Annotated in this window: 48 protein-coding genes and 1 tRNA gene (1 of these 49 running past the window's edge); 30 read left to right on the forward strand and 19 right to left on the reverse strand. The window is 63.9% G+C overall.

Annotated features, from left to right (window positions below; genetic code table 11):
• From VNC39_RS01975 to hsdR, 4 genes are all read left to right on the forward strand, one after another.
• The coding region (locus tag VNC39_RS01975) for a hypothetical protein (RefSeq protein ID WP_325395639.1) at positions 1 to 625 on the forward strand (625 nt) is incomplete at its 5' end.
• A 407-nt stretch (positions 626 to 1,032) separates the two neighbouring features.
• Positions 1,033 to 2,781: an N-6 DNA methylase gene (locus VNC39_RS01980; protein WP_325395641.1), complete on the forward strand. Its 1,749-nt coding sequence runs from the start codon at positions 1,033 to 1,035 to the stop codon at positions 2,779 to 2,781.
• Positions 2,778 to 4,043, forward strand: a complete 1,266-nt coding sequence (locus tag VNC39_RS01985; RefSeq protein WP_325395643.1) for a restriction endonuclease subunit S — start codon at positions 2,778 to 2,780, stop codon at positions 4,041 to 4,043. The genes VNC39_RS01980 and VNC39_RS01985 overlap by 4 nt, the downstream gene beginning before the upstream one ends.
• Positions 4,040 to 6,382 carry an EcoAI/FtnUII family type I restriction enzme subunit R gene (hsdR, locus tag VNC39_RS01990; protein ID WP_325395645.1) on the forward strand — a complete coding sequence of 781 codons (2,343 nt, stop codon included), beginning with the start codon at positions 4,040 to 4,042 and terminating at the stop codon, positions 6,380 to 6,382. The genes VNC39_RS01985 and hsdR overlap by 4 nt, the downstream gene beginning before the upstream one ends.
• A gap of 257 nt (positions 6,383 to 6,639) precedes the next feature.
• On the opposite strand, the gene VNC39_RS01995 is transcribed toward hsdR, so the two are convergent.
• Positions 6,640 to 7,098, reverse strand: a complete 459-nt coding sequence (locus VNC39_RS01995) for a HigA family addiction module antitoxin (RefSeq protein WP_325395647.1) — start codon at positions 7,096 to 7,098, stop codon at positions 6,640 to 6,642.
• A gap of 255 nt (positions 7,099 to 7,353) precedes the next feature.
• Between VNC39_RS01995 and VNC39_RS02000 the strand changes: the two genes are divergently transcribed.
• The 4 genes from VNC39_RS02000 to VNC39_RS02015 all read left to right on the forward strand — a co-directional run bounded on the left by VNC39_RS02000 (position 7,354) and on the right by VNC39_RS02015 (position 10,237).
• Positions 7,354 to 7,887 (forward strand): hypothetical protein, encoded by a 534-nt coding sequence (locus VNC39_RS02000; protein ID WP_325395649.1) that lies wholly within the window; start codon positions 7,354 to 7,356, stop codon positions 7,885 to 7,887.
• Between the two features lie 244 nt (positions 7,888 to 8,131).
• On the forward strand, positions 8,132 to 8,455 hold the full coding sequence (locus tag VNC39_RS02005) for a hypothetical protein (protein WP_325395651.1): 324 nt from the start codon (positions 8,132 to 8,134) through the stop codon (positions 8,453 to 8,455).
• A 138-nt stretch (positions 8,456 to 8,593) separates the two neighbouring features.
• The gene (locus tag VNC39_RS02010; protein ID WP_325395653.1) at positions 8,594 to 9,595 is read left to right on the forward strand and encodes a magnesium transporter CorA family protein; all 1,002 of its coding nucleotides are present in this window, start codon (positions 8,594 to 8,596) and stop codon (positions 9,593 to 9,595) included.
• 201 nt (positions 9,596 to 9,796) lie between these two features.
• Positions 9,797 to 10,237, forward strand: coding sequence for a SufE family protein (locus VNC39_RS02015; protein WP_408840035.1), 441 nt, complete (start codon positions 9,797 to 9,799; stop codon positions 10,235 to 10,237).
• Between the two features lie 160 nt (positions 10,238 to 10,397).
• Here the strand turns inward: VNC39_RS02015 and VNC39_RS02020 are convergent, their stop codons facing one another.
• From VNC39_RS02020 to ubiG, 5 genes are all read right to left on the reverse strand, one after another.
• On the reverse strand, positions 10,398 to 12,389 hold the full coding sequence (locus tag VNC39_RS02020; RefSeq protein ID WP_325395657.1) for an FUSC family protein: 1,992 nt from the start codon (positions 12,387 to 12,389) through the stop codon (positions 10,398 to 10,400).
• A gap of 98 nt (positions 12,390 to 12,487) precedes the next feature.
• Positions 12,488 to 14,716, reverse strand: a complete 2,229-nt coding sequence (gene parC, locus VNC39_RS02025; RefSeq protein WP_325395659.1) for a DNA topoisomerase IV subunit A — start codon at positions 14,714 to 14,716, stop codon at positions 12,488 to 12,490.
• 13 nt (positions 14,717 to 14,729) lie between these two features.
• Positions 14,730 to 15,452 (reverse strand): DNA repair protein RecO, encoded by a 723-nt coding sequence (recO, locus tag VNC39_RS02030; protein ID WP_325395661.1) that lies wholly within the window; start codon positions 15,450 to 15,452, stop codon positions 14,730 to 14,732.
• A gap of 145 nt (positions 15,453 to 15,597) precedes the next feature.
• Positions 15,598 to 16,731 (reverse strand): M20 aminoacylase family protein, encoded by a 1,134-nt coding sequence (locus VNC39_RS02035; RefSeq protein ID WP_325395663.1) that lies wholly within the window; start codon positions 16,729 to 16,731, stop codon positions 15,598 to 15,600.
• A 77-nt stretch (positions 16,732 to 16,808) separates the two neighbouring features.
• Positions 16,809 to 17,528 (reverse strand): bifunctional 2-polyprenyl-6-hydroxyphenol methylase/3-demethylubiquinol 3-O-methyltransferase UbiG, encoded by a 720-nt coding sequence (gene ubiG, locus VNC39_RS02040; protein ID WP_325395665.1) that lies wholly within the window; start codon positions 17,526 to 17,528, stop codon positions 16,809 to 16,811.
• Between the two features lie 160 nt (positions 17,529 to 17,688).
• Between ubiG and VNC39_RS02045 the strand changes: the two genes are divergently transcribed.
• From VNC39_RS02045 to VNC39_RS02085, 9 genes are all read left to right on the forward strand, one after another.
• Positions 17,689 to 18,903, forward strand: a complete 1,215-nt coding sequence (locus VNC39_RS02045) for an aspartate kinase (RefSeq protein ID WP_325395667.1) — start codon at positions 17,689 to 17,691, stop codon at positions 18,901 to 18,903.
• Positions 18,887 to 19,930 carry an NAD(P)H-dependent flavin oxidoreductase gene (locus VNC39_RS02050; RefSeq protein ID WP_408840023.1) on the forward strand — a complete coding sequence of 348 codons (1,044 nt, stop codon included), beginning with the start codon at positions 18,887 to 18,889 and terminating at the stop codon, positions 19,928 to 19,930. Before VNC39_RS02045 ends, VNC39_RS02050 begins: the two co-directional genes overlap by 17 nt.
• 4 nt (positions 19,931 to 19,934) lie before the next feature.
• Positions 19,935 to 22,187, forward strand: a complete 2,253-nt coding sequence (ptsP, locus tag VNC39_RS02055; protein ID WP_325395669.1) for a phosphoenolpyruvate--protein phosphotransferase — start codon at positions 19,935 to 19,937, stop codon at positions 22,185 to 22,187.
• A 60-nt stretch (positions 22,188 to 22,247) separates the two neighbouring features.
• The gene (locus VNC39_RS02060) at positions 22,248 to 23,294 is read left to right on the forward strand and encodes a RodZ domain-containing protein (protein WP_325395671.1); all 1,047 of its coding nucleotides are present in this window, start codon (positions 22,248 to 22,250) and stop codon (positions 23,292 to 23,294) included.
• A gap of 9 nt (positions 23,295 to 23,303) precedes the next feature.
• The gene (gene ispG / locus VNC39_RS02065; RefSeq protein ID WP_325395673.1) at positions 23,304 to 24,428 is read left to right on the forward strand and encodes a flavodoxin-dependent (E)-4-hydroxy-3-methylbut-2-enyl-diphosphate synthase; all 1,125 of its coding nucleotides are present in this window, start codon (positions 23,304 to 23,306) and stop codon (positions 24,426 to 24,428) included.
• 126 nt (positions 24,429 to 24,554) lie between these two features.
• Positions 24,555 to 25,778, forward strand: coding sequence for a histidine--tRNA ligase (gene hisS / locus VNC39_RS02070; protein WP_325395675.1), 1,224 nt, complete (start codon positions 24,555 to 24,557; stop codon positions 25,776 to 25,778).
• 82 nt (positions 25,779 to 25,860) lie between these two features.
• The gene (gene prfA, locus VNC39_RS02075) at positions 25,861 to 26,919 is read left to right on the forward strand and encodes a peptide chain release factor 1 (RefSeq protein WP_325395677.1); all 1,059 of its coding nucleotides are present in this window, start codon (positions 25,861 to 25,863) and stop codon (positions 26,917 to 26,919) included.
• Positions 26,916 to 27,740: a peptide chain release factor N(5)-glutamine methyltransferase gene (gene prmC / locus VNC39_RS02080; RefSeq protein ID WP_325395679.1), complete on the forward strand. Its 825-nt coding sequence runs from the start codon at positions 26,916 to 26,918 to the stop codon at positions 27,738 to 27,740. The genes prfA and prmC overlap by 4 nt, the downstream gene beginning before the upstream one ends.
• Positions 27,741 to 27,899: 159 nt before the next feature.
• Positions 27,900 to 28,730, forward strand: coding sequence for a DUF4167 domain-containing protein (locus VNC39_RS02085; RefSeq protein WP_325395681.1), 831 nt, complete (start codon positions 27,900 to 27,902; stop codon positions 28,728 to 28,730).
• Here VNC39_RS02085 and VNC39_RS02090 read toward each other — a convergent pair.
• The 5 genes from VNC39_RS02090 to VNC39_RS02110 form a co-directional block, all read right to left on the reverse strand.
• Positions 28,714 to 29,850, reverse strand: a complete 1,137-nt coding sequence (locus VNC39_RS02090) for an aminotransferase class I/II-fold pyridoxal phosphate-dependent enzyme (protein WP_325395683.1) — start codon at positions 29,848 to 29,850, stop codon at positions 28,714 to 28,716. The genes VNC39_RS02085 and VNC39_RS02090 overlap by 17 nt on opposite strands.
• Before the next feature lie 153 nt (positions 29,851 to 30,003).
• Positions 30,004 to 30,609: a translation initiation factor IF-3 gene (gene infC, locus VNC39_RS02095; protein ID WP_325395685.1), complete on the reverse strand. Its 606-nt coding sequence runs from the start codon at positions 30,607 to 30,609 to the stop codon at positions 30,004 to 30,006.
• Between the two features lie 83 nt (positions 30,610 to 30,692).
• Entirely contained in the window at positions 30,693 to 32,618 is a 1,926-nt protein-coding gene (gene thrS / locus VNC39_RS02100; protein ID WP_325395688.1) for a threonine--tRNA ligase, read from the reverse strand.
• A gap of 34 nt (positions 32,619 to 32,652) precedes the next feature.
• Positions 32,653 to 33,585, reverse strand: coding sequence for a glycosyltransferase family 9 protein (locus VNC39_RS02105; protein WP_325395690.1), 933 nt, complete (start codon positions 33,583 to 33,585; stop codon positions 32,653 to 32,655).
• Positions 33,582 to 34,718 carry a glycosyltransferase family 4 protein gene (locus VNC39_RS02110; protein ID WP_325395692.1) on the reverse strand — a complete coding sequence of 379 codons (1,137 nt, stop codon included), beginning with the start codon at positions 34,716 to 34,718 and terminating at the stop codon, positions 33,582 to 33,584. Before VNC39_RS02110 ends, VNC39_RS02105 begins: the two co-directional genes overlap by 4 nt.
• Between VNC39_RS02110 and VNC39_RS02115 the strand changes: the two genes are divergently transcribed.
• Together VNC39_RS02115 and VNC39_RS02120 are read left to right on the forward strand one after the other, a co-directional pair.
• Positions 34,702 to 35,496, forward strand: coding sequence for an alpha/beta hydrolase (locus VNC39_RS02115; protein ID WP_325395694.1), 795 nt, complete (start codon positions 34,702 to 34,704; stop codon positions 35,494 to 35,496). The genes VNC39_RS02110 and VNC39_RS02115 overlap by 17 nt on opposite strands.
• Before the next feature lie 155 nt (positions 35,497 to 35,651).
• Positions 35,652 to 36,131 (forward strand): DUF3455 domain-containing protein, encoded by a 480-nt coding sequence (locus VNC39_RS02120; RefSeq protein ID WP_325395696.1) that lies wholly within the window; start codon positions 35,652 to 35,654, stop codon positions 36,129 to 36,131.
• Positions 36,132 to 36,155: 24 nt separating this feature from the next.
• Here VNC39_RS02120 and VNC39_RS02125 read toward each other — a convergent pair whose 3' ends face one another.
• From VNC39_RS02125 to VNC39_RS02145, 5 genes are all read right to left on the reverse strand, one after another.
• Positions 36,156 to 37,016: an SDR family oxidoreductase gene (locus tag VNC39_RS02125; protein ID WP_325395698.1), complete on the reverse strand. Its 861-nt coding sequence runs from the start codon at positions 37,014 to 37,016 to the stop codon at positions 36,156 to 36,158.
• Positions 37,017 to 37,187: 171 nt separating this feature from the next.
• Positions 37,188 to 37,856, reverse strand: a complete 669-nt coding sequence (locus tag VNC39_RS02130; protein ID WP_325395700.1) for a glutathione S-transferase family protein — start codon at positions 37,854 to 37,856, stop codon at positions 37,188 to 37,190.
• A 207-nt stretch (positions 37,857 to 38,063) separates the two neighbouring features.
• Positions 38,064 to 42,596 (reverse strand): glutamate synthase large subunit, encoded by a 4,533-nt coding sequence (gene gltB / locus VNC39_RS02135; RefSeq protein ID WP_325395702.1) that lies wholly within the window; start codon positions 42,594 to 42,596, stop codon positions 38,064 to 38,066.
• Between the two features lie 5 nt (positions 42,597 to 42,601).
• Positions 42,602 to 44,035, reverse strand: a complete 1,434-nt coding sequence (locus VNC39_RS02140; protein WP_325395704.1) for an NAD(P)-dependent oxidoreductase — start codon at positions 44,033 to 44,035, stop codon at positions 42,602 to 42,604.
• 203 nt (positions 44,036 to 44,238) lie between these two features.
• Positions 44,239 to 45,153 (reverse strand): complex I NDUFA9 subunit family protein, encoded by a 915-nt coding sequence (locus tag VNC39_RS02145; protein ID WP_325395705.1) that lies wholly within the window; start codon positions 45,151 to 45,153, stop codon positions 44,239 to 44,241.
• Positions 45,154 to 45,341: 188 nt separating this feature from the next.
• Here VNC39_RS02145 and VNC39_RS02150 point away from each other — a divergent pair.
• The 8 genes from VNC39_RS02150 (at position 45,342) to hpf (ending at position 51,833) form a co-directional block, all read left to right on the forward strand.
• A tRNA-Leu gene (locus VNC39_RS02150) sits at positions 45,342 to 45,428 on the forward strand.
• Between the two features lie 58 nt (positions 45,429 to 45,486).
• A complete protein-coding gene (locus VNC39_RS02155) occupies positions 45,487 to 46,116 on the forward strand; it encodes a ribonuclease D (protein WP_325395707.1) in 630 nt (209 codons plus the stop codon).
• A 108-nt stretch (positions 46,117 to 46,224) separates the two neighbouring features.
• Positions 46,225 to 47,220: a KpsF/GutQ family sugar-phosphate isomerase gene (locus VNC39_RS02160; RefSeq protein ID WP_325395709.1), complete on the forward strand. Its 996-nt coding sequence runs from the start codon at positions 46,225 to 46,227 to the stop codon at positions 47,218 to 47,220.
• On the forward strand, positions 47,217 to 47,867 hold the full coding sequence (lptC, locus tag VNC39_RS02165) for an LPS export ABC transporter periplasmic protein LptC (protein WP_325395710.1): 651 nt from the start codon (positions 47,217 to 47,219) through the stop codon (positions 47,865 to 47,867). Before VNC39_RS02160 ends, lptC begins: the two co-directional genes overlap by 4 nt.
• Positions 47,864 to 48,850 carry an LptA/OstA family protein gene (locus VNC39_RS02170; protein WP_325395711.1) on the forward strand — a complete coding sequence of 329 codons (987 nt, stop codon included), beginning with the start codon at positions 47,864 to 47,866 and terminating at the stop codon, positions 48,848 to 48,850. Before lptC ends, VNC39_RS02170 begins: the two co-directional genes overlap by 4 nt.
• The gene (gene lptB, locus VNC39_RS02175) at positions 48,847 to 49,596 is read left to right on the forward strand and encodes an LPS export ABC transporter ATP-binding protein (RefSeq protein ID WP_325395713.1); all 750 of its coding nucleotides are present in this window, start codon (positions 48,847 to 48,849) and stop codon (positions 49,594 to 49,596) included. Before VNC39_RS02170 ends, lptB begins: the two co-directional genes overlap by 4 nt.
• A 104-nt stretch (positions 49,597 to 49,700) precedes the next feature.
• Positions 49,701 to 51,191, forward strand: a complete 1,491-nt coding sequence (rpoN, locus tag VNC39_RS02180) for an RNA polymerase factor sigma-54 (RefSeq protein WP_325395715.1) — start codon at positions 49,701 to 49,703, stop codon at positions 51,189 to 51,191.
• Between the two features lie 54 nt (positions 51,192 to 51,245).
• The gene (gene hpf / locus VNC39_RS02185; protein ID WP_325395717.1) at positions 51,246 to 51,833 is read left to right on the forward strand and encodes a ribosome hibernation-promoting factor, HPF/YfiA family; all 588 of its coding nucleotides are present in this window, start codon (positions 51,246 to 51,248) and stop codon (positions 51,831 to 51,833) included.
• A gap of 21 nt (positions 51,834 to 51,854) precedes the next feature.
• Here the strand turns inward: hpf and VNC39_RS02190 are convergent, their stop codons facing one another.
• Positions 51,855 to 52,283 carry a GNAT family N-acetyltransferase gene (locus tag VNC39_RS02190; protein WP_325395719.1) on the reverse strand — a complete coding sequence of 143 codons (429 nt, stop codon included), beginning with the start codon at positions 52,281 to 52,283 and terminating at the stop codon, positions 51,855 to 51,857.
• A gap of 180 nt (positions 52,284 to 52,463) precedes the next feature.
• The gene (gene map / locus VNC39_RS02195; protein ID WP_325395732.1) at positions 52,464 to 53,264 is read right to left on the reverse strand and encodes a type I methionyl aminopeptidase; all 801 of its coding nucleotides are present in this window, start codon (positions 53,262 to 53,264) and stop codon (positions 52,464 to 52,466) included.
• Between the two features lie 274 nt (positions 53,265 to 53,538).
• On the opposite strand from map, the gene VNC39_RS02200 reads away from it, so the two are divergent.
• Together VNC39_RS02200 and VNC39_RS02205 are read left to right on the forward strand one after the other, a co-directional pair.
• Positions 53,539 to 55,833, forward strand: a complete 2,295-nt coding sequence (locus tag VNC39_RS02200; RefSeq protein WP_325395721.1) for a xanthine dehydrogenase family protein molybdopterin-binding subunit — start codon at positions 53,539 to 53,541, stop codon at positions 55,831 to 55,833.
• A gap of 199 nt (positions 55,834 to 56,032) precedes the next feature.
• On the forward strand, positions 56,033 to 56,863 hold the full coding sequence (locus tag VNC39_RS02205; RefSeq protein WP_325395722.1) for a formate/nitrite transporter family protein: 831 nt from the start codon (positions 56,033 to 56,035) through the stop codon (positions 56,861 to 56,863).
• A gap of 204 nt (positions 56,864 to 57,067) precedes the next feature.
• Here the strand turns inward: VNC39_RS02205 and VNC39_RS02210 are convergent, their stop codons facing one another.
• Positions 57,068 to 57,355 carry a hypothetical protein gene (locus VNC39_RS02210; protein WP_325395724.1) on the reverse strand — a complete coding sequence of 96 codons (288 nt, stop codon included), beginning with the start codon at positions 57,353 to 57,355 and terminating at the stop codon, positions 57,068 to 57,070.
• 62 nt (positions 57,356 to 57,417) lie between these two features.
• Between VNC39_RS02210 and VNC39_RS02215 the strand changes: the two genes are divergently transcribed.
• Positions 57,418 to 57,671: the 5' end (the start) of an enoyl-CoA hydratase/isomerase family protein gene (locus tag VNC39_RS02215; protein ID WP_325395725.1), read on the forward strand. It continues 787 nt past the right edge of the window; 254 of the gene's 1,041 nt are visible here — the first part of the coding sequence; it begins with the start codon at positions 57,418 to 57,420; the stop codon falls past the right edge of the window.

The following is a 57,671-nucleotide window of genomic DNA, read 5'->3' on the forward strand; positions in this document are numbered from 1 at the left end:
CGATGAGAATCCGGTAGACGACGAAGAGGCAACCGTTCGAGTGATCACTTGGGGTAACCACATGGCGGTGAACGCTTACCGGGACTTCCCCAACGTGATCTTGGCTGGGACGCTATTCATGCGAGACTCAAGCTATATCGCCATGACCCACCTGTCCCAGGGGAGACCAACGAGGGATGGCTTCAGGCCACGCTCCGAGATCATGGCAACCCAAAAGGGTGAGCACGCTCACTTCCTTCTCCAGGCCCTCTGTCGCGGTCGGGTGCGCCAGCTCGATGGTGAATACTGCAAACCCATGGATGCCTACATCATCGCTTCGGAGCGCAGTGGTGTGATTCAGCAGCTCCCGGAGATCTTCCCCGGCTGCACGATGAAGACTTGGCGCGAAGAGCCGAAAGCCATACCGAAGCAGGTTCGCATTGCCGTCGCTTACTTGAGGGCCATGATGGCAGAGGGGGTCATGCGGATCACCTACGAGACTTTGGCTGCCGTCGTGAAGGTGAGCAGACAGAACCTCGCTAGGGACGTCCTAAGCCATCCTGAGTGGAAGGCCGCAGCGCAAGCTCTGGGATGGAATACATCGGGCAAAGGCAGGCAGGCTCGCATGCTGTACCGCCTCGTGTGACCCCTAAGTTGTCGCTTCAGTTTTGCTTATAGGGCAATAGCAACTTTGAAGAGACAACCGGACCTCAGACGACGCCACGATGACCTGTAAGGCCGACAGACATCATCGTTAGTCATCTCATGTAGCTGAAGGACAACCACCAGAACCGCGTTTGGTACGCTCGGCGTGGTTCCGGTGGTCACCTGCCAACGACGTCGAGCTCAGGGGGCCGACCGGGCTCACTAAATAGCCACTCAGCCGGATCTAGGGCAGTCAGATTGGACTGACCAAAACTCTTACCCCACCAAGGGGCGCACTCGGACCGCAGCTATGTCCCCCTGCCCCCTGTCCTCAGCCTCCAGGTTGTCATTCTCAGTCCCATCACACAAAATCCCTTCCGACGGCTTTGGCCGCGAATCGGAGGCTTAATGGGACGTGAATCGCTGCATGATCGCTTTCTGGAGGTTCTGGGAGACCTCGGAGGCCGCGCGGGTAATGGCAAGCTCCAGGCCGAACTCGGCTGGAAGGAAGCCACTTACTTGCGTGTTCAGACAGCCCTTTTAGAGGCCGGAAAGATCATTAAAGGCCGGGGCCAGGGTGGCTCTGTGGCCCTCGTAGAGTCCTCCAACCAGAAGAAACCGGAGCCAGTGCAGCAGGCGGTCCCACTGACGACCGCCGTCCCCCGGCCAGCCGCCCCTTCCCGCGCCACCAACGGCAATGGCAGCAGCTTCGAGCAGATATTCAAGAATATCGACGACGTGCTCTGGAAAGAGGCCGGTTGTACGACCGAGCTGGACTACACAGAGCAAACCTCCTGGATGCTCTTTTTGAAGTACCTGGACGACCTGGAGGACGGCCGCGCCATAGCCGCAGAGCTGCACGGCGATGTCTATTCTCGCATCATTGATGAGTCGCATAACTGGGCCTCCTGGGCCGCGCCCAAGAAGGCCGACGGCTCCTTTGACCATGACCGCGCCCTCATCGGCTCGGACCTCATCGACTACGTGAACCGCGACCTCTTCCCCTACCTCCAGGGCTTCAAGGCCCGTGCAGCTGGGCCGGGTACCATCGAGTACAAGATCGGCGAGATTTTCTCGGAAATCCGTAACAAATTCCAAAGCGGCTATTCACTCCGGGACGCGCTGGAACTGATCGACGGGTTGCATTTCCGCTCTCAGGCCGAGAAGCACGAGCTGTCCCACCTCTACGAAGCCAAGATCAAGAACATGGGCAATGCGGGGCGCAATGGGGGCGAGTATTACACCCCGCGCCCGCTCATCCGCGCCATGATCCGGGTGGTGAAGCCTCAAATCGGCGAGCGCATCTATGACGGCGCGGCCGGGTCAGCTGGGTTCCTGTGCGAGGCGTTCGACTATCTGGCCCCCAAAGCCAAGACCACGGCGGAGCGGGAAATTCTGCAAAAGCGTACCTTCTACGCCAAGGAGAAGAAGAGCCTCGCCTATGTCATCGCCATCATGAACATGATCCTCCATGGCATCGGGGCACCCAACGTCGTCCACACCAACACCCTGGCCGAGAACATCGCCGACATTCAGGACAAGGACCGCTTCGAGGTCATCCTCACCAACCCGCCCTTTGGCGGCAAGGAGCGACCGGAGGTGCAGCAGAACTTCCCCATCAAAACCGGGGAAACTGCCTTCCTATTCCTCCAGCACTTCATCAAATCGCTGAAGGCCGGTGGCCGGGCCGCCATCGTCATCAAGAACACATTCCTCTCCAACTCGGACACGGCTTCGCGCTCGCTGCGGCAAGAGCTGTTGGAGAACTGCAATTTGCACACGGTGCTGGACTGTCCCGGTGGCACCTTCCAGGGGGCTGGTGTGAAGACGGTGGTGCTGTTCTTCGAGAAGGGCGCCCCGACGCGGCGGGTTTGGTATTATCAGCTCGACCCTGGCCGCAGCATGGGCAAGACCAGCGCCTTGAATGACGCGGATCTGGCCGAGTTTGTCACGCTCCAGGCCAGCTTTGCGGACTCTGAGAAATCCTGGTCCGTGGATGCCGCTAGCATCGACCCGGCCAACTTTGACCTTTCGGTAAAGAACCCCAACAAGGTCGAGGAGGTGGCACTGCGCGACCCGCAGCACATCATCGCTGAGATTTTGCGCCTGGATACGGAGAGCGCGGGAATCCTCGAAGGTATCAGGGGGCTGCTGTGACTGTTACTTGGGAAACAAAAGAATTAGGTGAAGTCGCTTATCTCGCTGGTCGCATTGGATGGAAGGGATTAACCGCGAAAGAATACACTACCAGCGGCCCTCTGTTCACGTCTGTTCACTCACTGAACCACGGCGACTATGTAGATTTTAGTGAGGCATTCCATATCACTCAGGAAAGATATGAGGAAAGCCCCGAGATCATGCTTGAGTCCGACGACATCCTTATTTGCAAGGATGGCGCGGGGATTGGGAAGGTAGGAATTGTCGGAAAACTTCCCGGACCTGCTACGATTAACTCCTCTCTGCTTCTCATAAGGGCAGCCAAAGGCGTTCATCCAAAATTTCTCTATTACGATCTTTGTAGTCCCTCCTTTCAGAAAATTGTACAAGACAAGATCGACGGCGCCACAACACCGCATCTGTATCAAAGAGAAATTCGGCAATTTCCTATACCCATCCCGCCGCTCCCCGAGCAGAAGCGTATTGTCGCCATTCTCGATGACGCCTTTGCGGGCATCGCAGCCGCAACCGCCAACGTCGAGAAGAACCTCGCCAACGCCCGCGAGCTGTTTGAGACCCACCTGAACTCGACATTCGACGTTGCCCCGGATCATTGGACGCAAAAACCTATGCGTAGTCTTGTGCAGATCAAGCACGGTTTTGCTTTCAAGAGCGAATACTTCACGGACGCTGGCAGCTATGTGCTTCTCACTCCCGGTAATTTCTACGAGGGGGGCGGATACCGTGACCGAGGTGGGAAGCAGAAATTCTATGTCGGAGAGGTCCCTGACGGCTTCGTCTTGGGCAAAGGTGCGTTTTTGATTGCAATGACGGAACAGGCTCCCGGGTTGCTAGGCAGCTCAATCATCGTTCCAGAGAGTGATAAATTCCTCCACAACCAACGGCTGGGACTGGTTTGCGTGAGGCCAGGAGCCCCGTGGTGCAATGAGTTTTTCTTTCACGCTTTCAACACGCGGCGATTTCGGCTGGCGGTGCATGACGGAGCATCAGGGGTGAAGGTTAGGCACACATCGCCAGATAAGCTGGGGCTTGTGGAAGTCAGCTTTCCAGAGAGCATCAAAGAACAGCAGAGCATTGCCGAAAACTTGGACGCCCTTCTGGATGAGACAAGGCGACTTGCTGGCATTTATAACCAGAAACTTCTTCGGCTGGCAGAACTCAAACAGGCTATCCTCCAAAAAGCCTTCTCCGGCGAACTCACAGGGCTGCCCGAAGAGGCCCTGCAAGAGGCAGCCGCATGAACGAGGCCGAAACCCGCGCTGAGCTGATCGACCCCGTGCTGAAAGAAGCAGGCTGGGGCGTGGTGGAGGCCAGCCGGGTCCGCCGGGAGGAAATAACGCTCGGCCGCCTGCAAGGGGCGGGCAAACGTTCTCGCGGGGATATCGCCGATTACGTGCTGACCTACCGTAACCACAAGCTAGCGGTGATAGAGGCCAAACGGCGGGACCTGTCCGACACCGAAGGCGTGGGTCAGGCCAAGAAATATGCCGAAAAACTCCAGGCCCGCTTCGCTTACTCCACCAACGGCGTGGGCATCTATGAGATTGACATGCATACCGGGGCGGAAGGCTATGTCACCCGCTACCCCACCCCGGACGAACTCTGGAACCGCGTCTTTGCATTGCAGAACGCCTGGCGCGACCGCTTCGCCGCCATCCCCTTCGAAGACAAAAGCGGCACCTGGCAGGCCCGCTATTACCAACACAATGCGGTGGAGAACACACTGGAGGCCATCGCCAATGGCCGCAACAGAATTCTGCTCACCCTCGCCACCGGCACCGGCAAGACATTCATCGCCTTCCAACTCGCCTGGAAGCTGTTCCAAAGCCGCTGGAATATCAGCCGCGAGCCCTCCCGCCGACCGCGCATCCTGTTCCTGGCGGACCGCAACATCTTGGCGGACCAAGCCTACAACGCCTTCTCGGCCTTTCCCGAGGACGCTCTGGTCCGCATAGCCCCGGATGCCATACGTAAAAAGGGCCGCGTGCCGAAGAATGGCAGCATCTTCTTTACCATTTTTCAGACCTTCATGAGCGGCCGGAATGCCGAGGGGAATCCCGCCCCAAGCTTTGGCGAATACCCGGCGGACTTCTTCGACTTCATTATCATCGACGAGTGCCACCGAGGCGGGGCAAATGACCAAAGCGAATGGCGGGACATCCTGGAGCATTTTGCGCCGGCCGTGCAGCTAGGCCTGACTGCCACGCCCAAGCGCCGGGACAATGTGGACACCTACGCCTATTTCGGCGAGCCGGTTTACACGTACTCGCTGAAGGATGGCATCAATGATGGCTTCTTGACTCCCTTCAAGGTCCGGCAATTCGCCACCACGCTGGATGACTACGTGTACACGCCTGATGACGAGTTGATTGAAGGGCAAATCGTCGAGGGCAAGCGTTATACGGAGTCCGAATTCAACCGGATAATCGAGATCAAGGCGCGGGAGGAGTACCGTGTCCGCACCTTCATGGCGGAGATCGACCAGCGACAGAAAACACTCGTGTTCTGTGCCACACAGGATCATGCGGCGGCCGTACGGGACCTCATCAACCAGGTGAAGACAGCCAAGGACCCGAATTATTGCGTCCGCGTGACGGCCAATGACGGTGCGCTGGGCGAGCAGTTCCTACGCACCTTCCAAGACAACGAGAAGACCATCCCCACGATCCTCACGACGAGTCAGAAGCTCTCAACAGGCGTAGACGCCCGCAATGTCCGGAACATCGTGCTCATGCGGCCGGTGAACTCCATGATCGAGTTCAAGCAGATCATCGGGCGCGGGACGCGGCTGTATGAGGGCAAGGACTATTTCACGATCCTGGACTTCGTGAAAGCCTATGAGCTGTTCAACGACCCGGAATGGGATGGCGAGCCAGTTGAGCCGGTTGTAACGCCTCCACGCGGCCCCTCAGGCCCCAGCGAGCCCAACCCGGAGGCACCAGACCCGACCGAGCCGGATCCTACAGAGCCGCAACGGCCTCAACGGGTTAAGATCAAGCTGGCAGACGGCAAGGAGCGCACCATACAGCACATCAGTGCCACCAGCTTTTGGGGGCCAGATGGCAGGCCGATTTCCGCCAAGCAGTTCATGGAGAGCCTATTTGGACAACTTCCGGAGCTGTTCAGGGATGAGACTGAGCTGCGGGCCATCTGGGGTCGCCCGGATACACGCAAGGCACTGCTGAACACGTTGGCCGAGCGGGGCTTTGGTGGCGAGCAGCTTGCGGAGATGGGCAGGGTCATTGACGCCCAGAGGAGCGATGTATTCGACATCCTCGCCTACATCGCCTTCGCTCTGCCCCCGATTACCCGTGCCGAGCGTGTGGAGAAGCATCGGAGCGAAATCCTCCCCCGGTACGACGCCAAGCTCCAGGCGTTCATCGACTTCGTGCTGGGCCAATATGTGGCGCAGGGCGTGGAGGAACTGGACCAGGACAAGCTCGCCCGCCTGCTGGAGCTTCGATACCAAACCCTGGCTGATGCCACGGCAGAACTGGGGGCCGCACCTGTCATCCGGTCCGCCTTTGTCGGGTTCCAAGAGTTCCTGTTCAACCGGGATTCACCACCAGCACAGGCTTAGGTCCACCTAGTGCGACATCCGCCGGGCTCTGGTTCCCCCTGGCAACGTATGTCTATGTGATCAGCCGTGGCGGGCTCTGACCCAGTTGACACGTTCCCACAAACGTTCCCACATGCAGCTATAGTTTAACCCTCCGGGCTTTCAGAGGCTGGGCTTTCCCTAGAGTTGCTGCGGTCAGGACCGTATCCAGGTCCCCCAGCCAAGTTTTTCATCATCTGGACGATGTCGTCCGGCTTATCGGCCAATTGCACTAGCGATTAGTTTCGCGGCTTTCGGCATGGCGGTCGCCTCGGAACGACACGGGACGTTTTTGCTTTCTGGCCGTGGCTACAAGCCATTTCTCGTGTCCGAACGTCCCGCATGATCTCAGCCCTATGCAACCGTCGTTCGACGGCCAAATCGTAATTGGTTTGCAGGTTCATCCACGAACTCGCATCGGTTCCAAAATACTTGGCAAGCCGCAGCGCGGTATCAGCCGTAATCGCTCGTTTTCCGGCGAGGATGGCGTTCACACGGTTGGGCGGAACGTGGATATCCATGGCCAAGCGGTAAGCTGACAGGTTCAGGGGCTCCAGCCACTCCTCGCGCAGGATCACGCCGGGCGGGACCGGAGCAAGCGCGGAAATATCAGCGTCGATGACACCGGACAGGTCGATCCGGCCCGTATCTATATCCCCCCGCCATCTCACTGAAAAATTCAGAGATTTCAAAAGCATCAAGCAAATCAAGTGCTTGCTGCTTTCTCGTGGTGCGGAAGCACGCCATTGGCGTCGGTCGCGTCCTTGTTGATTTGGATCAATGCGAGACCGGTCTATGGCAAAGTATCATGAAAACCCGGATTCCGTCGCAGGGCGACGACAGACGGATGGCCGGTTTGTCGGACGGGCATGACCGCATCGAAGCGGCGATGGGCTCGCGACGAAGTCATCCATAGTCAAATTCAGCAGCAGGAAAAGGATAGGAGGTCGATTATGAGATACCGTACGGCAACCATTCTTCTCTCTGGGGTGTTCGTGGCGCTCTCCTCAAGCGCCCTCATGGCGGATGAAGTTCCCCAATCAGGCACCACGTCCTATGTAACGCATTTTGTGTTCCATCCCGTCTCCAGCGTCGATGTGAAGGGTGTCGGCAAGGTCGTTGCACTGGAAGCCGTTGGCCCGACCGAGAATCTGAAGGGCGAGCCGATGTTTGATAAGATGGTGGCGAAATGCGCCGCCGTCAGCGTCGATACAGCCGGCAAGAAATACATAGACGGTGCTTGCGCGCTGACCGACAAGGATGGCGACGTCATATTCTCCACCTTCGATACGCGCGACCTCGATAAGTCACAGCCAAAGATGGATTGCGGCACCCACACGATCACGGGGGGGACTGGCAAGTATGCGGGGATCACGGGGAGCGAACCATTCGCGTGCATCACGAAGCCGACACCGGCAGGAGAGCCGGCCGGCTCGTTTGCGATTGACATCCCGCACAACACGAGTTGGCAGATCATTAAGCAATAAAGGCGGTGCGCGCTGTCATCCGCGGCCCTTCCGGGTAGCCGGAGTTGTCTGCGTGTTCCCGCCGCCAAAAAATGGTATGCAGGTCGTCGTGAGCGAATGTTTTTTGCTCTTTCCGCCGACCCGCATGCGTGGCAGCGTGTTTGACGTGATTTATGGCGTCGCTGCCGTCAGAGGTCCGGCTCTTTGAGGGAGTGCGATGATGCGCAGGCCTTTTTGGTTCCCAATCGCGTTGACGGCGGCGGTCATGGCTTTGGGCCTTGGCAGCCAGGCCGGGGCCCAGATGCTGGGTAACGGCCAGTACGGACCTCTCCCCGGGCCCGCGCCCATTCCGGAAAGCAACGGCCTGGGGGCGGGACCTGGGACGACCCAGAATGGCGGTACCGGCGCCGCGGCCGGGATGACCGGGCCTGCGTCCGGTCCGGGTACTACGGGCGGCGCCAGTAACGGCGGCTATGGGCCGAATCTCGGCAATTTCGCCCCCAGCCTGGGCAATTTCTCCCCCGGCGCCAACGGCTATGCGCCGAGCCTGGGCAATTTCGGGCCGAGTTCCGGAAACGGCGCGCAGTAACCGGCGCACTGGACCACTCTGCCTCATCCAAAAATTCCCGAGCCCCATGAGCCGGGCCCGGAGGGGCACCGGACTTGCAAGCGGCGGAAGCCAGACGGTAGGCTTTAGGCACCGATAAACCAGACCGACGGAGATATCGTGCTTCAAGCCTATGCTTGTGAAGGCAGCCGACTGACCGCGATTGCCGCCCCGGTGTCCGACGAGCACCTGCGCAATGCAGTCTGGGTCGACATGGTATCGCCCACCCCGGAGGAAATTGCCTATGTGGTGCGCCTCACGGAGCTTTCGCTCCCGAATGAGGCCGATCTGGCGGGGATCGAAAATTCGAGCCGGCTTTCCTCCGAAGCCGCGCCCGGCGGAACTGTGCTGACCCTTTCCATGCCGCTGGTCTACAGGCCGGCCGAGGGAGGGCGTAGCGCGCCGCTCGGAATCGTGCTGACGCCCCAGCGCCTGGTGACCATCCGCTTCGCGCCCAGCCTGGCCTTCCGGGATTTCGCCAAACAGACTCATGAACCCGCCGAGCCGCGGAGCGCGGACATACTGATCGGGCTGTTCGAGACCATGGTCGGGCGTCAGGCCGACGCCCTCGAACTGATGAGCGCCGAGATCGACCGGATGTCCGGCCATATTTTCCATTTGAAGCTCGATACCGCCGGCATGCAGGAAGGCGCGCGGCGGCGCCAGCAGGAGACCGAACTGCGCACCATGGTCACCACTTTGGGGCGGCTTTATGATTCGATCTCCCGGGTGCGGGATTCCCAGCTCGGGATCGCCCGCATCATCCCCTATATCGGGACCTCGGCCGACTGGGTGCCCAAAACCATGGCCGCGCGGCTGCGGACGGTCGGGCACGATGTCGGCTCACTGAACGAATTCATCACGCACCTGACCGACAAAGTGCAGTTCATGCTGGACGCCGTGCTGGGGCTGATCAATGTCGCGCAGAACGATTTGATGAAGGTCCTGACCATCGTCTCGGTGATCGGGATCCCGCCGACCCTGGTGGCCGGAATCTACGGCATGAACTTCGTCCACATGCCGGAACTCCATTGGAGTTTCGGCTACTGGTACGGGCTCAGCGTGATCGCGGTGACCTCGGTCGCGCCCCTGCTCTGGTTCCGGCGCAAGGGCTGGCTGTAGCGTCGGAATTCAGAAAAAAGAAAGAAGCCGCTTTTTGAAAAAAGCGGCGTAAAAACTTTTTGTTATGCTGGGTCATGGGCTGCGCCGCCGACAAAGCCCATAGCCCAGCATAGCAAAGTTTTTTTGCTTCTTTTTGTTCACAAAAAGAAGCCTTCTCTTTCTGTCGCCCGTCTTGCCCCTGCTCCGGTTCAGCGTAAAAGGCTGGCTGTGACGCAATTTTATCAACCTGAAGATGACAGTGCCGCGGCGGCGATTGCCGCCATCGGCGACGAGCTTTCCCTGTTCGACGATTGGATGGACCGTTACCAGTTCATCATCGAGCTCGGCCGCAAGCTGCCCCCCTACCCCGCCGCATGGCAGGACGAGGCGCATAAGGTGCAGGGCTGCCAGAGCCAGGTCTGGCTGGCGGCGGACCAGGAGGGCGACAAATTCTATTTCACCGGCGCTTCCGACGCGGCCATCGTGTCCGGCCTCGTGGCGCTGGTGCTGCGCGTCTATTCCGGGCGTGAGCGGGCGGAGATTCTCGGCACCTCGGCCAAATTCCTGCACGATCTGGGCCTGATCGGCGCGCTGTCCTCCAACCGCGGCAATGGCGTCGCGGCGATGGTCGAGCGCATCCAGGCGCTTGCCAAGGCCGGCTAAGGAAGTAAGCAGCCGCTTTTTGAAAAAAGCGGCACAAAAACTTTTGTTTATGCTGGGCCTGGGGCGTTGTCGCTGACACAGCCCATGGCCCAGCATAACAAAGTTTTTTTGCTACTTTTTGTTCACAAAAAGTAGCCTTCCTTCCTTTCTTTCGCTTCCCTTACAGGGCGATCAACTCTGCTTGACGCGCAAGCCTGGTCAGGGTTTCGGCGCCGGGGCCGGGCGGCAATTCCGGCCGAGGGCGGCGGTTATTGGAGAGGCAATCCTCGAGCCAGCTTTGCCACGCGGTCCAGAGCGGCCGCTCGGCCTCGGAGATGGCGGGGCGGTCGAGCGAAAGCACGGAAAGCCGCCCGGCCATGCGCCGGAGCGCCGCGTCCACCACCGCGCCGCGTTCGATGGCGTGATCCTGCCGGCGATGCGGCTCCAGCAACGCGCGCGAAAGAGCGGCTTCGAGATTGTTGCTGGCCAGGCCCGCGGCGCGGCGCGGCGCGGGCCTGGCCGGCTTGTCCGCCAGCAGCGCTTCGAACACCGCGTGCACGTAGCCGATATGGGCGCGGATGGCTGCGGTGATGCTGGGGTCCAGCCGCCCGCGCTCAAATCCCGGCCAGAGGAGCAGATTGCCGAGAATCGCCAGAACGCCCCCCAGCAGCGTGTAGCCGATCCGCGAGATGGCGATGCCGAATTCGCTGTTGCCGGGGGCGAACTGTTCGATCAGCAGCACGATCATCGGAGTCAGCACGGCGATGTAAGCGGTGTAGCTGACCGAGCGGATCGCGAAGGCGAAGATGGTCAGTGGCAGCATGGTGAAGGCCAGTTCAACCGGCGTCTTGCTGATCAGTCCGATCCCCGCTGCCACCAGGGCGCCCAGCGCGGTGCCGACCACCCGCTCCGCCGAGCGCAACCATGTGGCGGAGAAATAAGGCTGCAGGCATAAAATCAGGGTGAAGACCGCCCAATGCGCGTAGGGATCGCCGTCGACCATCGACCAGGCTAGCACCGGCGCGGTGAAGGCCGCGGTGCGGAGGGCATGGCGCATGGCGACGGAAGAGAGGGAAAAATTCTGCCGTAGTGGGCCGAAGATGCGCTGGGAGAGCGGCGGCGGCGCCATCACCGAGCCGGGCAGCGGCTGCGCCGCGGCGCGCGCCACCGCGATCAGCACGGCGAAATGTTCCGCCACGGCCTGCATGACATGCCGCGCCTCGGAGTCCGCCGGCAGCACCTCCAGCGCTTCATGCAGGCCCTGCAGGCTGGCCTGCTTCTCCGCGGTGTCGAGGGCTCGGTCAGCCTCGATTTCGGGGCCGATTTCCGCCAGCCATTCGGCAATCATCTGCACCGGGCGCGCCGCCAGGCCACGGCAGCTGGGGATGCTCTCCAGCGTGTCCGACAGCGCGATCAGCGCCTCGAAAATCGATTCGAGCGTTTGCAACCGCAGGGACAGCTGCGTGCCGCGTGGCGTGACCAGCCCACGGCCACGGAATGTCTCGAAAGCGACGGTGCGCGCAGTCTCGATCGTCTCCCGCACGTCACGCCGGTGCCGGGCCGCGTGGTCCTCAAACGCTTCGGTGCTTTCGGCTTCATCCGCCAGGACGGCCAGCTCTTTGGCGAGCTGCGCCAACTGCCGGCAAACGTCGGCGGCGGCCCGCCGCGAGGGCGCATAAGGGTGCAGCCGCCAGATCACCAAGGTCAGAATCACGGCCCAGGCGGCCCCGGCGGCGAAATTCAGGCCGGCCATCGCCGCCAGGTGCAGGCCGGTGAGCGGCGTGCCGACCGCCAGCACGATGACGACCGACAGCAGGCTCCCGACCTGCTGCCCGACCTGGCCATAGACCCGCACATAGCTGCTCGCGAAAATCGCCAGCCCGGCGATGAGGGTGGAAATCCATATGCCCTCGCCGCGGAGCAGGCCGAACGTCGCATAGGCGACGAGGCTGCACAGCGCGAAGGGGATCACCGCCCTGACGCGCCGGTTCATCGTGCCGCCGGGATCGGCGAAGCAGGTGAGCAGCGCGCCCAGCGCTGCCAGATGGAAATGCGGCAGGTCGAAAAGCTGCGCCACGATCAGCATGGCGGCCACCGCAATGCCGGCGCGCGTGCCCTCGGCGAGCGAGACGGCGCGGGGATTGAGGGCGATCGGTAGGTCACGCAACTTCATGGTGAAATCCGCGCCGCCGGAAGGATCTGACTCATGCCCTGTGCGTCACCATCTCCTGGTGGCTTTGGTTAGCCGGAATTGTGGCAAGGTTCGGGCCGCTAAACGGCCTCGTCGCCGAATTTGCCCGATTTCGGAAATCCGTTGGGCGGCAGGCGGCCGGCCTGGGCGCGGCTGCCGAGCCATTCGGTCAGCTTTGTCTCGGTGCGGGTGTTCGCGCCGAGGCGCCAGGTGAGACCATTGGCAAGCGCGAACACCTTCACGTCGGCAATGCCGCCATCCTTGTATTTCTGCAGTTGCACCCCCGCACCTTTGGGCATTTCCGGCACCTCGGCCAGGGGAAAGACCAGCAGCTTGCGGTTCTGGCCGATGACGGCGACATGGTCGCCATTGGCCGGCACGCAGGCATGCCATTCCTCGCCTGGTTTCAGGGTCAGGATCTGCCGCCCGGCGCGGCGTTCGGAGACCAGCTCCGCGCCCGGCACGATGAAGCCCCGGCCAGAGCTGGAGGCGACCAGATATTTGCCGAGCATGTCGGCCAGGAACAGCCGCAGAATGCCATCCTCGTTGGGCAGCTCGATCATCAGCCGGATCGCCTGGCCGTCGCCGCGGCCACGTGGAATGTCGGAGGCCTTGATGGTGTAGACGCGGCCATTGGTGCCGAGCAAAGCGAGGCGGTCGGTCGATTCACAGCGCAGCAGGAAGGCCAGATGGTCGCCTTCCTTGAATTTCAGCTCCGCATCGTTGGCGAGATGCCCTTTCTGCGCGCGGATCCAGCCTTTCTGGCTGAGGATCACGGTGATCGCCTCGCGCTCCACCAGCGCTTCGGCGACAATCTCCACCACCGGGGCGGCGGCGCTGATCTGCGTGCGCCGGGCGCCGAGCGGGCCGGCGCCGAATTTTTCGCGCACCTCGGCGATCTCGCCGGAAATCTTCTCCCAGCGCTTGCCTTCATCCTTGAGCAGCGCGTTCAGCGATTTCTGTTCCGCGGTCAGCTTCTTATGCTCGTTGCGGATTTCCATCTCTTCGAGGCGGCGCAGCGAACGCAGCCGCATATTGAGGATCGCCTCGGCCTGAACCTCGGTCAGCGTGAAGGTCTTCATCAACACCGGCTTGGGCTCGTTCTCGGTGCGGATGATGCGGATCACCTCGTCGAGATTGAGGAACACCGCGAGATAGCCTTCGAGGATTTCCAGGCGCCGGGCGATGGCATCAAGCCGATGATTCGAGCGCCGGACCAGCACTTCATGGCGATGGTCGAGCCAGGCGCGCAGCAAATCGCGCAGGCCCATCACGCGCGGGGTGCGGCCATCCGCCAGCACGTTCATGTTCATCGCGAAGCGCGCTTCCAGCGAGCTCGCGCGGAACAGAGAGGCCATCAGCATGTCGGCATCCACGGTGCGGGATTTCGGCTCCAGCACCAGGCGGATCGTCTCGGCGCTTTCGTCGCGGATATCGGCCAGCAGCGGCAGCTTCTTTTCCGTCAGCAGCAGCGCGATCTGCTCGACCAGGCGGGATTTCTGTACCTGGTATGGAATTTCCGTGACCACGATCACCCAGGTGCCGTTCTTTTGCGGTTCCTTGACCCAGCGGGCGCGGGTGCGCAGCGAGCCCCTGCCCGTCTCGTAGGCGGCGCAGATCGTGGCCTCGTCTTCCACCAATTCGCCGCCGGTGGGGAAATCCGGCCCGCGCAGATGTTGCAGCAGCGTTGCCGTGTCGGCTTCGGGATGGGCGATGAGATGCATCGCCGCGGCGCAGACTTCGCCGGCATTATGCGGCGGGATCGAGGTCGCCATGCCCACGGCGATGCCGCTCGCGCCGTTCGCCAGCAGGTTCGGGAACGCGCCCGGCAGCACCACCGGCTCCAGCTCCTCGCCATCATAGGTGGCGCGGAAATCCACCGCGTTCTCGTCGATGCCGCGCAGCAGAAGCTCGGCGATCTCGGTAAGGCGCGATTCCGTGTAACGCATCGCCGCCGCGTTATCGCCGTCGATATTGCCAAAATTGCCCTGGCCCTCGATCAGCGGGAAGCGCGAGGAGAAATCTTGCGCAAGCCGCACCAGCGCCTCGTAGATCGAGGAATCGCCGTGCGGGTGAAACTTGCCCATCACGTCGCCGACCACGCGGGCGCATTTCTTGAAGCCCGAGCGCGGGTCCAGCTTGAGCTGGTGCATGGCGTAGATGAGCCGGCGATGCACCGGCTTCAGCCCGTCCCGCGCATCGGGCAACGAGCGCGACATGATGGTGGAGAGCGCATAGGCCAGATAGCGTTCCGAAAGCGCGTTCCTGAGGGGCGCTTCCTCGATCTGGCCGCGAATATCATCCGGCATGCTTCAACTCCTGCTACTGTGCCGCGAGGCGATCCGACAGCAGGTCATAAAGACGCGCGCGCGCCGTTGGAAGGGGGCGATGGCGGCTGCCGAACACGTCCCGCTCCAGGAAATGCTGGGTCAGGCGCAGACCGGCAACGAGATCGGCCAGACCGGGCTCCGTGTCGTCCAACAGAAATTCCGGCAGGCTCAGCAGGCGGTCCACCCATTCACCGGCCTGGGACAGCGTCACGGCGCGGCCGGTGCGCGGCGAGACATAGGCCAGCCGGTCATTGCCGCCGGCGCTGGTGGAAAAATCCAGCCCGAAGCCGAGTTCGCGCAGAAGCTCGACCTCCCAGCGCACCAAAGCGGGCAGCGGAAAGCCGAGAATGTCGATGCCCGCCAGCAGCCTGGTGAGGCCGGCGAAGACATCCGGATGCGGCTCGCGCTCCGGCAGCGCCCCGGCGGCAAGCGCGCAGGCAGCCTCGAGCACCGCAAGATGTTCGGCATTCTGCATCGCCAGCGCCGCGCCGGGATGCACCAGCTCCCCCGTGAGGGCGCCAAGCTGCTCAGCCAGCCGCGCCACCCAGCGCGCCGAAAGCAGGTTGCCCTTCTGCCAGATCGCGACCTTGCGCCGCGAGGCACCGCCTTTGGCGAGCCCCCGCCATGCACCGAGCGGCGTGAGCACGGTGACCAGCAGATCGCCCTCGCCATAGGCGGCGGTCTCCAGCACGATGGCGGGTTCCTGCCACTCCATCAGGAAGTAAGCAGGCGCTTTTTGAAAAAAGCGCCGCAAAAACTTTTGTTACTTTGGGCCCCCGGCGTTGAAACCAGCACGGCCCAGGTTAAAAAAAATTTTTTGCTTCTTTTTTTCAAAAAAGAAGCCCTTTCTTGCCTTTGCTTTACTTCAGCGCAGCCTTCGCCGTCTCCGCCAGGTAACCGGCCGCGATCGGCAGGATCTCGTCGTTATAGTCGAAATTCGAATTATGCAGCCCGGCCGAGGGGCCGTTGCCGATCCAGGCATAGGCGCCGGGCACGCGCTCGAGGAAAAAGCCGAAATCCTCGGCCCCCATGGTCGGGCGCATATCGTGCCGCACCTTGCGCCCCATGCCGGCGGCAACGCCCGCGGCGAGGTCAACTTCGGCTTCATGGTTAACGGTCGGCGAGAGGTAGGCGAAGAATTCGTGTTCCGTCTTGAGGTTGAAGGCGGCGGCGGTGTGCTCCGCCACTTCGCGCATGCGCTGCTCGAGGAGTTTCATCACCTCGGTGCTGTGCGCGCGATAGGTGCCGCCGATGCTTGCGCTTTCCGGGATCTGGTTGAAGGCTTCGGCACCCTGCATCCGGGTGACGGAGATCACCGCCGATTGCACCGGCTCGACATTGCGGGCGACGATGGCGTTCAACGCCACGATCAAATGCGCAGCCCCCTGTACCGGGTCGGCGGTGAGATGCGGCATGGCCGCGTGGCCGGCATGGCCGGTGAGTTTGATGGTATAATTACCGGCGGCGGCCATGCTCGGGCCGCGATGCAGCATCACCGTCCCGGTCTCGAGATTCGGCCAGTTATGGTAGCCGAAAATGCGTTCCATCGGGAACCGCTCGAACAGCCCGTCCTCGATCATGGACATCGCGCCGCGATAGCCTTCCTCGGCCGGCTGGAACACGAGATGCACGGTGCCGGACCAGCTCGAATCGTCCAGCAGCAATTTGGCCGCACCCAGAAGCGAGGTGGTGTGCCCGTCATGGCCGCAGGCATGCATCACGCCCGGCGTCTTCGAGGCGTAGGGCTTGCCGGTGGTTTCCGTGATCGCGAGCGCGTCCATGTCGGCGCGCAGGCCGACGGAGCGGTTGGAGGCGCCGCGCGTCAGCGTGGCCACCACGCCATGTCCGCCGACATTGGCGGTGTAGGGTATGCCCATTTCCCGCAATTTTTCACAGACGAAGGCCGCCGTGGCGGATTCCTGCAGCGACAGCTCAGGATGGGCGTGCAGATGGTGCCGCCAGGTGGTCAGCGTTTCAGCGAGGTCGAAAGGCATGACGAATACCCCTTAAATCGAATGACGGAATGCATAGTTGAGGTTTTGCCGGGTTTTGTCGAGGCGGTCAGGAGGCCTCAAGCCTCGGCCATGGCGATGTAATTGACCGACATGTCCCGGGTGATGGCAAAGCCGCGCCGCAGCGGCGAGAAGGACATGCCCGCGCTGTCGGCCAGGCGCAGCCCGGCGCCGCGGCAGAACCGGCCAAGCTCCTCCGGCGTGACGAAGTGCTGCCAGTCATGCGTGCCGACGGGCAACAGGCGTAGCAGATACTCCGCGCCGAATTTCGCCACCGCGTAGGATCTGGCCGTGCGGTTCAGCGTGGAGAGGAACAGCAAACCGCCCGGTTCGAGCAAAGCGGCCAGGGTCGCGACGAACGCGGCCGGCTCGGCGACATGCTCGATGATTTCCAGTGCCGTGATCACCGCATATTTCCGCCCCTCGGCGGCGAGGGCCTCAGCGGTGCCGGCGCGGTAGGCGAGGCGCAGCCCCCTGCCCGCGGCACTGCCCGCAGCATGGGCCTTCGCCGCTGCGATGGCTTCCTCGCCGGCATCCAGCCCGAGCACGTTACACCCGGCTTCCGCCAGCGACTCGGAAAGCAGCCCGGCGCCGCAGCCGACATCCAGCACGGCGACGTCGCTGCCGCCGAATTTCCGACGGATACGCTCGAGAATCCACCCTGCGCGGCAGGGATTCATCATATGCAAGGGCTGCATCGGGCCGGACGGGTCCCACCAGCGCGCCGCCAGCGCGTCGAATCGGGCGATTTCTTCGGGTCTGACCGAACCTTTTTGCATCGCGCCGCACTCCCGCCGGGCCATGGCACGGCACAACTGCCCGGCCCCTAGAAAATCGCTCTATAATGAACCCCTGTCGGACGACGCCTCAACGTGTTGCACCGCCAAACATTCAGGCTGTATGTGACGCCCCGGGCGGATTTCCACAAGGGATAGGTGAATGGCGCGTATCGTTATGAAATTTGGCGGCACTTCCGTTGCCGATCTGGACCGGATCCGCAATGTCGCGGCGCGGGTGAAAGCCGAGGTCGATCAGGGCAACGAGGTGGCCGTGGTGGTTTCAGCCATGGCCGGCGCCACCAACCAGCTGGTCGATTGGTGCCAGAAGCTTTCCCCGCTGTTCGACGCCCGCGAATATGACGCCGTGGTGGCGACCGGCGAGCAGGTGACGGCGGGGCTGACGGCGATCGCCCTGCAGAATCTCGGCGTCGACGCGCGCAGCTGGATGGGCTGGCAGATCGCCGTGGAAACCGACGGCCAGCATGGCAAGGCGCGCATCGCCTCGATCGAGGGCGAGGAACTGATCGCCCGCATGAAGATCGGGCAGATTCCGGTGGTTGCCGGTTTCCAGGGCATCGGCCCGGACAATCGCATCACCACGCTCGGCCGCGGCGGCTCGGATACTTCGGCGGTGGCGCTGGCGGCGGCGCTGCAGGCGGATCGCTGCGACATCTATACCGACGTGGACGGCATCTACACCACCGACCCGCGGATCGTGCCGAACGCGCGCAAGCTTGCTAAGATCACTTATGAGGAAATGCTGGAGCTCGCCTCGGTCGGCGCCAAGGTGCTGCAGACCCGCTCTGTCGAGCTGGCGATGAAGGAGCGCGTGCGCGTGCAGGTGCTCTCCAGCTTTACCGATGCCCCCGGAACTCTGGTTGTTGATGAGGAAGAAGTCGTGGAACAGGAAATCGTCGCTGGTGTCGCTTATTCGCGGGATGAGGCGAAAATCACCGTGCGCAAGGTGCCGGACCGTCCGGGCATCGCCGCCGCCATTTTCGGCCCCCTGTCCGACGCCCATGTCAATGTCGACATGATCGTTCAGAATCTCGGCGCCGATGGCACGACCGACATGACCTTCACCGTCGGCAAGACCGATCTTCCCCGCGCCTTGCAGGTGCTGGAGACGGCGCGCCAGGGGATCGGCTATGCCGAAATCGCCTCCGACCCGAATGTGGCGAAGATTTCCGTGGTCGGCGTGGGCATGCGCAGCCATGCCGGGGTAGCGAGCACGATGTTCCGTACCCTGGCCGAGCGCGGCATCAACATCCAGGTGATCTCCACCAGTGAGATCAAGGTGAGCGTGCTGGTGGCGGGCGAATATATTGAGCTGGCGGTGCGCGCCCTGCACACGGCCTATGAACTCGATGCTTGATCTCCTGCCCCAGGCCGAGGCGCGCTATAAAGCGCTGCAACAGCGCGGCGCCGCCTTCCTCGGCACCGAGACGGCGATTCTTGGCGGCGCGATGAGCTGGGTGAGCGAGCGCAACCTCGTCGCCGCCATTTCCAACGCCGGCGGCTTCGGCGTGATCGCCTGCGGGGCGATGAATCCGGCGCTGCTGGAGGCGGAGATCGCCGGAACCCAGGCGCTCACGAAAAAGCCGTTCGGCGTCAACCTGATCACCATGCATCCCCAGCTCGACGAGCTGGTGCAGGTCTGCCTGCGGGCCAAGGTCGGGCATATCGTGTTCGCGGGCGGGATTCCGCCGGGCCCGGCAATCCGCGCCGCCAAGGATGGCGGGGCCAGGGTCATCGCCTTCGCGCCTGCTCTGGTGCTGGCGAAGCGCTTCATGAAATCCGGCGTCGATGCGCTGGTGATCGAGGGGGCCGAGGCCGGCGGGCATATCGGGCCGGTATCGCTCACCGTGCTGGCGCAGGAGATTCTGCCGCATATCCGCGACGTGCCGGTGTTCGTCGCCGGCGGCATCGGCCGTGGCGAGGCGATCTTGAGCTATCTGGAGATGGGCGCCGCCGGGGCGCAGCTCGGCACCCGCTTCGCGGCCGCCACCGAAAGCATCGCCCACGCCAATTTCAAGCAGGCTTTCGTGCGCGCCAACGCCCGCGATGCGGTACCCTCGATCCAGCTCGACGAGCGTTTCCCGGTGATCCCGGTGCGCGGTCTGGTGAATGAAGGCACCAAGCGGTTTCTCGCGCATCAGGCGGAAGTGGTGCAGAAATTCCAGGCCGGCACGCTCGACAAGGGCGCGGCGCAGCTGGAGATCGAGCATTTCTGGGCGGGCGCGCTGCGGCGCGCGGTGATCGACGGCGATGTGGAAACCGGATCGGTGATGGCCGGCCAGTCGGTCGGCATGGTCACCGCGATTCAACCCGTGGCGGATATCCTGGCGGAACTGAAGGCCCAGGCGGTCGCCGCCTTGGTGGCACGTGCCGCAGGATCTTGAGATCATGCCCAAGCCGCCGCGACGGCGGCGGAAGCCGAAATTCGGCGATACCAGGCAGCTGTTCGCGCGCCTGCGGGAGGCGCTCGCCTCCGGCCATGCCGGCCTGCCGGACATTGCCGACCTGGTCGCGCAGGGCCTGCCCGCGGATGCATGCGCGGTCTATGTCGCCCGCCCCGGCGAGATGCTGGAGCTGGCCGCCACTTACGGGCTGAACGTGGACGCCGTCGGCCGCACCCGGATGCGGTTCGGCGAGGGCATCATCGGCATGGTCGCCGCCTCGGGCGATCCGCTCAACCTGGCCGACGCGCAGAACCATCCGCGTTACGTGTACCGCGCGGAGATCGGCGAAGAGGATTTCGTTTCGATGCTCGCGATGCCGGTGAAGCGCGCCGGCCGGCTCCTCGGCGTGATCGCGTTGATGCTGCGCGAGGCAAGGCTGTTCGCGTCGGTCGAGGTCGAGGCGGTGGCGACCGTGGCCATGCTGCTCGCGGAAATTCTCGTCCAGGCGGGCGCCACCGAGGTGTCGACGGAAGGGTTTTCCGACGCCCTGCCCCGCCGCTATGCCGGGCATGGGCTGGCGCCGGGCATCGCCCGCGGCACGATCCTCGTCTATGGCACCACGCCGCCGATCGCGCGGCTGCTCACGGATGATCCGGCCGTCGAGCTGGAACGCCTGGACCAGGCGCTGGAAACCGCGAACAAATCCCTGGACAAGCTGATCTCCGCCTCGCTGCCAGGCGGCAACGCGCCGCGCGAAGTGCTGGAAGCCTATCGCATGGTGGCGCAATCCTCCGGCTGGCTCACCCAGGTGCGGGACGCGATCAATGACGGCCTCACCGCCGAGACCGCGGTGGACAAGGTGGCGCGCAGCTTGCGGGAACGGATGCGCCGCATCGCCGATCCGTATCTGCGCGAGCGCCTGGCCGACATCGAGGATATGGTGAACCGGCTGATGGTGGCGCTGGGCGGCATGGCGCCGAAGCCCGCTTCCGCCGCGGGGATGATTTTGCTGGTGCGCCGGCTGGGGCCGGCGGACCTGCTGGATTGGCATGCGCGCGGCATCGCCGGCGTCGCGATCGAGGAGGCCAGCCCTTCCGGCCACGCGGCGATCCTGGCGCGCACTTTAGGCCTGCCGGCGCTTGCCGTGGAGCGCGGCGCCGTGGAAGCGGCCGGCGGCGGCGAAGATGCGCTGCTCGATGCCGAGGGCGAGACGCTGATCTTGCGCCCCGAGCCGGCGGTGCTCCAGGTCTATGAACGGGCCCTGGCCGTGCGCAGCGTCCGCGCCGCGGAACTTGCGACCTATCGCGACCGGCCGGCGGTGACCAAGGACGGCACCGCGATATCGTTGATGATGAATGTCGGCCTGGCGCTGGAGCTCGACCAGCTGGAGCGCACCGGGGCCGACGGAATCGGCCTGTACCGCACGGAAATCGCCGTTTTGGCGGCGGGCGGCATTCCCGATGTCGCGGGCCAGGCGGCGGAATATGCGCGCGTGCTGGATCGCGCCCGCGGCAAGACAGTGCAGTTCCGCACGCTTGATCTCGGTGCCGACAAGCTGCTTCCGGGCGAGGCCGCCGGGGACGAGGAAAATCCGGCGATGGGCTGGCGTTCCATCCGTGTCGGTCTCGACCGCCCGGCGATCCTGCGCCGGCAATTGCGGGCGCTGCTGCTGGCGGCCCAGGGTCGGCCGCTGTCGATCATGTTCCCGATGGTGGCGACGGTCGAGGAGTTCCGCGCCGCGCGCGACCTGCTGGAGGCCGAGATCGCCCGGGTCCGCCCGGCGCCGGTGCAGATCGAGGTGGGCTCGATGATCGAGGTGCCCTCGCTGCTGTTCCAGTTGCCGGGCTTGCTGGCGGAGACCGATTTCGTCTCGGTCGGCACCAACGATTTGATGCAATTCCTGTTCGCCGCCGATCGCGGCACGCCGGGCCTGGCGAACCGCTACGACCCGCTCTCCGCACCGGTGCTGGAATTGCTCGAGCAACTGGTGGCCGCCTGCAGTCAGGCGGGTGTGGCGCTGTCGCTCTGCGGCGAGGCCGCGGGCGGGCCGCTGGAGGCGCTGGCCTTTGCGGCGGTGGGCGTAACCCGGCTTTCGATGTCGGGCAACGCCATCTTGCCGGTCAAAGCCCTGCTGGTGGAGGCGGATCTGAACGCGCTGCGGCCGATTTTGCGTGAACTCCGCCGCGCTGGCGCGGCCGGCGGCAGCATCCGCGAGCCGCTCGCCGCCTGGGCCCACGAACATAATTTGCCGATCTGATGCGTGGCATGCACCTTCCGGTAGCGCACAGCGACCGAGCAGTATAGAAAGCGCAACAAGATGCCGAATGATTCACTGCAAAATGAGACGACCCATCAAGGCCACGCATCTTCTTTAGGCGGTGCGGCGCGTGTCGGGGGCGAGCTTCGCGAGGTCCGCGAGCGGCTGGGCTGGCAGCTCACCGACGTCGCCGAAACGCTACGCATCCGCCTGCCTTACCTTGAAGCCATAGAGCTCGGCGATCTGGCCGCGCTCCCCGGCCCGGCCTATCAGACCGGCTTCGTGCGCTCCTACGCGCAGCTGCTGGGGCTCGATTCCGAAGAGATCCTGCGCCGCTTCCAGGCCGAAGGTCTCAGCCGGGCGCCCAAGGCGCAGCTGACCTTTCCCGCCCCCGTTCCTGATCGCGGCGTGCCGAGCGGCGCGATCGCACTTGTCGGCGTGGCCGTGGTGCTGATCGGCTACGGGCTCTGGTATTACTTCACCTCGCATGAACGCCATCTTGCCTTGACGGTGCCGAGCGTACCGGCCGAGCTGGCGCCGCTCGCGGCGCCGCCGAAGCCTGCCGTTCCGACCAAGCCTGCGGCTGCGCCGGCCGCCGTTTCGACCATGGCGTCGCCGCCGGCCTCGACAGCGCCGGCCTCGACACCGTCAGCCCCGCCCCCGGCGCCCCCGACGCCGGCGCCTTCGACCCCGGCGGTTGCCGCGCCAGCCATGACGCCGGTAACGTCAACCACGCCATCGGCCGCGCCGGGCCCGATGCCGGAAGTGGCGCCCCCGGCGCCGGCCGGCGCCGGAACCACAAACACCGCGCCGGCGCCAGCCCCTGACGCGACGGTTCAGGGCAAGGCTATTCTCGCCACCGCCGACAGCTGGATCGAAGTGCGGGACGCCACGGGCACCATTCTGTTCAGCAAGGTCCTGCATGCCGGGCAAAGCTGGCCAGTGCCGCAGGAAGCCGGCCTGACCCTGACCACCGGCAATGCCGGTGGCACCGAGATCACCCAGGATGGCAAACCCGGCGCGCCGCTGGGGGCCACTGGCGTGGTCCTGCATCATTACAGTCTCACGCCGTCCGCCGCCCAAGGGGCAGCCGCCGCGAGCCATTAAGGAGTCGCCATGAATTACCGCGAATACCAGCAGATCGACCGCCGCAAGAGCCGGCAGATCAGCGTCGGCAACGTAAAGGTCGGTGGCGACGCCCCGGTTTCCGTGCAGACCATGACCAACACCCTGACCACCGACGTCGAGGCGACCGTGGCGCAGATCCTGCGCGCCGAGGCGGCGGGCGTGGACATCGTCCGCGTCTCCTGCCCGGATGAGGAGAGCACGGCGGCGCTGAAGCATATCGTGAAACGGGTGAGCGTGCCGGTCGTCGCCGACATCCATTTCCACTACAGACGCGGCATCGAGGCCGCCGAGGCGGGCGCGGCCTGCCTGCGCATCAATCCCGGCAATATCGGCAGCCCGGAGCGCGTGCGCGAAGTGGTCAAGGCGGCGCGCGACCATAATTGCTCGATGCGCATCGGCGTGAACGCCGGCTCTCTGGAAAAGCATCTGCTGGAGAAATACGGCGAGCCGAACCCCGAGGCCCTGGTGGAATCCGCCCTGGAACACGCGAAGATCCTCCAGGACCATGATTTCCACGAATTCAAGATCAGCGTGAAGGCGTCTGACGTGTTCATGGCCGTCGCCGCCTACCAGCAGCTCGCGGAAGTCTGCGACCACCCGCTGCATATCGGCATCACCGAGGCGGGCAGCAAGCGCGCCGGTACGGTGAAATCCTCCATCGGCCTGGGCTCGCTGCTCTGGGCCGGCATCGGCGACACGATGCGCGTCTCGCTCTCCGCCGAACCGGAAGAAGAAGTGCTGGTCGGCTGGGATATCCTGAAGTCGCTCGGCATCCGCCATCGCGGCGTGCGCATCATTTCCTGCCCGTCCTGCGCGCGCCAGGGTTTCAACGTGATCAAGACCGTCGAGACCCTGGAAGAGCGGCTCGCCCATATCCAGACGCCGATCACGCTGTCGATCATCGGCTGCGTGGTGAACGGCCCCGGCGAGGCGCTGATGACCGATCTCGGCCTCACCGGCGGCGGCGGCGGCCGGCACATGATCTATTCGGCCGGCAAGACCGATCACACCATCGACGGCGCGGACATGGTCTCGCACATCGTCGACCTGGTGGAGGCCAAGGCCGCCCAGTTGCAGGCCGCCGAGGCCGCGGCGAAGGCGCAAGTGGCGTAGGCAAGGGAAAAGAAAGCGGCCGCTTTTTAAAAAAAGCGGCGCAAAAATTTTTGTTATGCTGGGTCCGGGGCGTTGGCATCGACATCGCCCTGGACCCGCCGTTTTTTGTTCGAAAGTTCGCGTTTCATGGCTCCAGCATTGCAACCCGTCCGCGGCACCCGTGATCTCATCGGGGAGGACGCCGCGCGCTACGCCCATGTGGTGGCGACCGCGCGGTGGGTGAGCGCTCTGTATGGTTTCGCCGAGTGGCAGACGCCGATTTTCGAGGATACGCGCGTGTTTTCCCGCACGCTCGGCGAAACCTCCGATGTCGTGACCAAGGAGATGTACAGTTTCGAGGATCGCGGCGGGGATTCCGTGACGCTGCGGCCCGAGGGCACGGCCGGCGTGTGCCGGGCGCTGATCACCAACGGCCTCACGCAGACGCTGCCGCAAAAAGTGTTCTATGCCGGCCCGATGTTCCGCTATGAGCGGCCGCAGAAAGGCCGCTACCGGCAGTTTCATCAGATCGGCCTGGAGCTGCTGGGGCCAAGCGTGCCGCTGGCGGATGCCGAAGTGATCGCCGCCGGCTGGCAGATTTTGAACGAACTCGGCATTGCGCAGGATGTTGTGCTGAACATCAATACGCTGGGCGACGCCGAGAGCCGCGCCAATTACCGCGCCGCTCTGGTGGCCTATTTCACGCGGCACGAAGGCGCACTCTCCGCCGACAGCAGGATGCGGTTGGAGAAGAATCCGCTGCGGATTCTCGATTCGAAAGATGAAGGCGACCAACGCCTGGTGGCGGACGCGCCGGTGATCTACGAGCACCTCACGGAAGAAGCTGCGGCCTTCTACAGCGAACTGAAGGCTGCACTCACCGCCTTCGGCGTGCCGTTCACGGAAAACCCCCGGATCGTGCGCGGGCTCGATTATTATAATCACACCGCGTTCGAATTCGTGACCACGGCGTTGGGCGCGCAGGGCACGGTGCTGGCCGGCGGGCGTTACGATGGGCTGGTGGAGCAGATGGGTGGGCCGAATGTGGCGGGCATCGGCTGGGGCGCCGGCATCGAGCGGCTCTCGATGCTGATCGCGCCGCCCGAGACGGCCTCTGTGCCGGTGGCTGTGATCCCGATGGGCGATGCGTTTTTCGCCCCGACCCTGGATGTTCTGACGTTTCTGCGCAGCGCCGGCGTGGCGGCGGAAACAGCTTATTCCGGCAACGCGAAAAAGCGCCTGGAGCGCGCGAACAAATCAGGTGCGGCGTTCGCCGTGCTGGTCGGCGAAGATATCAAACTGAAAAATCTCGATGACGGCACACAACAGGATGTGACCCTGGCCGACCTAACGAAGCTGTTGCGTTTATAATTATCTCAATTCATGGGGTCTGGGGCCTTCCGGCCCCAGCGGGTCGAGGGCAGAGCCCTCGCCTTCACTTGGTTTTTTAAAGATGAACAACATCGACCAGAAACTCGACCGCATTCTCGCCCGCGCGGAGGAGCTGCGTTTCATGCTTTCCGGCACGCTGGGCGGCGATGCCTTCGTCAAAGCGTCCAAGGAACTCGCGGAGATCGAGCCGATCGAGGCGCGGGTTACGGAATTGCGCGCGGCCGAGCAGGCGCGCCGCGATGCCGAGGCGATGCTCGCGGACCCGGAAATGAAGGAACTGGCCGCCGCGGAACTGGAAAGCCTGAAGCAGAGCCTGCCGGATCTCGAAATGTCGGTGCGCCTGGCTTTGCTGCCGAAAGACGAGGCGGATGACCGTTCGGCGATTTTGGAAATCCGCCCGGCGGCCGGCGGCGATGAGGCCGGGCTGTTCGCGGCGGAATTGTTCCAGGCCTACCAGAAATATGCCGGCCTGCATGGCTGGCGCTTCGAGGTTCTGGAATATGGCGAGAGCGAGCTGGGCGGCCTGAAGGAAGGCATCGCGGAAATCACCGGCAAGTCGGTGTTCGCCAAGCTGAAATTCGAATCCGGCGTGCATCGCGTGCAGCGCGTGCCGGCGACCGAGACGCAGGGGCGCATCCATACGTCCACCGTCACCGTCGCGGTGCTGCCCGAGGCGGAAGAGGTGGACGTGGCGGTGAATGAAGCGGATCTGCGCATCGACGTGTACCGCGCCTCCGGCGCCGGCGGTCAGCACGTGAACAAGACGGAATCCGCCGTGCGCATCACGCATATTCCCACCGGCATCGTGGTGGCGATGCAGGAAGAGCGCAGTCAGCACAAGAACCGCGCCAAGGCGATGAAGATTTTGCGCTCGCGCATGTATGAGCTGCAGCGCTCGAGCCTGAACGCCACGCGCGCGGCCGATCGCAAATCGCAAGTCGGCACCGGCGACCGTTCCGAGCGCATTCGCACCTATAACTTCCCGCAAGGACGGGTGACGGACCACCGCATCAATCTCACGCTGCACAAGATCGACCGGGTGATGCTGGGCGAAATGGACGAGATCATCGACGCGCTGATCGCCGAGGACCAGGCGGCGCGGCTGGCGGCGGAGACTTGATCGCCACGCAGGCCGCACTGGCGCAGATCGCCCGGCAACTGGCGGCGGCGGGGATCGAGGAAGCGCGGCGCGAGGCCCGCATCCTGCTCGCCGCGGCCGAGGGCGTGAGCGCCGCCGGTCTGTTGGCGCTGGACGAGGTGGATGAGGCGAAATTCACGCCGCTGCTGCGCCGGCGCGAGGCGCGCGAGCCGATGGCCTATATTCTCGGCCATCGCGAATTCTGGGGGCTGGATTTCGCCGTCTCGCCGGCGACCCTGATCCCCCGGCCCGATAGCGAAACCCTGATCGAAGCGGTGCTCGGCGCCGGCATAAGCCCGCGAACAATGCTCGATCTAGGTACCGGAACCGGTTGCCTGCTCCTCGCCACCCTGCACGAATTTCCCCAGGCCTTCGGGGTTGGGGTCGATCGCTCCTGGCAGGCGGCGACGTTGGCGCGGGCCAATGCGGCGGCTTTGGGCATGGAAGGCCGGGCGGCGTTTCTGGCCGGCGACTGGGCCGAGGCCCTGGCGCAAAAATTCGATCTGGTGCTGTCCAACCCGCCTTATATCGAGGCGGCGGACATTGCGGGGCTGATGCCGGAAGTGGCACGCTATGAGCCGCTTTCCGCCTTGGAAGGTGGGGCCGACGGGTTGGAGGCTTATCGCGCCATCATCGCCGCCCTGCCCCGTTTGCTCGCGCCAAACGGGTTGGCGGTCCTTGAACTCGGCGCCGGGCAGGCCATATCGGTAGGGTCAATGGCGTCGGCAGCTGGATTTTCCTGCGCCACGCGGCGGTCTCTCGATGGCATCGAGCGGGCGGCCGTTCTCACCCGTTGTAAATAGGCCATTGGCAGAACGCGAATATCGGGTTAAGCACATGACGCGGGCGAATTAGCCGCGTCTCGGCATTGGTCGAGACCAGCTTGGGTTTGGCGGTGCAGGTGCACCCCGCCGCGCAAAGCAATCTTAGAGGATAGACGAGAAACAATGAACATGAAGCGCATGCGTGGTCGCAACCATCGCCCGAATGGTGGTGGCGGCGGTGGTGGCGGTGGGTTTCGCAACCAACAGAACGGCATCCCGCTGAACCGCAACCACGTGTTCGACAGTTCCGGTCCGGAAATGCGTGTGCGCGGCACCGCCCAGCAGCTCTACGATAAATATCAGCAGCTGGCCCGCGACGCTTTCAGCAATGGCGACCGCGTGACCGGCGAGGCGTATTACCAGCACGCCGAGCATTATTTCCGCATCATCAGCGCCATCAATCAGGCTCAGGGCGTGCAGAACCCGCCGGGCGGGCAGCAGGCGCCCGGGCAGGAGCGCGGCTTCGGCCAGAACCCGGGGCATAACAACGAGCATCGCCGCGAGTCGCAGGGCGAGCCGCAGGAAGGCGGCGAGGCGCGGCCGCAGCAGGAATTCCGCGGCGAGAACCGGGACAATCGGGACCACCGTGAAAACCGCCGCTTCGAGCCGCGCCAGCGCCCTGATCGGCCGGAACGCAACGACCCCCGCTTCCGCCCGGAAAGCGTGATCGATCCGCGCATCGATATCAGCATGGCGCTGGAAGCCGAACTGGCGGCGGCGACCGCCGAACCGGCCGGCCTGGGCGAGCAGCCCGTTCTGCCCGGCACGCTGATCGCCTCGCCTCCCGCCCCCGAAGTGGCGGCGCGGGCCATTCCCATCGCGCGCACCGCGCCCCCGGCGGAAGAGTCCCCCGCACCGCCGGCCGCGACCGAGGCAGCGCCCGAAGCCCCCGCGCCGCGCACGCCGCGCCCCCGCGGCCGCCCGCGCATGGCGCGGCCGGAGCCGGAAGCCGCTAAGGCCGTGGAGTAAGGAGCTTTTTCACCGTGGCGGCCAGGCGGTCGAGATCGTCCTCCTGGTGCGCCGCGGTGAAGGTGAAACGCAGCCGCGCCGTGCCTTCCGGCACGGTCGGCGGGCGGATGGCGGTCACAAGAAATCCCGCCGCCTGTAGTTGTTCCGAGATATTCAGCGCCTCGGCCGCGCCGCCGACGATCAGCGGCACGATCGGGCTGGTTGCCTCCGGCAGGCCCAGCGCCGCCGTGAAGCGCCCGGCCAGCGCCAAAGGCCGTGCCGCGTAACCTGGATTGGCGGCGATGAAATCAAGCGCCGCGATCGCCGCCGCCACGGTGCCGGGCGGCAGGCCGGTGGTGTAGACGAAACTGCGCGCGCGGTTGCGCAAAAGCGCCACGACATTTTCGCTGGCGCAGATATAGCCACCATAGGCGCCGATGGCTTTCGAGAGCGTGCCCATCTGCAAGGGCACACGCCCCGCCCCTTCCGGCTTCGGCACTACGCCGAGGCCATGCGCGTCGTCGGTCATCAGCCAGGCATCATGCGCTTCGGCCAGATCGGCCAGCACGGCCACCGGCGCCAGATCGCCATCCATGGAAAACACTGTGTCGGTGGCGATCATCACCCGTTCGTGATCGCGCCGGTGCACGGCCAGCAATTCGGCCAGATGCGCCATGTCGTTATGGCGGAAAATAATCGTCTTGGCGGCGGAAAGCTTGGCGCCGGCCCAGATGCAGGCATGGGCCAGCTCATCGACGAATATCGCATCCGCCTGGCCGATCAGCGCCGGGATGATGCCGCTATTGGCGAGATAGCCGGCCCCGAACACCATCGAGTCCTCGGTGCCCTTGGCGGCCGCCAAACGCGCCTCGAGCGCGGCATAGAGTGGGTGGTTGCCGGTGACCAGGCGCGAAGCCCCGGCGCCGACGCCATAAAGCCGCGTCGCCTCCACGGCGGCCTCGATGACGGCAGGGTGCACCGAAAGGCTGAGATAATCGTTGCAGGAGAAGGAAATCAGGGTTTTCTCCCCACGCTCGACCAAAGGATGCCGCGCGCGGGAGGTAACCTGCAATTGCCGCCGCAACGCGCGCCGCTCGAGCGCGCTGAGTTTTTCGGCGGCGAATTGTTCGAGTGAGTTCATAGCCACTCCAGAGGAAGTAAGCGCTACTTTTTGTGAACAAAAAGTAGCAAAAAAACTTTGTTTACTTTGGGCCGTGCTGGTTTCACCGCCACCGGCCCAAAGTAAACAAAAGTTTTTGCGCCGCTTTTTTCAAAAAGCGGCTACTTTCTTCCTTTAGCGCGGCGCCAGCACCATCACCATCTGTCGGTTTTCCATTTTCGGCATCTGCTCGACCTTGGTTTCCACTTCCATGTCGGCACGGATCCGCTCGAGCACTTTCACGCCCAGCTCCTGGTGGGCCATTTCGCGGCCCCGGAAGCGCAGCGTGACCTTCACCTTGTCACCCTCGCCGACAAAGGTCTTCATGGCGCGCAGCTTCACCTGGTAGTCGTTCTCATCGATGTTCGGGCGAACCTTCACTTCCTTGATCTCGACGACCTTCTGCTTCTTGCGCGCCTCGTTGCGCTTTTTCTGCTGTTCGTATTTGAACTTGCCGTAATCGAGGATTTTCGCGACCGGCGGTTCGGCGTTCGGGCTGATCTCGACGAGGTCGAGGCCAAGGGCGAAGGCCCGAGAAATGGCATCGCGGGTGGCGACCACCCCCTGCATTTCGCCGTTCTGGTCGATCAGGCGGACCTGTGGAATGCGGATTTCATCATTGACCCGTGGCCCTTCACGAAGCGGCGGCGTGGGTGGTGCTGGCGGTCTGGCTATGGAAAATCTCCTGTGAACGTTTGAGGGTATCTCGCTTAGTCGAAAATCAACCGTAATTGCAATCATCTCGATGCATGGCAGTCAAAAGCCCTGGCGCTGCCCCCGGCATGATGCCGGGGAACCAGGGGTTCGCAGGCTTTCCTGATGCATCAATGGCGCAGATCGGGTGGGGTCGCTTCCTGCTTCAGCAGCGCCACGGCCTCGGCCAAGGGCAGAACCTCCTGCGTCGCGCCGCCGAGCCGGCGAATCGCCACGGTGCGCTCCTCGGCCTCTTTGCGACCGACCACCAGAATGTTCGGCACATGATGCAGGCTGTGCTCGCGGATCTTGGCCTGGATTTTCTGGTTGGACACGTCGAGCTCGGCGGTGAGCCCGGCGGCGTGCAGGGCCTCGGCCACCTCGGCCGCATACTCATCGGCGTCCGAGACGATCGTCGCCACGACGGCCTGCACCGGCGCCAGCCAGAGCGGGAAGCGCCCGGCATATTGCTCAATGAGAATACCGAGAAACCGTTCGAAACTGCCAATGATGGCACGATGCAGCATCACCGGACGTGCGCGCGAGGAATCGCTCGTGACGTATTCGGCGCCGAGACGTTCCGGCAGCACGAAATCCACCTGCAACGTGCCGCATTGCCAGTCGCGGCCAATCGCATCACGCAACACGAATTCCAGCTTCGGCCCGTAGAAGGCCCCCTCTCCGGGATTCAGCGTATAGCTGACGCCGGCGATCTCGCAGGCAGCTTTCAGGGCGCCCTCGGCGCGGTCCCACACCTCGTCGGAGCCGGCGCGCTCTTCGGGACGGTCGGAGAATTTCACAGCGAAACTCTCGAAGCCGAAATCCTTGTAGACGGATTCCAGCAGCGCGACGAAGCGCACCGTCTCGTCGGCGACCTGATCCTCGGTGCAGAAGATATGCGCGTCGTCCTGCGTGAAGGCGCGCACGCGCATGATGCCGTGCAACGCGCCGGACGGTTCATAGCGGTGGCAGGCGCCGAACTCGGCCAGACGCAGCGGCAATTGCCGGTAGGAGCGCAGTCCCTGGTTGAAAATCTGCACATGGCCGGGGCAGTTCATCGGTTTCAGCGCCAGCGTCGTCTCTTCCTCCACCACCTCGGCGATGAACATGTTCTTGCGATATTTGTCCCAGTGGCCGGACGCTTCCCAGAGGCGGCGGTCGACGAGTTGCGGCGTGCGCACCTCCTCATAACCGGACTGCTCCAGGCGGCGACGGATATAGGCTTCGACCGTGCGGTAGAGCTTCCAGCCATTGGGGTGCCAGAAGATCGAACCGACCGCCTCTTCCTGGATATGGAACAGATCCATCTCCTTGCCGATGCGGCGATGGTCGCGGCGTTCCGCTTCCTCGAGCTGGTGCAGATAGGCGTCCAGCTCTTTCTGGTCGCGCCAGGCGGTGCCGTAGATGCGGCTCAGCATCGGGTTGCGGTGGTCGCCGCGCCAATAGGCGCCGGCGGTTTTTTGCAGCTTGAAGGCGGAGCCGATATCTCCGGTGCCGCGCATATGCGGCCCGCGGCACAGATCGAGCCACTCGCCCTGGCGATAAATGGTGATGGTCTCTGAAGGCGGCAAATCGCGGATCAGCTCAGCCTTGAAACGCTCGCCGCGCCTTTCGAAAAATGCAATGGCGTCGTCGCGGTCCCATTCCTCGCGGGTAAAGGGCGCGTTGGCGGCGATGATTTCCTTCATCTTCGCTTCGATGGCCGGCAACTCGGCCGGCGTGAACGGTTCGTTGCGGTAAAAATCGTAATAGAAGCCGTTCTCGATGGCCGGGCCAATGGTTACCTGCGTGCCGGGATAGAGCGCCTGAACCGCCTCGGCGAGCACATGCGCCGCGTCGTGGCGGATGAGGGTCAGTGCCTCCTCGTCCTTGCGGGTGACGAATTTAACCTTGGCGTCCTCGGCAATCTCGCGGGAAAGGTCCTGCAACTGCCCGTTCACTTCTATGGCCAGGGCCGCGCGCGCCAGGCCCGGGCCAATGGCGGCGGCAATGGTCGTGCCCGTGACCGCGCCGTCGAAAGAGCGGATGGAGCCGTCGGGCAGAGTGATTGCAGGCATTGGTCTCTCTTCAGGGTGATATAATGTCCGGGCGTTATGGCAGGGCGGCGCGGACTTGCGCAACCGGCAAGTCCGCCAGATGGGGCGCGCGCAGGATCACCGGCCAGCCGCCATCGGGATAGCGCGGGGCGGTCAGTTTCGGGTCGCTGGCGCCGGAGAACAGCACGACCGATTTTGTGCCCAAGGCGGCGGCCAGGTGCATCGGCCCGGTATCGTTGCCGATCGCCAGTTGCGCATGCGCCATGACCGCGGCGAGTTCCAGCAGGCTGGTCCGGCCGGTGAGGTCGATGCCGCCGATTTCCGCCGCCATTTTCCGCTCCTCGGGCGTCCCGCCGACCACGGCAACCGGCATGTCGAGACTTTGCGCCAGGGTCGCGAAATTCTGCGCCGGCCAGCGTTTTTCCGGCCGGTGCGGTGCTGCGCCCGGCACCAGCACCGCGTAGCGCTCCGGCAGGTTGAATTTGGCGATGTTGGCCTTGGCCCAGGAGAGGTCTGGCACCGGCAGCGTGAAAATCCCGGCATCGTGCAATTGGCCCTCCAGCCGCTCGCGCGAGTGCTGGAACACGCGGTCGGGGTCGGCGTGCGGCAGGGAACAGCCCTTGGCGATGCCCGACCAGGCCGGCCTCCCGGCCAGGGCGAAATAACGTGAGCTGCGCCCCGATGTTTGCAGGTCGTAAACCAGGTCGAAGCCGCTCAATTGCCGCCGCAGGTGCAGCAGGCCCGGGATATTCCAGAGTTTCGGCCTTCGGTCGATTTCCACGTGGTCGAACCAGCCTGACGCCAAGGCCAGCGGCACGAAGGGGGCGGTGGTGAGCAAAGTGATCCGCGCCTGGGCGTGCGCGGCGCGGATCGCCGCCATGGCGGGAAGGGCCAGCACGAAATCCCCCAAGGCGCTGAGCTTGATGACGAGGATTTCCATCCGCCCGCGCCGGGACGGCGGGCTCCAGCTGGCATCGGCCTTTTTCATGTCAGCAGCTCCGCATAGACGTCGAGCACCGCATTCTGCATCGCCGCCACCGAATAATGGTCTGCCACGTGCGCGCGGGCCCGTTGCCCCCACAGCACACGGTCGTCGGCCGGCATATCCAAAGCGGCGTCGAGAATGGCGGCCAGGGCAGCCGGGTCTCCCGGCGGGACCAGAAAGCCGGTCTCGCCGGCGATGATGGTCTCGCTTGCCCCGCCATGGTCGGTGGCGACCACGATCCGCCCCATGGCCTGCGCTTCGACGATGGTGCGGCCGAACGCCTCGGGGGCGGTGGAGGCGTTCACCACCACGTCGGCCAGCATCATCGCCGCCGGGATATCCTCGGTATGGCCGACCAGCCGCACCCGCTGCTCGACGCCGAGCCGTTCCGCCAGGGCCACCAGTTCGCCGACATAGTCGAGGCGGCCTTGCGCGCTGCCGACAAAAATCGCCACCGCATCGCGGTGCTTCATGCGCGCCAGCGCCTGGATGAGAATCTTCTGGCCCTTCCAGGAGGTCAGCCGGCCGGGAAGCAAGATCACCGGTTCGACGAGGTCGACCGCCCAGTTCCGCGCCACCCGGTACAGCACCTCGGCGACCATCGTGCCGGGATCGAATTTGCCCAGATTCACGCCGCCATGAATGACGCGCAATTTCTCTTCCGCGGTGCCGTACCGGGTGCGGATCAGTCCGGCGATGAAATCGCTCACCGCGATCACCCGGTCGCCTTTCGCCATCACCGAATTGTAGCGCCGCTTCAGCACGGATTTTTCGCCATAGCTGCCGTGATAGGTGGTGACGAAGGGGGTACCGGTGGCCTGCGTCGCCCACCAGGCGGACCAGGCCGGGGCGCGGGAATGGGCATGCACCAATTGAACGTCGCGCTCGGCGATGAGCTTTTTCAGCCGTTTGGCATTGCGGCGCATCTTGAACGGCGATTTCGTGTCCAAGGGCATTTCAATGATTTCCGCGCCCGCGCGCCGTGCCACGGCGCTGAGCGGGCCGCCCGCGCACGCGATCAGCACCTTGTGGCCGGTGGCATGGATCGCCTCGGAAATCTCGATCACCACCCGCTCGGCGCCGCCGGTGTCGAGTTTCGGCAGCACGTGGAGAATCGTGATGGGTCGCTCAATCATGGCGGGGGCGCTATCACGTATTTGCTTGGCAGGGGAGATTGATGTGAAGACCTATCGCGTGCCGGATGTGGCGCTGGAATATGAGTGGCTCGAAGGACACGGCCCGGTGGTGGTGTTCTGCCCCGGCTTTGCCTCCGACATGGGCGGCACCAAGGCCATGCGACTCTGGGCGCAGGCCAAGGCGCGGGGCCAGGCGATGCTGCGCTTCGATTATTCCGGCCACGGCGCCTCCGGCGGTTCCTTCACCGAGGGCTGTATCGGAGACTGGACGGCGGATGCGACTCACGTGATCGAGACCGTGGTACCGGGCCGGGAGATTCTGCTGGTCGGCTCCTCGATGGGCGGCTGGATCGCGTTGCTGCTCGCCCGGGCGCTGGGGACTCGCGTGACCGCGCTGCTGCTGATCGCCCCTGCCCCGGATTTCACCGAACTGCTGATGAAGTCGGGGTTGAGCCCGGCCGAGCATGAGGCGCTCGCCCGCGACGGGCTGTTTCTTGCCCCCAGCCAATATGGCGCACCGACGCCGATCACCGCCAAACTGCTCACCGATGGCGCTGATCACCTGCTGCTCAACGCGCCCATCCCCATCGCCTGCCCGGTCCATATTCTGCACGGAATGCAGGATCCGGATGTGCCGTGGGAGTTGAGCCTGCGCCTGGCCGAGCGACTCGAGACCCCGGATGTGCGGCTGATCTTCGTGAAGGATGGAGACCATCGCCTCTCTCGCGAGGCGGATTTGCGGTTGCTGGAGCAGACCGTGAGTGCGCTGCTTGGATAAGAAAGGAAGCGCTTCTTTTTTGAAAAAAAGAAGCAAAAAACTTTTTTAAACTGGGCCATGGGCAATGTCAGCGACAATGCCCATAACCTAGCATAACAAAAAGTTTTTGCGCCGCTTTCTTCACTGAAGTCTAACGAATGAGAGAAGGTAAGACTATGCAACGACACACATCATTTCTCGCCCTGGGGCTTGTTTTTGTGGCAGGGGCCGCAGCGGCAGCACCGCCCTTGGCCCAGGAATATACGGGCCGCGGCACCCAGGTGTATCGTTGCGAGGCGAATGGCGCTGCGCCTTCCTGGCAATTGCTGGGACCCGATGCGCATATGTACGATTCCAGTGGAAAGATCGTCGCGCGGCATTTCTATGGGCCAAGCTGGCAGGCCAATGACGGCAGTGAAATCACCGGCAAAGTCCTTGTCGCCAATGCTTCGCCCGAAGGCCCTGCCAACGCGCCTTGGCTGGTGCTGCGCATCATCTCCGAACACGGACAAGGGATGTTTGCCCGGGTCCGAGCGGTGACGCGGACCGATACAGAGGGCGGCGGCACGCCCAGCCAGGCCTGCACGGCGGCCAATCAGGGCGTGACCGTGAAAATGCCCTATTCTGCGCGCTACGTCTTTTTCTCGCGCCCCTGAACGGCGGCGGACGCGCCGCAAGGATCAGGGGGCGTCACGCTGCGCTTCGGCCTCCAGAATCGCCCGCAGGCCTTCCCGATAGGTAGGATAACGCCAGGTCAGGCCTAGCCGTTGCTTGGTCTTGGCGCTGGCGACCTTGCGATTCTCCGACCAGAAACTCAGCGCCATGGGCGACATGGTTTTCACCGCCTCGGCGTAAGGCACCGGATCCGGCGGGGCGACTCCGAGGAGCCTCGCCGCCTCCACCACCACGTAGGCACTGGCAGCCGGCTCGTCGTCGCAGAAATTGAAAATCTGCACGCCGGGCGGGGCGTTGCGCTGCATCGCCACCAGCACGCCATGCGCGATGTCTTCGCGGTGGATGCGGCCGAAGACATGGCCTGGCTTCACCACGCGCCGCGCCGCGCCCGCGCGCAGATCGTCGAACATCGAGCGGCCGGGCCCGTAAATGCCCGCAAGGCGAATAATATCGACGGCAACGGGAAAATTCCGCCAGGCCGCCTCGGCCTGGACGCGGCGGCTTGTGCGCTCGGAACCTGGGGCGGGTGGCGAATCCTCATCGACCCAGCCCCCGCCTTGATCGCCATAAACGCCGGTGGTCGAGAAATAGCCGATCCAGCGCAGGTTCCCGGCGGCGCGGATGGCGCCCTCATAACGCGCCAGCACCGGGTCGCCCGCCTCCCCCGGCGCAGCGGTGGCGAGCAGATGCGTGGCCCTGGCGATGGCGCTTACCGCAGCGTCGAAGGGGATGACCTGGATGCCCTGCCCCGGCCTTTTCAGGGCGGGTTCACGCGCGGTCACGGTCACGGTGAAGCCGGCATCACGCGCGGCCCGCGCGACGGCGGTTCCCGAATAGCCGCAACCGAAAATCAACAGGTCAGGCAAGGCTGGTCTCCCTGGCAGGCACAACAAGGCAAGGAAGCGCTTCTTTTTTGAAAAAAAGAAGCAAAAAACTTTTATTGTGCTGGGTCATGGGTGTTGGCGCTGACATAGCCTCAGGCCCAGCATGAAAGAAATTTTTGCGCCGCTTTTTTTAAAAAGCGGCTGCTTCCTTTCTTAAAAATCCAGATCGGCGTAGTGCGGCGGCGGGGCCATGCCGTTCACGCGGTCGGACAGGACCGAGCGGAAAGATGGCCGGGATTTCATGCGCGCGTACCAGTCCTTGGCTGCCGGCGCGACCGACCAGTCGATGTCGCCGATGAAATCGATCGAGGAGATCATCGCAGCGGCGGCGAAATCCGCGAGCGAGAGCTGCGTCCCGGCGATCCATTGCCGATGTTCGGTCAGCCAGTCGATATACAGCATGTGCTGCTTGAGGTTGGTATAACCCGCCCGCAGCGCGCCGCCATCCGGCGCACCCAGCCCGAACATCTGCTTCATGGTCTTTTCCCAGAGCAGATTATGCGCCACCTCGGCGGCGAATTTCTGGTCGAACCAGGCAACCAGCCGGCGCGTCTCCACCCGTTCGGCGATGGTGCGGCCGAGCAGCGCCGTGTCGGGATAGGCCTCGTCGAGATATTCGCAGATTGCATTCGAGTCCGGAATGACCAGGCCGTTGGTGTCGACCAGAGTCGGCACCGTGCAAGCCGGATTCATTTCCAGATATTCCGGGCGCCGCTCCCAGACTTTCTCCACGCGCAGTTCGAAGGGCAGGCGCTTTTCCGCCAGAACCAGACGAACTTTGCGCGCATAGGGCGAGAGCGGCAGATGGTACAGGATTCGCATAGGCGCCTTATGCCAAAAGAGCGGTTTCACTGAAAGTGAGACCGCTCTTTTGCATGAAGAGGAAGAAAGCGGCCGCTTTTTGAAAAAAGCGGCGCAAAAACTTCTCTGAAACTAGGCCGGTGGCGGTGAAACCAGCACGGCCCAGCGTAACAAAGTTTTTTTGCTACTTTTTGTTCACAAAAAGTAGCCTCGCCTTCCTTATTTCACTCAGGCGCGGATTTCCGCTTTGTCCTCGCTCAGCGGCGCTGCCAGATAGTTAACATATTCCTTCGGCACGATCTGCCAGAAATGCGGCAGCGCGCGCTCCCAGTCATTCAGCATGGTGGCGGCATAGCGGCTTTCTGTCTCGGTCGCGTGCCGTTGGACCAGGGTTTTCAGCGTCTCTTCCCAATACGGGGTGGCGACACGTTGCCACAGCACCGTATCCGGATTTACCCGCAGCTCGAATTTCCGCTCCGGATCGTAAACGAACGCGACGCCGCCGGTGAAGCCGGCGCCGAAATTGTCGCCGACTTCGCCCAGCACCACCACCGTGCCGCCGGTCATGTATTCGCAGCCATTGGAACCGATGCCCTCGACCACCGTGACCGCGCCGGAATTACGCACGGCGAAGCGCTCGCCGGCCCGACCGGCCGCGAACAGCGCGCCGGAGGTCGCGCCGTAGAGGACGGTGTTGCCGATGATCGTGTTCTCGTTGCTCTTCAGCTTCGAGGACGGCACCGGCCGCACCACGATGGTGGCGCCGGACAGCCCCTTGCCGACATAGTCGTTGGCGTCGCCGAACACTTCCAGCTTCAGCCCCTGCACGGCGAACGCGCCGAGCGACTGGCCGGCGGAGCCGCGCAGCCGCACCGTCACATGGTTCGGCTGCAGCTTCGCCTTGCGGTACTTGGCGACGATCTGCGACGAGAATTTGGTGCCGATCGCCCGATGCGTGTTGCGGATGGCATATTGCAACTGCATCTTCTCGCCATTGGCGAAGAACGGTGCGGCATCCTCGATCATTTGCGCATCCAGCGTCTCGGGCACTTCATTGCGGCCTTCCAGCGTGCAGTAGCGCGCATACGGACCGGGATCGGCCTGAACGAGGATCGGGTTGAGATCGAGATCGTCCAGATAATCCGCGCCGCGGCTGACCTGGTGCAGCAGGTCGGTGCGGCCGATCACCTCAGCCAGCGAGCGGAACCCGAGCGAGGCGAGAATGCCGCGCACGTCGTCGGCGATGAAGGAGAATAGGTTGATCACCTTCTCCGGCGAGCCGTCGAATTTCTTGCGCAGTTCTTCATCCTGCGTGCACACGCCCACCGGGCAGGTGTTGGAGTGGCATTGCCGGACCATAATGCACCCCATCGCCACCAGCGAGGCGGTGCCGATGCCGAATTCCTCGGCGCCCAGCATGGCGGCGATCACCACGTCGCGGCCGGTCTTGATGCCGCCATCGGTGCGCAGCTTCACGGTATGGCGCAGCCGGTTGAGCATCAGCACCTGATGCGACTCGGAGAGACCCAGCTCCCACGGCATGCCGGCATATTTCACGGAGCTCTGCGGCGAGGCGCCGGTGCCGCCGACATGACCGGAGATCAGGATCGCATCGGCCTTCGCCTTCGCCACACCGGCCGCGATGGTGCCGATGCCGGAGCGCGAGACCAGTTTCACGCAGACCGTGGCGCGCGGGTTGATCTGCTTGAGGTCGTAGATCAGCTGCGCCAGGTCCTCGATCGAGTAGATGTCGTGATGTGGCGGCGGGGAGATCAGCGTGACCCCCGGCGTGGAATGGCGCAGCTTCGCGATCAGCGCGGTCACCTTGAAGCCCGGCAACTGGCCGCCCTCGCCCGGTTTCGCGCCCTGGGCGACCTTGATCTCGATCTCTTTGCAGTTGTTGAGATATTCCGCCGTCACGCCGAATCGGCCGGAAGCGATCTGCTTGATCGCCGAAGCGGCATTGTCGCCGTTCGGGCGCGGCTCGGAACGTGCCGGGTCCTCGCCGCCTTCACCGGAATCGGAGCGGGCGCCGATGCGGTTCATGGCGATCGAGAGCGTCTCGTGCGCCTCCGGGCTCAGTGCGCCGAGCGAGATGCCGGGGGCGATCAGCCGCTTGCGGATTTCGGTGATGCTCTCGACCTCGTCGACCGAAATCGGCGTGCGGTTCGCGCTGCGGAAATCCAGCAGGTCGCGCAGCGCCACGGGCGGCTGCTTGCGCACCATCTCCGCATAACGCTTGTACATCTGGAAGCTGTTGGAGGCGACGGCGCTTTGTAGCAGATGGATCGCGTTATCGTCGAACGCGTGCGTCTCGCCGGCGCGGCGCATGCGGTACATGCCGCCGATGTCCAGCGGTACCACATTGCCGCCCCAGGCCAGTCTGTGCTGCTCCAGCACCTTCTGCGCGATGCCGGGCAGGCCGATGCCGGAGATGCGCGAGGCCATGCCGGGGAAGAACTCGCCCACCAGGGTGCGCGACAGACCGATCGCCTCGAAATTATAGCCGCCGCGATACGAGGAGAGCACGGAAATGCCGAGCTTGCTCATTACCTTGAGCAGGCCCTTATCCACCGCCTTCTTGTAGCGGCCGACGCAGTCCTTCAGCGACAGTTTGCCGAACAGGCCGCGTGCATGGCGGTCGGCGATGCTTTCCTGCGCGAGATAGGCATTGATGGTGGTGGCGCCCACGCCGACCAACACGGCGAAATAATGCACATCCATGCATTCCGCGGTGCGCACGTTCAGGCTGGTGAAAGTGCGCAGGGACTGGCGCACCAGATGCGTGTGCACGGCCCCGGTGGCGAGGATCATCGGGATCGGCGCGCGCTCAGGCCCCATCGCCTCGTCGGTCAGGATCACATGGGTGCAGCCGATGCGCACGCCTTCCTCCGCCTCGCGACGGATGCGCTCAAGCGCGCGGCGCAGGCCGCCCTCGCCGTTCGCCACCTTGAAGGTGCAGTCGACGACGCAGGCATTCTTGCCCATCGTGCGGCGCATCGCCTCGAACTCGGCGGTGGACAAAACCGGGCTGTCGAGCTGCAGCAGATCGCATTGCTCGGAATCTTCATCCAGCACGTTGCCGAGATTGCCGAGCCGCGTCTTCAGCGTCATCACGCGGGCTTCGCGCAGGCTGTCGATGGCGGGATTGGTAACCTGGGAGAAGCTCTGGCGGAAGAAATGGTGCAGGCCGCGATATTTCTGCGACAGCACGGCGAGCGGCGTGTCGTCGCCCATCGAGCCGACCGCCTCGTTGGCATCCTCGACCATCGGATGCAGCAGCAATTCCAGCTCTTCCATCGTGTAGCCGACCGCGCGCTGGCGGCGGCGCAGCGCCTCGGCGTCGTACAACACCGGCTCCGGCGCGTCGGTCTTCACGATATGGTCGATCACCGCGATGCGCTTCACCCAGGCGCCGAACTCCTGGCGCGCCGCCAGCATGTCTTTCATATCCTGGTCGTGATAGAATTTGGCCGCGTCGAGATCGACGCCGATGGTCTGGCCCGGCCCCACATGCCCCTTCTCGACGATGGTGTCCTCGTCGAACTTCACCATGCCGGCTTCGGAGCCGACGATCAGCAGGCCCTGCGTGGTGACCGAGTAGCGCAGCGGGCGCAACCCGTTGCGGTCGAGCCCGGCAATGACGAAGCGGCCATCGGTGGCGGCGATTGCCGCCGGCCCGTCCCACGGCTCCATCACCGCGTTGCAGTACAGGAACAGATCGCGATGCGCCTTCGGCATGGTCGCGTCGCTGCCGATCGAGGGCGGGATCATCAGCGTCTTGGCCATCGGCGCGTCGCGCCCGGCGCGCACCAGCAGCTCGAACACATTGTCCAGCGACGCCGTGTCGGAACCGCCGGCCTGCACCACCGGCTTCACGTAATCGAGGAAATCGTCGAGTCCCTCGGCGGCGAGCCGCGTTTCGTGGCTCTGCATCCAGTTAATGTTGCCGGCAACGGTGTTGATCTCGCCGTTATGCGCCAGCATGCGGAAGGGCTGCGCCAGCCGCCAGGTGGGAAACGTGTTGGTGGAATAGCGCTGGTGGTAAATCGCAAAGCGCGAGACGAACCGCTCATCCTTGAGGTCGGGATAGAAATCCGCGAGATTCGCCGCCAGGAACATGCCCTTATAGATGATCGAGCGGCAGGACAGCGAGCACAGATAAAGCTCCGGAATCTGCGCGGCGATCGCCGCCTTCTCGATCTTGCGGCGGATGATGTAGAGTTCGCGCTCGAACACGTCCTCAGGCAGGTCACGCGGGCTCCAGATCATGATCTGTTCGATCTCGGGGCGCGTGGCGTTGGCTTTCTCGCCGATGCACTCGAAATGAATCGGCACCTGGCGCCAGCCATAGATGCGATAGCCGAAGCTCAGGATCTCCGCCTCGACGATCTGCCGGCAGCGTTCCTGCGCGGAGAGATCGGTCTTGGGCAGGAACACCATGCCGACCGCGATCGGGCCTTCGCGCAGGCGGTCGCCGCCGCGGCGCACTTCGGCAGCGAAGAAATCGCGGGGAATTTCGATATGGATGCCCGCACCGTCGCCGGTCTTGCCGTCGGCATCCACCGCGCCGCGATGCCAGACCGCCTTCAGCGCATCGATGCCGGCCTGCACCACGTCGCGGCGCTGCTTGCCGTCGAGCGCTGCCACCAGGCCGACGCCGCAGGCATCATGCTCCTGCGCCGCATTGTAAGTGTCCTTCAGGAGTTCCGTGTTGTGCGCCCAGGAGGCGAGGAATTCGGAAGCGGTTTCGTGGGTCATGAGAATTACTCCGCGGCCTGGGCCAGGTTCTGCGCCTGAATGAAATCATGAACGGCGGTGGCGGCATCGCGCCCGTCGCGGATTGCCCAGACGACGAGGGACGCGCCCCGCACGATGTCGCCGGCGGCGAACACGCCGGGCAGGCTGGTCATGAAGGTTTTCGGATGCACTTTCAGCGTGCCCCAGCCGGTGAGCTTGAGTTCCGGCTGGTTGAAGGCGCCCGGCATGTCTTCCGGGTCGAAGCCCAGAGCCTTGATGACGAGATCGGCCGCGATCGTGAAGGAACTGCCGGCGATGGGCTCCACCGATTGGCGGCCGGAAGCGTCCGGCAGGCCGAGATGCATGCGCGTCGCGCGCACGCCGGTGACGGTCTCGTCGCCGAGAAATGCCTCGGGCGCGGCGAGCCAGGTGAACACCACGCCCTCATCCTCGGCGTTCTTCACCTCACGGAGCGAGCCCGGCATGTTCTGGCGGTCGCGCCGGTACAGGCAGGTCACCGATTTCGCGCCCTGGCGGACCGCGGTGCGCACGCAATCCATCGCCGTGTCTCCGCCGCCGATCACCACCACGTTCTTGCCCGCGGCGTTGAGCCGGCCGGAATCGAATTCAGGCACCGCGTCCCCAAGCCCCTTGCGGTTCGAGGTGACGAGGTAATCCAGCGCCGGGACGATGCCGGGCAGGCCGGCGCCGGGCCCGGCGATTTCGCGCGCCTTGTACACGCCGGTCGCGACCAGCACGGCGTCATGCTTCTCGCGCAGGGAGGCGAAGCTGATCGCGCCGCCGATATCGGCGTTCAGCACGAAATCGACCCCGCCTTCCTCGAGCCATTTCCAGCGACGCAGGACGATCTCTTTCTCGAGCTTGAAGCCGGGAATGCCGTAGATCATCAGCCCGCCGACCCGGTCGTGGCGGTCATAGACGGTCACTTTATAGCCATGGCGGCGCAGCGCCTCGGCGGCGGCGAGGCCGGCCGGGCCGGAGCCGATGATGCCGACGCTCTGCGGCCGCTCGGCCTGCGCGCGGACCGGCTTCACCCAGCCATTCTCGAACGCGGTGTCGGTGATATAGCGTTCCACCGCGCCGATGGTGACGCTCTCGAACCCCTTCTCGATGACGCAATTGCCTTCGCAGAGCCGGTCCTGCGGGCAGATACGACCGCAAATCTCGGGAAATGTGTTGGTTGCGGCGGAGAGCTCATAAGCTTCCTCAAGCCGCCCCTCGGCTGTCAGCTTCAGCCAATCGGGAATGTTGTTCGAGAGCGGGCAATGCACGGAACAGAACGGAATGCCGCACTGGCTGCAACGGCTGGCCTGCGCCGCGGCATGCGGCTTGTCGAAGCCGGCATAGATCTCGCCGAAATCGGCGCGGCGCTCCGCCGCGTCGCGTTTTTGCGGGGTCTGTTGGGGCAGATGCGTGAATTGCAGCATGCGCTGAGCCATAATGTCCCACCTCGTCGAACAGAGTCATTCGCTGCGCAACAAAATTGCCCGCAGGGTTGTCGGGGGCTCTTAACTCAGTTTAGACGGCTTGGCCAGCAAAAAACGGCAACTAAGACAATATTGCTGTCATAGTTTTTGGGGTTTTTGTGCGGAGCGGTCAAGGATGGATTTTCCGCCTTCTTTATTAGGACAGAAAATATAACCTATTTTGCGCTCAAATAGGTGGGCACGATCAGGTCCATCGGCGTCGGGACGATGCCGAGCTCGGCGAGTCCCGGCGCCCAGGGTGAGACGATGTTGTCGCGCTCGAGCATGCGGATCTGGTCGGTGGTCAGCAATTTGCCGGGCAGATGTTGCAGAATCTGCGCCTGAAACTGCGCCAGGCGCGGCGGCAGATCGATCACAATCCGCTTTCGCCCGAGAATTTTTAACATATAGTCAATGAGTTGTCGGAACGTCCTGACGTCAGGCCCGCCAAGCTCGAAAGTTTGTCCGGCCGCGTGGGGCGTTGCGGCCGCCAGCGCCGCACGCGCGACATCACCGACATAGACCGGCTGGAATTTCGTCGCCCCTCCGACGATGGGCAGCACCGGGAGGATCAATGTCATCGCCGCGAAACGGTTGAAAAAACTGTCCTCGGCGCCGAACACGATGGAGGGGCGCAGAATCGCGGCCGGCGCAAAGGCGGCTCGTACCGAAGCTTCGCCGGCCGCCTTGCTGCGCCCATACAAGCTCGGGCTCGCCGCGTCGGCGCCGATGGCGGAGAGATGCACGAGATGCCGGGCTCCGGCGCCGGCGGCGAGCCGGGCGACCTGCCCTGCCCCATCGACATGCACTCGGTCGAAATCCCCTTTGCGGCTTTCAGCCAATAGTCCGGTGGCGTTCACCACCAGCGCCGCGCCCTCGACGGCGCGCGCCATCTGCCCTTCCGCGCCGAGCGGCGCGTAAAGCGGAACGATCTGCCCGGTCCGTCCCATGGTCTGCAAAAATGACGCACCCGGCACGTTGCGCACCGCGACGCGCACCACATAATCCCGGGCCGCGAGATGCTGCACGATATAGCGCCCGATAAACCCCGCCCCGCCGAACACTGTCGCAACCTTGCGCTCGCCCGACATTTTTCGCCCCCTGTTCAGAGATTTGTAGGATGGCGGAAAAATTTTATAAGAGCACGACCAAAAGCATCTCAGCCACAGTTGACGGCGCGAATTCAGAGGCGTAAAGCCCCGCCCCACGCCGCCCGATGACGACGCGGCCCGCTCCGGCGGGGTGCAGATCGGGCGACGGGATGAGTGAAAAGACACCTGCCCAGGTGGCGAAATTGGTAGACGCACTAGCTTCAGGTGCTAGCGATCGCAAGGTCATGGAAGTTCGAGTCTTCTCCTGGGCACCATCCTCTCTCGGCGCGCCGCGGCGCGCCTTCTCACCCTAGCAGATAATCCGAGGCCGGCATGAGCGCGATCCAGTTGCATAAGCACGATCTGCCGGCAGGCCTCGATTTCGGTTCCATGGTTGCCGTCGATACCGAAACGATGGGCCTCGACCCACGCCGCGACCGGTTGTGCCTGGTGCAGCTCTCGGCCGGCGACGGCACCGCGCATCTGGTGCAGATCATCCCGCCGGCGCTGGGCGGCAAAGGCGCGGACTGCCCCAATCTCAAAGCGCTGCTGGCCGACCCGGCGGTGACCAAGCTGTTCCATTTCGCGCGCTTCGACGTTGCCGCCTTGCTGAACGGGCTGGGCGTGGTCACGAGCCCGGTGATCTGCACGAAAATCGCCTCGAAACTGGTGCGCACCTATACTGACCGCCATGGCCTGAAAGAGCTGTGCCGCGACCTGGCGGGAATCGAGATTTCCAAGCAGCAGCAGACCAGCGATTGGGGCGCGCCGGAGCTGACGCCGGAACAGATGACCTATGCCGCGTCGGACGTGCTGTATCTCCACGCCATCTGGGCGCGGCTGGAAGCCTTGCTGGCGCGCGAGAACCGGCTGGATCTTGCCTTGGCGGCCTATGCCTTCCTGCCGACTCGGGCGCGGCTCGATCTGCTCGGCTATGCGGAGCCGGATCTCTTCGCGCACTGACGCCGGAAAGCGTGCCCCCGAAGCCACAGGTTACACTGGGTTGCCAAGCCCTCAGTTGACCGGAACGGCGGCGCTGTTCATACCCCTGTCATGAGTACCGGCGATAACATGCTGAAGCCTGCCGGAACGGACGGGACTGCAGGCGCACTCGATTTGACCATTGCCCGTGATGTTCTGGCGACCGAAGCGGCGGCTCTGGCTGCGCTCGGCGCCGGACTTGGCGTGGAATTTTGTGCCGCGGTCGATCTGCTGTTCGCCGTGACCGGCCGCGTGGTCGTCACCGGCATGGGCAAGTCCGGCCATGTGGCGCGCAAGATCGCCGCCACCCTTGCCTCCACCGGCACGCCCGCTCTGTTCGTTCACCCGGCCGAGGCCGCGCACGGCGATCTGGGCATGATCATCGCCGGCGATGCGGTGATCGCACTGTCCAATTCCGGTGAGGCCATGGAACTTGCCGCCATCGTCGCGCATGCCAGCCGCATCGGCCTGCCGTTGATCGGCATCACCTCGGTCGCGGAAAGCACGCTCGCCACCGCCGCCACCATGCCGCTGATCCTGCCTCCGGCCCCGGAGGCCGGGCCGATCGGCCTGGCGCCGACCACCAGCACCACCATGCAGATGGCCCTGGGCGATGCGCTGGCCGTGGTGCTGCTGGCGCGGCGGGGATTTTCGGCGCGCGATTTCCGCGACATTCATCCCGGCGGCAAGCTCGGCGCGCGGCTGAAGCGCGTGCGCGACCTGATGCATCGCGGCGACGAATTGCCGCTGGTGCCGCCCACCATCACCATGGATCAGGCGCTGATCACCATGACCGCGAAACGCTTCGGCGCGCTCGGCGTGGCCGATGAGTCCGGACATCTGCTCGGCATCGTCACCGATGGGGATTTGCGCCGCGCCATGGGGCCGGATCTGCTCGGCCGCCGGGTGGCCGACATTATGAACCGGACGCCCAAAACCATCGGCCCCGACGCGCTCGCCGAAGAGGCTTTGCGCGAAATGAACACCAATGTCCGCCCTGTTACCGCCTTATTTGTGGTGGACGACAGGCGCATGATCCAGGGCATCCTGCATATCCACGATCTGCTGCGCGCGGGGCTGGCATGAACCCGGCCGTCCGCGACCATATGCTGGACGGGTTGCGCCGGCGCAACCGGGCGACCCTGGCGGCCATCGCCCGGCGCAGCGCGTTGGTGACGTGGGGCAAGAAACTGCTCCCGCTGGCGGCCGTGGCGCTGCTGGTAGCGCTCGGGCTTGCCCCGTCCTGGCATTCCGGACGGGGCAAGGACCGCGTGACCTACCACATCAGCAACGCCCAGACGGACAACGCATCGCGCATGCAGGGCGCGCGCTATCATGGGGTGGACCAGCAGGGGCAGCCCTTCACCGTCACCGCCGGCAATGCCGTCGAGCAAGGGGCCAACAACGTCGCCCTCACCCAGCCGGTCGGCGACATCACCCTGAAATCCGGCTCTTGGCTGGAGCTGCGGTCGAATACCGGATTGTTCAACCAGAAATCCCAAACCTTGAATCTGGACGGCAACGTCACGCTGTATCGCAATGACGGCACCACCGTCACCACAACCAAGGCTTCCATCAACATGCAGACCGGCAGTGCGCATGGCACCGAGCCGACCGACGTGCAAGGGCCGTTCGGCACGCTGCACGCCGATCACGGGTTCGTCCTGGCCAATCGCGGCACCGAGATCACTTTCAACGGTCCGGCCACGCTGGTCCTGACGCAGATCAAGTGAAACAGGCCGCTGCATTTTTCGGGGGCCTCGCTCTGGCCACCCTGCTGCTGCGCCCGGCACAGGCGCAGACGCTCGATCTCAGCGGCAGCCAGCAAAGCGGTCCGCCGCTGCCGATCCAGATCAACGCCAGCCAAAGCATCCAGTGGAACCAGCAGGCGCAGACCGTGACCGCCACCGGCAATGCCAAGGCGGTGCGCGGCAATGTCACCGTCACCGCCGACGAGCTGATCGCGCATTACCGCAAGAAGGCCGCGCCGCCCGGCGCCAAGCCGGTTCCAGCGCCAACGCCGTCGAGCAGCACCGCCGGCGGCACCAATAACGGCGATCCGCTGGATCAGGGCGGTAATGAGCTCTACGAGCTGGATGCGGTCGGCGATGTGCACATCTACACCGCCACCGACAATGCCTGGGGCGATCACGCGGTCTACAGCCTGGACAACGCGGTCCTGGTGCTGACCGGCCAGCATTTGAAATTGACGACCCAGCATGACGTGATCACCGCCAAGGACGCGCTCGAATATTATGCGCAGAAACGCATGGCGGTGGCGCGCGGCGACGCGCTGATCGTGGCCGATACCGGCCGCTCGATCGCCGCCGACACCCTGATCGGGTATCTCGCGCCGCCCGCCGCGGCTAACGCGCCGCGCCCGGCGTCACGCCCGGACCAGAACGCCGATCCGCTGGACCAGGCGGGGCAGCTGCAAAAAGTCGATGCGATCGGCCATGTGGTGGTCCGCACCACCACCGACACCGCGACCGGCGATCGCGGGGTCTATCTGCCGCCCACCGGCCTGGCGCGGCTCGGCGGCGATGTGCATGTCATCCACGGCCCCAATCAACTGACCGGGAACGACGCGCTCGTGAACATGAAAACCGGCGTCGCCACGCTGCTCGCCGCCCCTGGCGGTCAGGTGGCGGGAACCATCGTGCCGAACGCCGCTCCCCCAGCCCCCGGCGCGGCAACGGCCAGGCCGTCGAAATGAGCGGCTTGAGGGTGATCGAAGGCCAAGGCGGCTTGTACGCGACCGGGCTCGGCAAGCAGTATAAAAAGCGCCCCGTGGTCCGCAACGTCTCGCTCTCGGTGAAACGCGGCGAAGCGGTCGGGCTGCTCGGCCCGAACGGCGCGGGCAAGACCACCACGTTTTACATGATCGTGGGGTTGATCGCCCCGGATAGCGGCAACATCGTCCTCGACGGCGCGGAGATTTCCGCCCTGCCGATGTATCGCCGCGCGCGCTTAGGCATCGGCTACCTGCCGCAGGAGGCGAGCGTATTCCGCGGCCTCAATGTCGAGCAGAACATCATGGCCGCTTTGGATGTGGTCGAGCCTGATCGTGATAAGCGCGAGGCCATGCTCACCGCTTTGCTGGCGGAATTCAGCATCAGCCATCTGCGCCGCACGCCGGCCCTGGCTTTGTCCGGCGGTGAACGGCGGCGCGTGGAAATCGCCCGCGCACTGGCGACCGCGCCCAATTACATTCTGCTCGACGAGCCGCTGGCCGGCATCGACCCGATCGCCGTGGGGGAGATCCGCGATCTCGTGTCGCATTTGAAGCATCGCGGCCTCGGCGTGCTGATCACCGACCATAATGTGCGGGAAACGCTGGAGATCATCGACCGGGCTTATATTCTCTACGACGGCCAGGTGTTGATGGAGGGTGCGCCGGAGGCGGTGGTGGCGCATGAGGACGTGCGCCGCGTCTATCTCGGCGAGAAATTCAGCCTGTAACTTTTCGGTTACGGGCCGGCCGTTTTATCGGGCTTTTGTTCTGCCATGCAGTTTTCGGACCAAAAACCGGTGGACAACGCGCAGGTATGATCTAACCTAGAAGCATGGCTTTTGCTCCTCGTCTCGATCTGCGGCATTCACAGTCCCTGGTGATGACGCCGCAGCTGCGTCAGGCAATCCATTTGCTGCAATGTTCCAACCTGGAAGTCGGCCAGTTCATCGAGGATGAGCTGCTGAAAAACCCGTTGCTCGAACGCGCCGAAGCGGTGGAGGCTGTGCCGGCGGTTGAACCCGTTTTGCCCGCCCCGCCGCCGGAAGCGATCGATGCCGCCAGTTTCGCCGGGTCGGGGTTGATGCCGGATGCGGCCAGCGCGCCGCTCGATATCGACGTTTCCAACACCTATGACGCCGGCACCGGCTCCGACGGCTATGCGAGCCACGGCGCCTCGGCCGGCGCCGGCGAGGATGAAGACTGGAACGGGATCGAGGCGATCGGCGACAGCAAACCAAACCTGCGCGAACATCTGGAACAGCAGGCCCGCCTCGCCTTCACCAGCCCGAGCGACCTTGCCATCGCCGCGGCGCTGATCGCCGCCCTCGACCCCGCCGGCCGCCTCGCCGAGCCGCCGGAAGTGCTGGCCCTGACGCTGGGCGTGGAGCTGGAGCGGCTGGAGGTCGTACGGCGCAAAATGCTGTGTTTCGACCCGACCGGTATTTTCGCCTGCGACCTCGCGGAGTGCCTGGCCGTGCAGCTCGCCGAACATAACCGGCTGGATCCCGCGATGCAGGCGCTGCTGGACAATCTCGACCGCCTGGCCAGGCGCGACATGCGCGGGCTGATGGATCTCTGCGGCGTGGATGCCGCCGATCTGGCCGACATGATCGCCGAACTGCGCCGGCTGGACCCGAAGCCCGGCGCGAAATTTGAGAACGAACCGCTGCGGCCGCTGATCCCCGACGTGCTGATGCGGCCGATGCCGGTGAAATCCGCCGAGGCGGGCGACTGGCTGCTGGAAATCAACCCGGAAACCATGCCGCGCTTGCTGATCCGCCGTGGGTTTCATGCCCGCCTCAGGGCCGGCGCGTCGCGCGAGACCAAAACCTTCCTGTCCGAACAGTTGCAAGGCGCGACCTGGCTGGTGAAAGCCCTGGAATCCCGCGCCCAGACGATCCTGCGCGTCTCCGGCGAAATCGTGCGCCGTCAGGACGGATTCTTCCGCCACGGCATCTCGCATTTGCGCCCCCTCACCTTGCGCGACATTGCCGTCGAGGTTGAGTTGCATGAGAGCACGGTCAGCCGCGTCACCTCGAACAAGTCGATCGCCACGCCGCGCGGCATTTTCGAGCTGAAATTCTTTTTCACCACGGCCCTGGCCGGCGCCAATGGCGAGACGCACAGCGCCGAAACGGTGCGCCACCGGGTGCAGAGCCTGATCGCCGGTGAAAGCCCCAGGCAGATTTTATCCGACGATGCCATCGCCGCTATATTACAAAAAGAGGGCATAGACATCGCGCGACGGACCGTGGCCAAATACAGGGACGCGTTGCGGATACCGGGCTCAGCGCAACGCAAGCGGGAAAAAATGCCCGCCTGAGGCGCGCTTTCACGAGCGCCCGAACCAAGAGCCCAAAAGTTCGGGAGAAGGCCAATGCAATTAACGGTCTCTGGCAAGCAAGTTGAACTCTCCGACGCCTTGCGCGTCCACGTGGCGAAGCATCTCGAGATCATCACCGCCAAATATTTCGACCATGCCCTGGAAGCGCATGTCACCTTCGGCAAGGCGCGCAGCTTTTTCACCTGCGATATCAATCTCCATGCCGGCCGCAACATTACCGTGCGCGGCGAAGGTGAGGCCGCCGACGCGCATGCCGCCTTCGATGACGCCGCGGAGCATATCGCCACCCGCCTGCGCCGCTATCGCCGGCGGGTCTCCGCGCATGCGCGCGATCTTAACAACCGCATCAAGCCGCAGGCTGGCCGCCAATACGTGCTGGCCTCCGAGACCGCCCTCGCCGAGCCCGAACTCCCGGCTGATACCGAGGAACTGCATCCGACCATCATCGCGGAAGCGACGGCCGTGATCGAAATTCTCTCGGTGCGCGACGCCGTGATGCGCATGGATCTGGCCTATCTGCCGGTCCTGATGTTCCGCAATTACAAGACCGGCCAGCTCAACGTGGTCTACCGCCGCTCCGACGGGCATGTCGGCTGGATCGATCCCTGCGACGAGCCCTGAGACCCGACGGGCCCGAGCTAACTACAGCGTGCGGGCGAGGCGGAGCGACGCGGTCTCGAAACCGATCGCGTGATAGAAGGCATGAGCCTCCTTCCGCTGCAGCCCGCTCGTCAGTTCGAGGATTCCGCAGCCCATCTCGGCGGCGATGGCGGCGGCGTGATCGACCAGCATCTTGCCCACGCCCTTGCCGCGCGCCGCCTCGTCAACGACCAATGTCATGATGCGCGCGGCTTGCGTCTCATATTGCAAAAGCGGCGCCCAGTGCAGGGTAATCACCCCGAGCAGCACGTCACCATCAGACGCGACGAGGATACGGTGATCCGGTTCCGTCATCAGGCGCCTGAAGCTCGTGGCAAGGGAAGCGGCGGAGGGCTCGTAGCCGAGCTGGCGAACGAGGTCCCGGATCGCACCGAGATCGGCGTCCCGGGCGGGGCGGATTTGAATAGGCATGGGCGCGGACGCTAGCCGGGGGCAAAGTGCAAGGCAAGGAAGCAGCCGCTTTTTGAAAAAAGCGGCGCAAAAACTTTTACTATGCTGGGCCATTGGCGTTGGCGCTGACGCAGCCTGAGGCCCAGCATAACAAAGTTTTTTTGCTACTTTTTGTTCACAATAAAGTAGCGCTTACTCCTCTTAAGCGTAAGGCGGCGCGGTATAGCCGGCGGGCGACAGCGTGAAAATCTCGCAGCCGGTCTCCGTGACGCCGACCATGTGCTCGAACTGCGCGGAGAGCGAACGGTCGCGTGTCACCGCTGTCCAGCCATCGTCGAGAACCTTCACGTCCGGCCGCCCGACATTCACCATCGGCTCGATGGTGAAGAACATGCCCGGCTTGAACACCGCCCCTTCGCCGCGCTTGCCGAAATGCAGCACGTTCGGCGGTTCGTGGAAGCGCCGGCCGATGCCGTGGCCACAGAAATCCCGCACCACCGAAAAACGCTGTGCCTCGACATAGCTCTGGATGACGTAACCGACATCGCCGAACGTGTTGCCTGGCTTCACTTCTGCGATGCCGCGCATCATCGACTCATACGTGACGTCCAGCAGGCGCTTCGAGCGGGTGCTGAGCTGGCCGGCCACATACATGCGGCTGGTGTCGCCATACCAGCCGTCGAGGATCACGGTGACATCGATATTGAGGATGTCACCGTCCTGGAGCTTCTTCTCGCCGGGAATGCCGTGGCAGACGACATGGTTGATCGAGGTGCAGATGGATTTCGGGTAGCCGCGGTAGTTCAGCGGCGCCGGGACCGCGCCATGCGCGACGATGAAATCATGGCAAAGCGTGTTCAGCCGTTCGGTGGTCACGCCCGGCACCACATGCGGGCCGATCATGTCCAGAGTCTCCGCGGCCAACCGCCCGGCGGCGCGCATCGGCGCGAAATCCTCCGGCTTGTGAATCGTGATCCGCCGCGATTCGGCGCCGCCATCCATCATCTGCTACTTTCACTATGCGGCGCTCCCAGGGGCCGGCGCCAAATGGTTCTCTGCTATTAGATGCAGATGCATGTCGCCAAGGCAAGGCATTAAGCGGGCATCACCAAGCGGACGCCGGCCGATAAACCCGTATTGACCGCATGGCATGGGTCTCCTTTAATGATGTCAGGCCTCGTGAAGTTCGGGTGCGGGCGGTAACGTTCCCCCTGCCTGGGCTGGCCTTCGCCCCTGCCTTCGCCTCATGACAAGTCCAGCATAAGGAACGCCTGAGATGACAAAATTCGGTGTCGCGCAGCCGGTGCGCCGTGTCGAAGACCCGCGCCTGCTCCTGGGGCATGGCCGCTATACCGACGATATCGCGCCGGTGGATGCGCTGTTCGGTTTCGTGCTGCGCAGCCCCTATGCGGCGGCGAAAATCCTTTCCATCGACACCGAGGCGGCGCGGCAGATGCCGGGCGTGAAGGCGGTGTACACCGGCGCCGATCTTGAGGCCGATAAGATCGGCGGCGTGCCCTGTGTGATACCGCTGAAGAACCGCGACGGCAGCGCCAGAGCGGAGGCGCCGCATCCGGCCCTGGCAACGGGGTTTGTCCGCCATGTCGGCGATCCGGTCGCCTTCATCGTTGCCAGCACCGCCTCGGCGGCGCGGGACGCCGCCGAGGCGGTGCTGGTGGATTACGACGCAATGCCGGCAGTGACCGACATGCAGGCCGCCATCGCGCCGGGCGCGCCTTTGGTCTGGCCCGAGGCTCCGAACAACATCGTCTTCGACTGGCACACCGGCGACAAGGACAAGACCGATGCGCTGTTCGCCAAGGCGGCGCATGTCACCAAGCTTACCGTGGTGAACAACCGCATCATCGTGAACTCGATGGAGCCGCGGACCGCCTTCGCCGCCTTAGAAGATGGGCGCTGGACGCTCACCACCACCAGCCAGGGCGGATGGAGCCTCAAAGAAATGCTGGCGGAGCAGGTATTCAAGGAACCGGTGGAGAAATTCCGCATCGTCACGCCGGATGTCGGCGGCGGTTTCGGGATGAAGCTGTTCCTTTACGCCGAGCATGTGCTGGTCTGCTACGCGGCGCGCAAACTTGGGGCGACGGTGCGCTGGACCTCCGAGCGCGGCGAGGCGTTCCTCTCCGATACGCAGGGGCGCGACCAGATTTCCGACGCCGAGCTGGCGCTGGATGCCGAACATAAATTCCTCGGCATGCGCATCCGCACGCTGGCCGGCATGGGCGCCTATCTTTCCAATTATGCGCCCTTCATCCCCACCCTCGCCGGCTCGAAAGTGCTCGGCAGCGTGTATGATTTCCAGTCGATCTACGTGAACGTTCTGGGCGTCTTCACCCATACGGTGCCGGTGGACGCCTATCGCGGCGCGGGGCGGCCGGAGAGCAATTATCTCGTCGAGCGGCTGATCGATGCGGCGGCGAACGAACTCGGGCTGGACCGCGCGGGCTTACGCCGGCGCAACATGGTGCCCGCATCCGCCATGCCGCACGTATCGGCGATGGGCCAGAAATACGATTCCGGCGATTTCACCAAGGTGCTCGACGCTGCCCTCGACGCGGCCGACTGGCGGGGCTTTCCGGCCCGGCAGCAGGAGGCCGTGCAGGCGGGCAAAAGGCGCGGCATCGGCCTGGCCTATTATCTCGAAGCGACCGGTGGCTCGGACTCCGAACGCGCGGAAATCCGCTTTTCGGCGGATGGCTATGTCGATGTCTATGTCGGCACGCAATCTTCGGGCCAGGGGCATGAGACCGCCTATGTGCAGCTCACCGCCGCCCAGCTCGGCGTGGACGGTGAAAAAATCCGCATTCACCAGGGCGATACCGACACGATCCCGACCGGCGGCGGCACCGGCGGGGCGCGCAGCCTTTACTCTGAAGGCCAGGCACTGCGGGTGGCGGGCATGTCGGTCATCGAAAAAGGGCGGCAGCAGGCCGGCGCCTATCTGGAGGCGGCGGAAGCCGACATCGTGTTCGCCGACGGCAGGTTCAGCATCGCCGGCACCGACCGGGGCGTGGATATTCTGACCCTGGCGGCGCAAAACCCGGGCGCGCTGAATGCCGCCGAGGTGGCGGCGATCAACGCGCACACGTTTCCGAATGGTTGCCACATCGCCGAAGTGGAGGTGGACCCGGAAACGGGTGTCGCCCGCGTCGCGCGTTATCTTGTGATGGACGATGTCGGCAAAGTGGTGAATCCGATGATCGTGCGCGGCCAGGTGCATGGCGGCGTGGTCCAGGGCGTGGGCCAGGCGATTTATGAACGGGTGGTCTACGATGCCGAGAGCGGCCAGCTCCTCTCCGGCAGCCTGACGGACTATGCTTTGCCGCGCGCCGATGACATGCCGGACATCCGGGTCGAATTCATCGAAATCCCCTGCGTTTCCAATCCGCTCGGCGTGAAGGGCGCGGGCGAGGCCGGCGCGGTCGGCAGCCCGCCGGCGGTGGTCAATGCCATCATCGACGCGCTGAAGCGGGACGGGGTGATTTCGGTGGACATGCCGGCGACCCCGGAACGGCTTTGGAAGGCCATCGTCGCGGCGAAAGCCGCGTAACGATAGGAACTTTCTACCACCCCATATCGAAAAGCTTATAACATGTTGAAAAAATTACAAAATTTTACGTAGCTGCAGGGCAGCCACGCTGTCATGTACTAGCACTGGTCATCAACATCATCTAACGATCTATCAAGGGCGTCTCTTGAGCATGTCGAGAGTGCCCGCATTATTAACGTCAGATATGTTGGAGATGACCTTGGATTACGTTTCCCCCCTCGAACTGACGGGCAGCATGCTCGAGAGCGGCGCAAAGAAGGCTCGCCTTAGCGTCTCCGATATGCTGATCCGCGGTGCTTTTGCCGGCGCCCTGCTGGGCATGGCCGCCACCCTCGCCAATGCGGCCACGGTGGCCACCGGCGACGCGCTGATGGGCGCCGTCACGTTCTCGTTCGGCTTCGTCATGATCGCCTTGCTGAATCTTGAACTCTTCACCGGCTGCTGCGTCATGCTGCCCTTCGCCGCCTTCGGCGGCCGCGCCACCAGCGGTCAGGTTCTGCGCAACTGGGTGTTCGTCTATATCGGCAACCTGATCGGTTCGCTGCTCTACGCCATCATCTATGCCGCGGCCAACACCAAGTTCTTCACCGTCGCCCCGGACCCGGTCGGCGCCAAGGTGGTCGCGATCGGCATCGCCAAAGTGGTGCCCTATATGCATGCCGGCACCGCGGGCTGGGGGAGCGCTCTGCTGAAGGGCGTGCTCTGCAACTGGCTGGTGGCTCTGGCGTCCGTGCTGGCGCTCGTGTCCCGCTCCACCATCGGCAAGATCGTCGCCTGCTGGCTGCCGATCACCGCCTTCGTGGCGCTGGGCTTTGAGCATAGCGTCGCGAACATGTTCGACATTCCGGCCGCCATGATGCTGGGCGCGCCGATCACCGTCGGCCAGTGGCTGATTTGGAACGAGATCCCGGTCACCATCGGCAACATCATCGGCGGCATGATCTTCACCGGTCTGGCGCTGTATGTGACCTACAAGCCCGACACGTCCAAAGTGGCGTCCGCCGCGGCCGTGCCGGTCGCCGCCGAATAAGCGGGTAAGACCTCAATCAGAAAGCCGGAGCGGCGACGCTCCGGCTTTTTTTATTTAAGAAAGCAGGCGCTTTTTGAAAAAAGCGTCGCAAAAACTTTTATTATGCTGGGGCATGGGCTGTGTCAGCGACAACGCCCATGGCCCAGCATAACAAAGTTTTTTTGCTACTTTTTGTTCACAAAAAGTAGCGCTTCCTTCCCTTCCCTAAGACAACCGCCCGTTCAAGAACCCCAACGCCGGCAGCGGCTTCCAGCGGCGCGGCAGGTCGGAGCGGCGGATCGGGCGAATGGCATAACGGGGATAAGGCTGGTCGGTGCGTTCGAGGAACCCGGCATAGGCCCGCACCTCCGCCTCGCGCCAGGCCTGATCGGCCAGGGCGGCGGCGCGGCTGGGATAGATTTCTGCGATGCGGATGACCCGGTCGATGATCGCCACCACCGCCCACAGTGAGTCCTCACTGCCTCGGCGTTTTTCAGCAAAAAATTCGACCATTCACGCCCTTGCTCCGAGTGCCGCTTCGGTTACGTATGGTCCCAACATAAGGGAGATCAAATATGGATCAAGAAGTTCAAGTCTGGCGCGAAGGGCGGGCGGGACGCATTCGGTTGCAGCGACCGCAGGCTTTGAATGCGCTGAATTTGGGCATGATCCAGTCCATCCATGAAGCGTTGAATCTGTTTTCCGTCGACCCGGACGTGCATTTTCTGCTGATCGACGCGCCGGAGCGCGGGTTTTGCGCGGGCGGTGACGTGCGCGGCATCCGTGCCGCGGCGCTGGCGGACGACCGCAGCGCGGCGAGGATATTTTT

Source organism: Acidocella sp., assembly GCF_035535915.1.
Taxonomy (GTDB): Bacteria; Pseudomonadota; Alphaproteobacteria; order Acetobacterales; family Acetobacteraceae; genus Acidocella.

Bases quoted from the DNA above. Each gene is read 5' to 3' on its own strand.
- VNC39_RS02035 (WP_325395663.1), bottom strand. From the start codon at position 16,731: ATGCCTTTCGACCTCGCTGAAACGCTGACCACCTGGCGGCACCATCTG.
- VNC39_RS02115 (WP_325395694.1), top strand. From the start codon at position 34,702: ATGGGTCGCTCAATCATGGCGGGGGCGCTATCACGTATTTGCTTGGCA.
- VNC39_RS02110 (WP_325395692.1), bottom strand. From the start codon at position 34,718: ATGATTGAGCGACCCATCACGATTCTCCACGTGCTGCCGAAACTCGAC.
- VNC39_RS02000 (WP_325395649.1), top strand. From the start codon at position 7,354: ATGAGATACCGTACGGCAACCATTCTTCTCTCTGGGGTGTTCGTGGCG.
- VNC39_RS02140 (WP_325395704.1), bottom strand. From the start codon at position 44,035: ATGGCTCAGCGCATGCTGCAATTCACGCATCTGCCCCAACAGACCCCG.
- recO (WP_325395661.1), bottom strand. From the start codon at position 15,452: ATGGAGTGGCAGGAACCCGCCATCGTGCTGGAGACCGCCGCCTATGGC.
- infC (WP_325395685.1), bottom strand. From the start codon at position 30,609: ATGATTGCAATTACGGTTGATTTTCGACTAAGCGAGATACCCTCAAAC.
- VNC39_RS02050 (WP_408840023.1), top strand. From the start codon at position 18,887: ATGAACTCGATGCTTGATCTCCTGCCCCAGGCCGAGGCGCGCTATAAA.
- VNC39_RS02130 (WP_325395700.1), bottom strand. From the start codon at position 37,856: ATGCGAATCCTGTACCATCTGCCGCTCTCGCCCTATGCGCGCAAAGTT.
- ispG (WP_325395673.1), top strand. From the start codon at position 23,304: ATGAATTACCGCGAATACCAGCAGATCGACCGCCGCAAGAGCCGGCAG.
- ubiG (WP_325395665.1), bottom strand. From the start codon at position 17,528: ATGCAAAAAGGTTCGGTCAGACCCGAAGAAATCGCCCGATTCGACGCG.
- VNC39_RS02155 (WP_325395707.1), top strand. From the start codon at position 45,487: ATGAGCGCGATCCAGTTGCATAAGCACGATCTGCCGGCAGGCCTCGAT.
- VNC39_RS02105 (WP_325395690.1), bottom strand. From the start codon at position 33,585: ATGAAAAAGGCCGATGCCAGCTGGAGCCCGCCGTCCCGGCGCGGGCGG.
- hisS (WP_325395675.1), top strand. From the start codon at position 24,555: ATGGCTCCAGCATTGCAACCCGTCCGCGGCACCCGTGATCTCATCGGG.
- VNC39_RS02190 (WP_325395719.1), bottom strand. From the start codon at position 52,283: ATGCCTATTCAAATCCGCCCCGCCCGGGACGCCGATCTCGGTGCGATC.
- VNC39_RS01995 (WP_325395647.1), bottom strand. From the start codon at position 7,098: ATGCTTTTGAAATCTCTGAATTTTTCAGTGAGATGGCGGGGGGATATA.
- VNC39_RS02210 (WP_325395724.1), bottom strand. From the start codon at position 57,355: ATGGTCGAATTTTTTGCTGAAAAACGCCGAGGCAGTGAGGACTCACTG.
- VNC39_RS02060 (WP_325395671.1), top strand. From the start codon at position 22,248: ATGCCGAATGATTCACTGCAAAATGAGACGACCCATCAAGGCCACGCA.
- thrS (WP_325395688.1), bottom strand. From the start codon at position 32,618: ATGCCTGCAATCACTCTGCCCGACGGCTCCATCCGCTCTTTCGACGGC.
- ptsP (WP_325395669.1), top strand. From the start codon at position 19,935: ATGCCCAAGCCGCCGCGACGGCGGCGGAAGCCGAAATTCGGCGATACC.
- rpoN (WP_325395715.1), top strand. From the start codon at position 49,701: ATGGCTTTTGCTCCTCGTCTCGATCTGCGGCATTCACAGTCCCTGGTG.
- hpf (WP_325395717.1), top strand. From the start codon at position 51,246: ATGCAATTAACGGTCTCTGGCAAGCAAGTTGAACTCTCCGACGCCTTG.
- VNC39_RS02005 (WP_325395651.1), top strand. From the start codon at position 8,132: ATGGCTTTGGGCCTTGGCAGCCAGGCCGGGGCCCAGATGCTGGGTAAC.
- gltB (WP_325395702.1), bottom strand. From the start codon at position 42,596: ATGACCCACGAAACCGCTTCCGAATTCCTCGCCTCCTGGGCGCACAAC.
- VNC39_RS02045 (WP_325395667.1), top strand. From the start codon at position 17,689: ATGGCGCGTATCGTTATGAAATTTGGCGGCACTTCCGTTGCCGATCTG.
- VNC39_RS02145 (WP_325395705.1), bottom strand. From the start codon at position 45,153: ATGTCGGGCGAGCGCAAGGTTGCGACAGTGTTCGGCGGGGCGGGGTTT.
- map (WP_325395732.1), bottom strand. From the start codon at position 53,264: ATGGATGGCGGCGCCGAATCGCGGCGGATCACGATTCACAAGCCGGAG.
- VNC39_RS02090 (WP_325395683.1), bottom strand. From the start codon at position 29,850: ATGAACTCACTCGAACAATTCGCCGCCGAAAAACTCAGCGCGCTCGAG.
- hsdR (WP_325395645.1), top strand. From the start codon at position 4,040: ATGAACGAGGCCGAAACCCGCGCTGAGCTGATCGACCCCGTGCTGAAA.
- lptB (WP_325395713.1), top strand. From the start codon at position 48,847: ATGAGCGGCTTGAGGGTGATCGAAGGCCAAGGCGGCTTGTACGCGACC.
- VNC39_RS02200 (WP_325395721.1), top strand. From the start codon at position 53,539: ATGACAAAATTCGGTGTCGCGCAGCCGGTGCGCCGTGTCGAAGACCCG.
- VNC39_RS02120 (WP_325395696.1), top strand. From the start codon at position 35,652: ATGCAACGACACACATCATTTCTCGCCCTGGGGCTTGTTTTTGTGGCA.
- lptC (WP_325395710.1), top strand. From the start codon at position 47,217: ATGAACCCGGCCGTCCGCGACCATATGCTGGACGGGTTGCGCCGGCGC.
- parC (WP_325395659.1), bottom strand. From the start codon at position 14,716: ATGCCGGATGATATTCGCGGCCAGATCGAGGAAGCGCCCCTCAGGAAC.
- VNC39_RS01980 (WP_325395641.1), top strand. From the start codon at position 1,033: ATGGGACGTGAATCGCTGCATGATCGCTTTCTGGAGGTTCTGGGAGAC.
- VNC39_RS02020 (WP_325395657.1), bottom strand. From the start codon at position 12,389: ATGAAGTTGCGTGACCTACCGATCGCCCTCAATCCCCGCGCCGTCTCG.
- VNC39_RS02085 (WP_325395681.1), top strand. From the start codon at position 27,900: ATGCGTGGTCGCAACCATCGCCCGAATGGTGGTGGCGGCGGTGGTGGC.
- VNC39_RS02160 (WP_325395709.1), top strand. From the start codon at position 46,225: ATGCTGAAGCCTGCCGGAACGGACGGGACTGCAGGCGCACTCGATTTG.
- prfA (WP_325395677.1), top strand. From the start codon at position 25,861: ATGAACAACATCGACCAGAAACTCGACCGCATTCTCGCCCGCGCGGAG.